This window comes from Planotetraspora sp. A-T 1434, from assembly GCF_025420585.1.
Taxonomy (GTDB): domain Bacteria; phylum Actinomycetota; class Actinomycetes; order Streptosporangiales; family Streptosporangiaceae; genus JAOEGB01.
This window is the reverse complement of record NZ_JAOEGB010000026.1, coordinates 1-55293: the sequence shown is the minus strand read 5'-3', so window position 1 is coordinate 55293 and position 55293 is coordinate 1. Positions and strand designations below refer to the sequence as shown.

The 55293-nt window shown below is 69.7% G+C and carries 55 protein-coding genes and 1 riboswitch (1 of these 56 only partly in view); of the genes, 30 read left to right on the top strand and 25 right to left on the bottom strand.

What is annotated here, in order from left to right; all coding sequences use genetic code 11:
• The 3 genes from N5079_RS28285 to N5079_RS28275 form a co-directional block, all read left to right on the top strand.
• Positions 1-620, top strand: partial view of an SDR family oxidoreductase gene (locus N5079_RS28285; RefSeq protein WP_261587193.1) — the 3' portion only. The gene continues 124 nt to the left of window position 1, outside the view; only the last 620 of its 744 coding nucleotides appear in the window; its start codon lies off the left edge, out of view; its stop codon occupies positions 618-620.
• Between the two features lie 124 nt (positions 621-744).
• Positions 745-1152 carry an SRPBCC family protein gene (locus N5079_RS28280; RefSeq protein ID WP_261587192.1) on the top strand — a complete coding sequence of 136 codons (408 nt, stop codon included), beginning with the start codon at positions 745-747 and terminating at the stop codon, positions 1150-1152.
• A gap of 43 nt (positions 1153-1195) precedes the next feature.
• Positions 1196-1786, top strand: a complete 591-nt coding sequence (locus N5079_RS28275) for a DsbA family protein (protein ID WP_261587191.1) — start codon at positions 1196-1198, stop codon at positions 1784-1786.
• A 205-nt stretch (positions 1787-1991) separates the two neighbouring features.
• Here the strand turns inward: N5079_RS28275 and N5079_RS28270 are convergent, their stop codons facing one another.
• Positions 1992-2924: a TIGR03620 family F420-dependent LLM class oxidoreductase gene (locus N5079_RS28270; protein WP_261587190.1), complete on the bottom strand. Its 933-nt coding sequence runs from the start codon at positions 2922-2924 to the stop codon at positions 1992-1994.
• A gap of 472 nt (positions 2925-3396) precedes the next feature.
• Between N5079_RS28270 and N5079_RS28265 the strand changes: the two genes are divergently transcribed.
• The 6 genes from N5079_RS28265 to N5079_RS28240 all read left to right on the top strand — a co-directional run bounded on the left by N5079_RS28265 (position 3397) and on the right by N5079_RS28240 (position 7180).
• Positions 3397-3969, top strand: coding sequence for a hypothetical protein (locus N5079_RS28265; protein WP_261587189.1), 573 nt, complete (start codon positions 3397-3399; stop codon positions 3967-3969).
• Between the two features lie 269 nt (positions 3970-4238).
• Entirely contained in the window at positions 4239-4712 is a 474-nt protein-coding gene (locus tag N5079_RS28260; RefSeq protein WP_261587188.1) for a GAF domain-containing protein, read from the top strand.
• Positions 4713-4821: 109 nt separating this feature from the next.
• Complete coding sequence (locus N5079_RS28255; RefSeq protein ID WP_261587187.1) at positions 4822-5505, top strand: GAF and ANTAR domain-containing protein; 684 nt, start codon at positions 4822-4824, stop codon at positions 5503-5505.
• 13 nt (positions 5506-5518) lie between these two features.
• Positions 5519-5854, top strand: a complete 336-nt coding sequence (locus tag N5079_RS28250; RefSeq protein ID WP_261587186.1) for an STAS domain-containing protein — start codon at positions 5519-5521, stop codon at positions 5852-5854.
• Between the two features lie 10 nt (positions 5855-5864).
• Positions 5865-6917, top strand: coding sequence for a quinone-dependent dihydroorotate dehydrogenase (locus N5079_RS28245; protein ID WP_261587185.1), 1053 nt, complete (start codon positions 5865-5867; stop codon positions 6915-6917).
• A 59-nt stretch (positions 6918-6976) separates the two neighbouring features.
• Positions 6977-7180, top strand: coding sequence for a heavy-metal-associated domain-containing protein (locus tag N5079_RS28240; RefSeq protein ID WP_261587184.1), 204 nt, complete (start codon positions 6977-6979; stop codon positions 7178-7180).
• Between the two features lie 137 nt (positions 7181-7317).
• Here N5079_RS28240 and N5079_RS28235 read toward each other — a convergent pair whose 3' ends face one another.
• From N5079_RS28235 to N5079_RS28220, 4 genes are all read right to left on the bottom strand, one after another.
• Complete coding sequence (locus N5079_RS28235; RefSeq protein WP_261587183.1) at positions 7318-8952, bottom strand: beta-N-acetylhexosaminidase; 1635 nt, start codon at positions 8950-8952, stop codon at positions 7318-7320.
• Between the two features lie 124 nt (positions 8953-9076).
• Entirely contained in the window at positions 9077-9925 is an 849-nt protein-coding gene (locus tag N5079_RS28230) for an N-acetylmuramoyl-L-alanine amidase (RefSeq protein WP_261587182.1), read from the bottom strand.
• An 82-nt stretch (positions 9926-10007) separates the two neighbouring features.
• On the bottom strand, positions 10008-10256 hold the full coding sequence (locus N5079_RS28225; protein WP_261587181.1) for a hypothetical protein: 249 nt from the start codon (positions 10254-10256) through the stop codon (positions 10008-10010).
• Positions 10257-10379: 123 nt separating this feature from the next.
• Positions 10380-11483, bottom strand: coding sequence for a LacI family DNA-binding transcriptional regulator (locus N5079_RS28220; RefSeq protein WP_261587180.1), 1104 nt, complete (start codon positions 11481-11483; stop codon positions 10380-10382).
• Between the two features lie 462 nt (positions 11484-11945).
• Between N5079_RS28220 and N5079_RS28215 the strand changes: the two genes are divergently transcribed.
• Positions 11946-12647 carry a TetR/AcrR family transcriptional regulator gene (locus tag N5079_RS28215; protein ID WP_261587179.1) on the top strand — a complete coding sequence of 234 codons (702 nt, stop codon included), beginning with the start codon at positions 11946-11948 and terminating at the stop codon, positions 12645-12647.
• 147 nt (positions 12648-12794) lie between these two features.
• On the opposite strand, the gene bldC is transcribed toward N5079_RS28215, so the two are convergent.
• On the bottom strand, positions 12795-12998 hold the full coding sequence (gene bldC / locus N5079_RS28210; RefSeq protein ID WP_013133571.1) for a developmental transcriptional regulator BldC: 204 nt from the start codon (positions 12996-12998) through the stop codon (positions 12795-12797).
• Positions 12999-13318: 320 nt separating this feature from the next.
• Complete coding sequence (locus tag N5079_RS28205; protein ID WP_261587262.1) at positions 13319-14191, bottom strand: hypothetical protein; 873 nt, start codon at positions 14189-14191, stop codon at positions 13319-13321.
• A 137-nt stretch (positions 14192-14328) separates the two neighbouring features.
• Between N5079_RS28205 and N5079_RS28200 the strand changes: the two genes are divergently transcribed.
• Positions 14329-15447 (top strand): Leu/Phe/Val dehydrogenase, encoded by a 1119-nt coding sequence (locus tag N5079_RS28200; RefSeq protein WP_261587177.1) that lies wholly within the window; start codon positions 14329-14331, stop codon positions 15445-15447.
• A gap of 151 nt (positions 15448-15598) precedes the next feature.
• A complete protein-coding gene (locus N5079_RS28195; RefSeq protein WP_261587176.1) occupies positions 15599-15832 on the top strand; it encodes a DUF3073 domain-containing protein in 234 nt (77 codons plus the stop codon).
• Between the two features lie 241 nt (positions 15833-16073).
• On the opposite strand, the gene purM is transcribed toward N5079_RS28195, so the two are convergent.
• Both purM and purF read right to left on the bottom strand, forming a co-directional pair.
• Positions 16074-17099, bottom strand: coding sequence for a phosphoribosylformylglycinamidine cyclo-ligase (purM, locus tag N5079_RS28190; protein WP_261587175.1), 1026 nt, complete (start codon positions 17097-17099; stop codon positions 16074-16076).
• Positions 17096-18532, bottom strand: coding sequence for an amidophosphoribosyltransferase (gene purF / locus N5079_RS28185; protein WP_261587174.1), 1437 nt, complete (start codon positions 18530-18532; stop codon positions 17096-17098). Before purF ends, purM begins: the two co-directional genes overlap by 4 nt.
• A 164-nt stretch (positions 18533-18696) precedes the next feature.
• Between purF and N5079_RS28180 the strand changes: the two genes are divergently transcribed.
• A complete protein-coding gene (locus N5079_RS28180; protein WP_261587173.1) occupies positions 18697-19380 on the top strand; it encodes a hypothetical protein in 684 nt (227 codons plus the stop codon).
• A gap of 12 nt (positions 19381-19392) precedes the next feature.
• Here the strand turns inward: N5079_RS28180 and N5079_RS28175 are convergent, their stop codons facing one another.
• Both N5079_RS28175 and N5079_RS28170 read right to left on the bottom strand, forming a co-directional pair.
• Positions 19393-19833 (bottom strand): sterol carrier family protein, encoded by a 441-nt coding sequence (locus tag N5079_RS28175; protein ID WP_261587172.1) that lies wholly within the window; start codon positions 19831-19833, stop codon positions 19393-19395.
• Positions 19834-19905: 72 nt separating this feature from the next.
• Entirely contained in the window at positions 19906-21360 is a 1455-nt protein-coding gene (locus N5079_RS28170; RefSeq protein WP_261587171.1) for an MFS transporter, read from the bottom strand.
• 107 nt (positions 21361-21467) lie between these two features.
• Here N5079_RS28170 and N5079_RS28165 point away from each other — a divergent pair, with 107 nt between their 5' ends.
• Complete coding sequence (locus N5079_RS28165) at positions 21468-22163, top strand: TetR/AcrR family transcriptional regulator (protein ID WP_261587170.1); 696 nt, start codon at positions 21468-21470, stop codon at positions 22161-22163.
• Here the strand turns inward: N5079_RS28165 and N5079_RS28160 are convergent.
• The 3 genes from N5079_RS28160 to N5079_RS28150 form a co-directional block, all read right to left on the bottom strand.
• Positions 22070-23524, bottom strand: coding sequence for an MFS transporter (locus N5079_RS28160; RefSeq protein ID WP_261587169.1), 1455 nt, complete (start codon positions 23522-23524; stop codon positions 22070-22072). The two genes, N5079_RS28165 and N5079_RS28160, sit on opposite strands and share 94 nt — an antisense overlap.
• 43 nt (positions 23525-23567) lie before the next feature.
• Entirely contained in the window at positions 23568-24233 is a 666-nt protein-coding gene (locus N5079_RS28155) for a Crp/Fnr family transcriptional regulator (RefSeq protein ID WP_261587168.1), read from the bottom strand.
• Between the two features lie 115 nt (positions 24234-24348).
• A complete protein-coding gene (locus N5079_RS28150) occupies positions 24349-26433 on the bottom strand; it encodes an adenylate/guanylate cyclase domain-containing protein (RefSeq protein ID WP_261587167.1) in 2085 nt (694 codons plus the stop codon).
• A 241-nt stretch (positions 26434-26674) separates the two neighbouring features.
• Between N5079_RS28150 and N5079_RS35405 the strand changes: the two genes are divergently transcribed.
• The 3 genes from N5079_RS35405 (at position 26675) to N5079_RS28135 (ending at position 28621) form a co-directional block, all read left to right on the top strand.
• Positions 26675-27676 (top strand): hypothetical protein, encoded by a 1002-nt coding sequence (locus tag N5079_RS35405; RefSeq protein ID WP_315967893.1) that lies wholly within the window; start codon positions 26675-26677, stop codon positions 27674-27676.
• Between the two features lie 233 nt (positions 27677-27909).
• Entirely contained in the window at positions 27910-28209 is a 300-nt protein-coding gene (locus N5079_RS28140; RefSeq protein WP_261587166.1) for a nucleotidyltransferase family protein, read from the top strand.
• A 100-nt stretch (positions 28210-28309) separates the two neighbouring features.
• Positions 28310-28621: a DUF86 domain-containing protein gene (locus N5079_RS28135; RefSeq protein ID WP_261587261.1), complete on the top strand. Its 312-nt coding sequence runs from the start codon at positions 28310-28312 to the stop codon at positions 28619-28621.
• A gap of 227 nt (positions 28622-28848) precedes the next feature.
• On the opposite strand, the gene purL is transcribed toward N5079_RS28135, so the two are convergent.
• The 4 genes from purL to purS form a co-directional block, all read right to left on the bottom strand.
• Positions 28849-31104, bottom strand: coding sequence for a phosphoribosylformylglycinamidine synthase subunit PurL (gene purL / locus N5079_RS28130; protein ID WP_261587165.1), 2256 nt, complete (start codon positions 31102-31104; stop codon positions 28849-28851).
• Complete coding sequence (purQ, locus tag N5079_RS28125; protein ID WP_261587164.1) at positions 31101-31784, bottom strand: phosphoribosylformylglycinamidine synthase subunit PurQ; 684 nt, start codon at positions 31782-31784, stop codon at positions 31101-31103. The genes purL and purQ overlap by 4 nt, the downstream gene beginning before the upstream one ends.
• A gap of 408 nt (positions 31785-32192) precedes the next feature.
• Positions 32193-32642, bottom strand: coding sequence for an ATP-binding protein (locus N5079_RS28120; protein WP_261587163.1), 450 nt, complete (start codon positions 32640-32642; stop codon positions 32193-32195).
• A gap of 172 nt (positions 32643-32814) precedes the next feature.
• Positions 32815-33060: a phosphoribosylformylglycinamidine synthase subunit PurS gene (gene purS, locus N5079_RS28115; RefSeq protein WP_261587162.1), complete on the bottom strand. Its 246-nt coding sequence runs from the start codon at positions 33058-33060 to the stop codon at positions 32815-32817.
• Between the two features lie 311 nt (positions 33061-33371).
• Here purS and pdhA point away from each other — a divergent pair, with 311 nt between their 5' ends.
• The 7 genes from pdhA to N5079_RS28080 all read left to right on the top strand — a co-directional run bounded on the left by pdhA (position 33372) and on the right by N5079_RS28080 (position 40963).
• The gene (gene pdhA / locus N5079_RS28110; protein ID WP_261587161.1) at positions 33372-34463 is read left to right on the top strand and encodes a pyruvate dehydrogenase (acetyl-transferring) E1 component subunit alpha; all 1092 of its coding nucleotides are present in this window, start codon (positions 33372-33374) and stop codon (positions 34461-34463) included.
• A complete protein-coding gene (locus N5079_RS28105) occupies positions 34460-35434 on the top strand; it encodes an alpha-ketoacid dehydrogenase subunit beta (RefSeq protein WP_261587159.1) in 975 nt (324 codons plus the stop codon). The genes pdhA and N5079_RS28105 overlap by 4 nt, the downstream gene beginning before the upstream one ends.
• A 13-nt stretch (positions 35435-35447) precedes the next feature.
• The gene (locus N5079_RS28100) at positions 35448-36884 is read left to right on the top strand and encodes a dihydrolipoamide acetyltransferase family protein (protein ID WP_261587158.1); all 1437 of its coding nucleotides are present in this window, start codon (positions 35448-35450) and stop codon (positions 36882-36884) included.
• A 69-nt stretch (positions 36885-36953) separates the two neighbouring features.
• Positions 36954-37877: an MvdC/MvdD family ATP grasp protein gene (locus N5079_RS28095; protein WP_261587157.1), complete on the top strand. Its 924-nt coding sequence runs from the start codon at positions 36954-36956 to the stop codon at positions 37875-37877.
• A complete protein-coding gene (locus N5079_RS28090; RefSeq protein WP_261587156.1) occupies positions 37874-38854 on the top strand; it encodes a TIGR04500 family putative peptide maturation system protein in 981 nt (326 codons plus the stop codon). The genes N5079_RS28095 and N5079_RS28090 overlap by 4 nt, the downstream gene beginning before the upstream one ends.
• Before the next feature lie 37 nt (positions 38855-38891).
• On the top strand, positions 38892-39185 hold the full coding sequence (locus N5079_RS28085; RefSeq protein ID WP_261587155.1) for a Dabb family protein: 294 nt from the start codon (positions 38892-38894) through the stop codon (positions 39183-39185).
• Between the two features lie 431 nt (positions 39186-39616).
• Positions 39617-40963, top strand: a complete 1347-nt coding sequence (locus tag N5079_RS28080; RefSeq protein WP_261587154.1) for an alginate lyase family protein — start codon at positions 39617-39619, stop codon at positions 40961-40963.
• Between the two features lie 81 nt (positions 40964-41044).
• Here the strand turns inward: N5079_RS28080 and N5079_RS28075 are convergent, their stop codons facing one another.
• Positions 41045-42868, bottom strand: coding sequence for an acyl-CoA dehydrogenase (locus N5079_RS28075; RefSeq protein WP_261587153.1), 1824 nt, complete (start codon positions 42866-42868; stop codon positions 41045-41047).
• Between the two features lie 333 nt (positions 42869-43201).
• Between N5079_RS28075 and N5079_RS28070 the strand changes: the two genes are divergently transcribed.
• The 3 genes from N5079_RS28070 (at position 43202) to N5079_RS28060 (ending at position 44166) form a co-directional block, all read left to right on the top strand.
• A complete protein-coding gene (locus N5079_RS28070) occupies positions 43202-43387 on the top strand; it encodes a hypothetical protein (protein WP_261587152.1) in 186 nt (61 codons plus the stop codon).
• A 26-nt stretch (positions 43388-43413) separates the two neighbouring features.
• Positions 43414-43484, top strand: a riboswitch (guanidine-III (ykkC-III) riboswitch).
• A 7-nt stretch (positions 43485-43491) separates the two neighbouring features.
• Positions 43492-43737 carry a CBU_0592 family membrane protein gene (locus N5079_RS28065; protein ID WP_261587151.1) on the top strand — a complete coding sequence of 82 codons (246 nt, stop codon included), beginning with the start codon at positions 43492-43494 and terminating at the stop codon, positions 43735-43737.
• 42 nt (positions 43738-43779) lie between these two features.
• Positions 43780-44166: a VOC family protein gene (locus N5079_RS28060; protein ID WP_261587150.1), complete on the top strand. Its 387-nt coding sequence runs from the start codon at positions 43780-43782 to the stop codon at positions 44164-44166.
• Positions 44167-44476: 310 nt separating this feature from the next.
• On the opposite strand, the gene N5079_RS28055 is transcribed toward N5079_RS28060, so the two are convergent.
• Complete coding sequence (locus tag N5079_RS28055) at positions 44477-44923, bottom strand: hypothetical protein (RefSeq protein WP_261587149.1); 447 nt, start codon at positions 44921-44923, stop codon at positions 44477-44479.
• Positions 44924-45008: 85 nt separating this feature from the next.
• Here N5079_RS28055 and N5079_RS28050 point away from each other — a divergent pair, with 85 nt between their 5' ends.
• Positions 45009-45503 carry a GNAT family N-acetyltransferase gene (locus tag N5079_RS28050; RefSeq protein WP_261587148.1) on the top strand — a complete coding sequence of 165 codons (495 nt, stop codon included), beginning with the start codon at positions 45009-45011 and terminating at the stop codon, positions 45501-45503.
• On the opposite strand, the gene N5079_RS28045 is transcribed toward N5079_RS28050, so the two are convergent.
• Positions 45473-46027, bottom strand: a complete 555-nt coding sequence (locus N5079_RS28045; protein WP_261587147.1) for a PadR family transcriptional regulator — start codon at positions 46025-46027, stop codon at positions 45473-45475. The two genes, N5079_RS28050 and N5079_RS28045, sit on opposite strands and share 31 nt — an antisense overlap.
• An 81-nt stretch (positions 46028-46108) precedes the next feature.
• Here N5079_RS28045 and N5079_RS28040 point away from each other — a divergent pair, with 81 nt between their 5' ends.
• Positions 46109-46879, top strand: coding sequence for an alpha/beta hydrolase family protein (locus tag N5079_RS28040; RefSeq protein ID WP_261587146.1), 771 nt, complete (start codon positions 46109-46111; stop codon positions 46877-46879).
• Here the strand turns inward: N5079_RS28040 and N5079_RS28035 are convergent, their stop codons facing one another.
• The gene (locus N5079_RS28035; RefSeq protein ID WP_261587145.1) at positions 46880-48907 is read right to left on the bottom strand and encodes a molybdopterin-dependent oxidoreductase; all 2028 of its coding nucleotides are present in this window, start codon (positions 48905-48907) and stop codon (positions 46880-46882) included.
• Entirely contained in the window at positions 48904-49350 is a 447-nt protein-coding gene (locus N5079_RS28030; protein WP_261587144.1) for an RpiB/LacA/LacB family sugar-phosphate isomerase, read from the bottom strand. Before N5079_RS28030 ends, N5079_RS28035 begins: the two co-directional genes overlap by 4 nt.
• A gap of 49 nt (positions 49351-49399) precedes the next feature.
• Between N5079_RS28030 and N5079_RS28025 the strand changes: the two genes are divergently transcribed.
• Positions 49400-51805, top strand: coding sequence for a lysylphosphatidylglycerol synthase transmembrane domain-containing protein (locus tag N5079_RS28025; RefSeq protein WP_261587143.1), 2406 nt, complete (start codon positions 49400-49402; stop codon positions 51803-51805).
• A gap of 283 nt (positions 51806-52088) precedes the next feature.
• Here N5079_RS28025 and mgrA read toward each other — a convergent pair whose 3' ends face one another.
• Positions 52089-53114, bottom strand: coding sequence for an L-glyceraldehyde 3-phosphate reductase (gene mgrA, locus N5079_RS28020; protein ID WP_261587142.1), 1026 nt, complete (start codon positions 53112-53114; stop codon positions 52089-52091).
• On the bottom strand, positions 53111-55156 hold the full coding sequence (locus tag N5079_RS28015; RefSeq protein ID WP_261587260.1) for a S9 family peptidase: 2046 nt from the start codon (positions 55154-55156) through the stop codon (positions 53111-53113). The genes mgrA and N5079_RS28015 overlap by 4 nt, the downstream gene beginning before the upstream one ends.
• Positions 55157-55293 lie beyond the last annotated feature (137 nt).

Genomic DNA, 55293 nt, shown 5'->3' with positions numbered 1-55293 from the left:
CCGACCGGGCCAAGACCCTGACCGAGGACATCAACGCCGAGGGCGGCCAGGCGATCGCGATCAAGGCCGACGCGGCCGACCGCCACGCCGTACAGGCGGCCGTCGAGGAGACGGTGCGGCGCCTGGGCCGGCTGGACATCCTGGTCAACAACGCGGGGGTGATCGGCGCCGGCCCGATCGAGGAGATCACCGAGGACGGCTACGACAACACGGTCGCGGTCAACCTGCACAGCGTCTTCTTCGCCAGCCAGGCCGCCCTCCGGCACATGGGCGGCGGAGGCCGGATCATTACCATCGGCAGCATCAACGCCGACCGCATCCACTTCCCCGGCGGAACCGTCTACGCCCTGACGAAGGCGGGGGTCGCGGGCTTCACGCGCGGACTCGCACGGGAGATCAGCAGTCGCGGCATCACCGTCAACACGATCCAGCCCGGCCCCGTCGACACGGAGATGAACCCGAAGGACGGGCCGTTCGCCGCGAGCACGAAGGCCTTCATCGCCGCCGACCGGTACGGCACCGCCGACGAGGTCGCCAGTCTCGTCACCTACCTCGCCGGCCCCGACGCCGCGTACATCACCGGCGCGACGATCAACGTCGACGGCGGATACGCGGCCTGACCTCGCCCTCGGCGCCAGCTGGAACGGCGAGATCCGCACCGGCACGACCGCCCGGCTTGGATGGAGCCCCCGCTATGGGGGTAGGGGGCGGTTGATGAGTCGCAAGGATGAGGAGTGACGCCATATGTCCGAATTCGAGCGTTCCCGCAGGATGCCGGCCTCCGCGGAGCGCGTGTTCGACGTCGCGTGCGATGTGGATCGGCTTGACCTGTGGCTGCCGCGCGACATCCACGTGCGGCCGGACGATCTGCCCGCGGTGACCGTTCACGAGGACGACACGGGGAGAGACGCCCGCGGCCTCCTGAACGAGGAGCGCGACCAGCTCCGGATGGAGTGGGGGACCCGTGACGACAACCGGTACGCCGGGTGGCTCCAGGTGGCGGGCATCCACGACGAGAGCAGCGATGTGACGGTTCACCTCTCCTTCTTCGAGGAGGAGCACGTGCCTCCCGCCGAGGTGCTCGACAAGGCGCTCGACGAGAGCCTCGAGCGGCTGGAGGAGCAGGTGCGCCAGGCTCGGGGCGCCGGCTGACATCACCCGTCCCGCCCAGAAGCGAATTGGCGAGGAGGAGCATATGAGCACACACGTACGCAGGGCACCGGTGCCGCGCCGCGTGCCGGCGGGCGCCTCCATGGTCGGCGACGGCATCGCCGTGGGCGAGGGAAGGGTCACCGTCGACGTCTACATCGACTTCCAGTGCCCGTTCTGCAGGGCGTTCGAGGAGGCCGCGGGGGCGACGCTGCGGAGCGCGGTGGACGATGGGCTGGCCACGATCGTCTACCACCCGATGGCCTTCCTCGACCAGCTGTCGACCAACCACTACTCATCCCGGGCGGCCAGCGCCTCGGGCTGCGCCTCGGACGGCGGGCGGTTCGTGGAGTACGCCGACGCGCTGTTCGCCAACCAGCCGCCGGAGGGCGGGCCCGGCCTCCTGGATGACGAGCTGGTCGAAATCGGCCGGTCAGTAGGCCTGGATACGCCGGCCTTCGCCCAGTGCGTGCGCGACCGGGCCTACCACGACTGGGTGGCGTACGTGACCGAGAGGGCGATTGAGCGCGGGGTGAGCGGCACGCCGACGGTCCTCGTCCAGGGCGTCCCGGTTCCGGCGAACCGCCGGACGATCGCGGCCGCGATCGCGGCGGCCGTGCGGGAGTCCTCCGGATGAGCGGCCGTGCCCGGCGGCAGGGGGGTCTATTGCCTGCCGTCCTCCGCGGGCGGCGGTTCCACCGGAGCCGTGGACGGCTCGGGGAGCGGCGGGCTCGATGACGACGCCCTCGGCCCCGCCAGCCTGAGGACCTGCCGGATCCAGGCTTCCAGGCCCGTCGGATCCGGTGGTGTGAACGCCGGCGTCTCGCCGGGCCCCGCCGTACTCACCGGCTCAGCCCATGAAGAGCCGGGGCCAGCAGCCGGAGATGCTCCAGCTGCTCGGCGAGCGTGGCCGCGATGGGCTGGACGCAGACATGGTCGGCGCCGGCCTCGTGGTGGGTTCGGACGCGCCCGGCGAGAGTCTCCGGGTCGCCCCACGGGACCACCGCGTCGATGAGCGCGTCGCTGCCGCCGCCATCGAAGTCCCGATCGGAGAAGCCCAGCTCGCGCAGGTTGTTCACGTAGTTGGGCAGGGCCAGATAGGTGGCGGCGTACTTCCGGGCGGTCGCCCGCGCCGCCGCGGGATCGGTGCCGACCACGACTGCCTGCTCGGGTGCGAGCACCGGCCCGGGGCCGAGGATCTCCCTGGCGTGGGCGGTGTGCTCGGGGGTGACGAAGTAGGAGTGCGCGCCCTGGGCTCGCGTGGCCGCCAGCTCCAGCATCTTGCGCCGGAGCGCCGCGAGGACCCGGGGCGGCTCCTCGGACAGCGGAGCCGGGAACGAGGCCGCGTCCATGGCGTCGAGGTAGTCGCGCATGGCCGCGACCGGTTTGCCGTAGTCGTGGCCCCGGGTGGTCACCAGAGGAGCGTGGCTGACCCCGAGACCCAGGACGAACCGGTTTCCCCAGGCGTCCGCGAGCGTTCTGGCCCCGTTGGCCGCCGCGACCGCGTCACGCGCGTAGATGTTGGCGATGCCGGTGGCGACCTGGAGCCGCTCGGTCGCCGCCAGCAGGAGGGCGGCGTGGGTGAGGGCCTCCCGGCCGGCCGGGGTCTCGCCGATCCACAGCGTCGTGTAGCCGAGCCGCTCGATCTCCGCGACGGTCCGCCGCGCCTCGTCCACAGGGGCCGCCGAAAGCGACGCCAGCCACACGCCAGTGCCGCCGAGGCGCTGCTTGAGGGCGGACGGGTCCACGCGCTGTGGGGTGGGGCGATCGGCCATCCAGGTGCTCCTTGTCTGTCGCAGCCCGGCCACGGTCGTCACGGCAAAGCGGGTGATCTCTGCTGAAAGCCACTGCATCCCCGCAGGTCAGCCGATCAGATGGACGGGCGTCTGGGGGTCAGCATCGCACCGCCGATCCCTCGACCGGGAGCAGGACGGGCTGATCGAGTTCCGTGTCGGCCGATCGCCGAGGCCGGACTCGAAGCCCGCTACGGCGAAGTTCGAGATGAGATGCGTCGTTAGACCTGTATTAAATATTTTGTCCCACAATAATCTACCTTTTCCATCTCCGGGTTGCCGGGCAGGGTGTGCGCTCGATGGGAGTGCCGGTACCCGCCCCGGACGCCGGTCGTTCCAGCCAGGGCTCAAGAGACGGCAAAGGCATGTCGCGCCGGTTCGTGTCGTGGCGGCGAACCCCTTGGCCCGCGTGTGTCCTGAGACCCGTGCTCGCCAACTTCCCTGGAGGCCGAAGATGAAGAAACTGCTGTGTGCCGGCGCGGTCACGATTGGCTTGCTGGCGTCCGGCTGCGGCGGTGCCGACGAAAAGAACGCCGCCAGCCCTGTCGCCGCGGACGAGTACAACGCGTCGCCGACGGAGCCGATGACGTCCCCGTCGGAGACCGGCATGACGTCGCCGGGTTACTCGGCGTCGCCCACCTCGCCCCTGCTGCTGTCCCCGACGGGCCCGGCGAAGATCGACGTGGCGGAGACCAAGCTCGGCAAGGTCCTGGTCGGGCTGGAGGGCCGTACGCTCTACCTCTTCACCAAGGACAAGAACGGCAAGTCGACGTGCGTGGGCGCCTGCGCCACGGCGTGGCCCCCGGTGCTCACTCTCGGCAGGCCCCAGGCGGGGACCGGCGTGCGGGCGGACCTCATCGGGGGGTTCAAGCGCGAAGACGGCATGACGCAGGTGACCTACAACAACCACCCGCTGTACTACTACGCCAAGGACGAGAAGGCCGGCGACACCAAGGGCCAGGGCGTCAAGGACTTCGGCGGGGAGTGGTACGCGGTCACCCCTGAGGGGAAGAAAGCGAAGAAGTAGGCGACAGCGGGACCGCTCAGGCCCCGCCCGCCGTACCACGACAGCCCCGGAGCGCCGCCCGCTCCGGGGCTGTCTCCGTTTCACCCCCGATCCTCCGTTCAACCCCCACCCTCCGGATGCGCGGTTCCGGGCCGCCTCTCCGTACGGCTCAGCCAAGCCTTGAAGTAACAAAGTGGGGTTCGCATGGCCGGGGCTCCTGAGAGCCCACTAGGCTTAGTGATGAATTCCGCCCTGTGTCCGCGGCCGCTTCAACATGGAGATGGCATGCGATGGGACCAGACGCGCCGCTAGTTCTTGAAAACGTTCTCGTAGGCATGGCCGACCTCTTCGGGGTCGACGGAGCCGCGCTCATGCTGTTCGACGGGCAGGACCGCCTGCGCGCGATCGGCGCCTCCGACGACGACGGCATCCTGCTGGAGTCCGCCCAGGAGTCCGTCGGCGACGGCCCGGCGATAGCCAGCGCGGCCTGTGGTGACTCTGTCGCGATCAACGACCTGCATGCGGCGACCCCGTTGGGGTTCCCTCATGTGGCCGCCCATGCCATGCCGGTTCGCGCCGTGCTGTCCGTGCCGCTCATCGAGGGCTCGGAGCTCATCGGCGTCCTGGACTTCTACGCCCGGATCGGGCGCGATTGGGACTGCGCCGAGGTGGAGACGGGTTCCCGTCTCGGCGAGCTCATGGTCATCGTCCTTCAGGTCCTGGCGGAGAGCAGGACTGATTCCTTCCCGTTTGGGCAGGTGTGATGGCCAAGTCGCTAACTCTCCACGACCGCGCCGGCGCAGGGTGAGGTTCACGAGAGGACATGGAATGACCCATATCGATCCGGAGGCGCTCGTTGCCAGCCTACGGCGTTTGCAGAAGAACACAACGGCGACGGGGATCGTGCATCACCTTGAGCGCATCGTTCAGGTAGTTGATCGGATCTTTGGATACTCCGGGGCCGGGCTGATGTTCGCCGAGGAGGATCGCACGCTCCGTTATCTCTTCGCTACGGACGAGCGTGGCCGCAGTTTGGAGCGTGCCCAGGCGGTGACGGGCCAGGGGCCCTGCGTCGCCGCGTACGCGGACGATGCCGCCGTGACGACCGTTGACGTGCGAAGCGATCCTCGATGGCCCAGGCTGCCCGAGTTGCTCCACCCCGAGGTCCGTGCCGTCGCGGGGGTGCCGATCCGGCTTGGCGGTGTGCCGGTGGGAACGCTGAACGTATATCAGGACACCGTGCATGATTGGGAGGAGTCGGACACTCAGGCGCTCCACGCCTACGCCCATGTGATCGAGCAGGTTCTCGTCGCCTCGATGGAGGCGGACGAGAAGGCCGAGCTCGCCGACCAGTTGCAGTACGCGCTGGATTACCGAGTGGTGATCGAGCGCGCCATCGGATACCTCATGGGGAAGCACGACCTGACGGCTTCGCAGGCGTTCACGGGTCTGCGCAAGCAGGCCAGGGACAGCCGGCGGAGAGTTTCCGACCTCGCGGCCGAGCTGCTGGGAGAGCAAGGACCGCAGAATGTTGCGAACACAGATCACGCCGTCTGAAAACCGGATTCGGATGGCGGTTCACGGCGACCTCGATGTGATGGGCGCCGGGGAGTTTCGCAGCTGCCTCTGCGACGTCCTCCGGACGTACCGCCCCGGACAGGTCGACATCGACCTGTCCGGGGTCGACTTCATCGACTGCTCCGGCTGCCGGACGCTCCTCTGGGCCGACATGCGGGTGCGAGGGCGGGGCGGGACGATGGCCGTCGTCCGCCCGTCCTCGCTCGTCCTGCGCCTCCTGCGGCTCCTGGAGTTCGACCGGGAGCTGTCGATCCGGACCTCGCAGGACGGGGACCTGACCACGCTCGGCCTCGAGGTGAATCCCCGACCGAACCGACCCAGGCGATAGTCTTGCCGCGATGTATCGATTCGTGTTCACGCAGGTCCTCAGCCGCTTCGACGCGGAGGCCGTCCACCATCTCACGCTCAGGCTACTCCGCCTGCTGGCGGTGCTCCCGCTCGTGAAACGGGTGCTGCACGATCTGTTCGCCCCGCATGACGAGGCGCTCCGGATCCAGGCATTCGGCGTCCACTTCCCCGGGCCACTGGGGCTTGCCGCCGGCTTCGACAAGGACGCCGGCTGCTTCGAGTCGCTCGCGGCCTTCGGCTTCAGCCACGTCGAGGTGGGCACGGTGACCGCGCAGGCGCAGCCCGGCAACCCCCGGCCTCGCCTGTTCCGCCTCGTGGAAAGCCGGGCGATCATCAACCGGATGGGCTTCAACAACGCCGGAGCGGCGGCCGCCGCCAGGCGGCTGCGCAAGCCGCGCGGCGTTCCGGTCGTCGTCGGGGTCAACATCGGCAAGACCAAGGTCGTGCCGGAGGCGGAAGCCGTACAGGACTATGTGGCCGGCGCGCGGCAGCTCGCGCCTTTCGCGGACTACCTGGTGGTCAATGTCAGCTCGCCCAACACGCCGGGGCTGCGCAACCTCCAGGCGGTCGAGCTGCTGCGTCCGCTGCTGGCCGCCGTCAAGGAGGTCGCCGGGCGGACGCCGTTGCTCGTGAAGATCGCCCCGGACCTGGCCGACGAGGACATCGACGCCGTGGCGGAGCTGGCGGTCGATCTCGGCCTGGCCGGGATCATCGCCACCAACACCACGATCAGCCGCGCCGGCGTGCCGAGCACCGAGACGGGAGGGCTCTCGGGGCGTCCGCTCAAGCAGCGCTCGCTGGAGGTGCTGCGCCGGCTTCGCAAGAAGACGGGCGACCGGCTCACGCTCGTCTCCGTCGGCGGTGTGGAGGACGTCGACGACGTGTGGGAGCGGCTGCTCGCGGGCGCGACGCTCGTGCAGGGCTACACCGGCATGATCTACGAGGGCCCTTTGTGGGCGTCCCGGATCCACCGCCAGCTCTCCCGCCGCGTCCGCCGCCACGGATACACGTCGATCCGCGAGGTCATCGGCAAGACCGCCTAAGGACGCGACATCAAATGCAATACCCTTGGGGGGTACCTTGACGCGCCTTGGAGGATGACATGAGCGTGAAGACCTACACGGTTCACGGAATGACCTGCGGCCACTGTGTGAGCTCGGTCAAGGAGGAGGTCGGCGAGATCGCCGGCGTGACCGGGGTCGAGGTCGACCTGGCCACCGGCCGGCTGGACGTCATCGGCGACGGCGTGCCCGACGAGGCCGTACGGCTGGCCGTCAAGGAAGCCGGATACGAGATCGCCGCCTGACCCCCCCACCCCTCCGCGTGATCATGCACGGGTTCCCGCGCAGGTCCGCGACCTGCGCCAACCCCCACGGTGATCATGCACGGGTTCCCGCTCAGGCCGCGGGACCTGCGGGCACCCGCGCCGTGATCATGCACGTGTCACATGCTCGGCCGGGTGGAGTCGGCCGAGTGGGTCATCTCGTCGAGGTGCTTCATCACGTCATGCACTGGGACGACTCCTGGCCGGTGCCGCCGCCACCCCGTGCCGCCACGCTGCCACGGCCGAGGACCCGCCGGCGGGCGATACTCCACCCCGAAAGCGTCCAGCCGTACGAGATGGGCGTCCAGGCGCGGGAGGAAGCCGGGCTCGGCTGGCCCGCCCGTCCACGTGATCTCGGCCGCCGCGCAGCCCCGGGGCCAGGCGCGGTAGTCGAGCGTCCGGCCGTCCGGGATGCGCTCGCTCCAGAGCTGGAACTGCGCGCCCAGCATCCGGGCGCGCTCCTCCGGCGTCCACTCCGCGGGCGCGGGAGCGAAGGCGGCGACGTCGGCGACCGTGAGGGCGTCCCCGATGCCGACCGGCTCCTCCGCCGACGACGCCTCGGCGTAGTCGAAGTACATCGGGAACACGGGCGTGGCCACCACGTCGTGACCCGCGGCGGCCGCCCGGCGGCCCACCGCCTCGCCGCGCCACGGCATGACGACCGTGTCCTGCCGCAGCATGCCGCTGACGAACGCCTCGTCCCACACCACGGCCCGGATCCCCCGCTCCGCCAGCACGTCCGCCAGCCGCCGCAGGAACCAGGCGTGCAGGTCGGCCGGGGCCTCCAGGCCCAGCTCGGCCTGGTACGCCGAGATCTCCGCCGAGGTGGCCCAGTCGTCGAGCACGCACTCGTCGCCGCCGAGGTGGAAGTACGGCACGTCGCCCAGCGCCTTGATGATCTCGTCGAACACAGTGGTGAGGAACTCGACGGTCGGCGGCAGCGGCGAGAGGATCGCGGGCGAGATGCCCCACCGGTCCAGCACGTGATAAGTCTCGTCCGGCTTCGCGCCGAGCGACGGGTACGCCGCCAGGATCGCCGAGGCGTGCCCCGGCACGTCGATCTCCGGGACGACCGTGACCGCTCGCGCCCGGGCGTACGCGGCGATCTCCGCCAGATCGGTCAGGGTGTAGTAACCGCCGTGCGGCACGCCATCGAAGGTCGGCTCCTCGCCGAAGAAGCTCGTCGTCGTCTGGGCGCGGTGGGAGCCCACCTCGTGCAGGCGCGGGAAGGCCCGGCTCTCCACCCGCCACCCCTGGTCGTCGACGAGGTGCAGGTGGAGCCGGTTGAGCTTGTGCAGGGCAAGCAGGTCGATCAGCCGCAACACTTCCCGCTTCGGCAGGAAATTTCGGGCTATGTCCATATGAGCGCCGCGCCAGGAGAATTCGGGAGCGTCCTCAACGCGGCCACAGGGGACGGTCCAGGACGTTCCAGGCAACGCCGTTGAGCGGAACGCCTCCGCGGGCATGAGCTGCCTCAGCGTCTGCCCAGCGTAGAACGCACCGGCCCGGTCCCCGGCCGTGATTCGCACCGCCTCCGAGGTGATCGCGATGGCGTACGCCTCGGCTCCCAGGCCGGCGTCGTGTTCCACGCTCACCGCGGCCCCGGCCTCCGCCGGTCTCAGGTCGAGCACGGCAAGCGCGAGCCGTACGGCATCCACCAGCTCGGCAGTGCCGGAGATGGCGGCGCCGGGAGCGAACTCGAACGATCCCGGCGCACTGTCAGCAATGCGCGGGCGGGGAAGCAGGTCATCCATGCCTCAGATCATGCCAAACGTCTTCAACTCGCACAGCCCGCCGGGGCGTGCATGATCACGCCCAGGAAAGGGCCAGGCGGGAGGGGGTGAGCGGGAACCTGTGCATGATCACGGCCAAGGGGGGTTAGGCGAGGTAGGCCTGGAAGGCCTTGGCGAGGGAGTCGGCGACGCGCTGGCGGAACCGCGGGTCCTTCATTTTGGCCGCGTCGCCCGTGTTGCGCATGTTCCCGCACTCGATGAACACCTTGGGGACCTTCGAGAGGTTCAGCCCGCCCAGGTCGTCACGGTAGTCGAGCGCGTTCTTGCCGATATACGTCGAGTACGGCACGCCGGTCCCGGCGTGGTACGCGTTCCGGATCAGCAGGCCGAGCCTCCTGGAGTCGTCCACGACCGGGTCGACCGGGCCGTTGATCTTCTTGGGGATGATGACGTGGAAGCCGTGACCGCTCGCCGGAGCGCCGTCCCCGTGGATGGAGATCGCGGCGTCTGCCTTGGCGCGGTTCCCGATCGCCGCCCGCTCGGTGATGCACGGCCCGACGCTCGTGTTGTCCTTGCGTGTGAGCTTCACCGTGGCGCCCGCGGCCCGCAGGTCCTTGGCCAGCCGGTTGGAGACGTCCCAGGTGTAGGCGGCCTCGCTGTAGCCGTCGTTGGTCGACGTGCCGGTGGTGTCGCACGCCTTCCACTGGGTCAGCACGTTGACCTGCTTGTTGATGATCTCCGGATGCCGGTAGTTGCCGCCGTTGTGGCCCGGGTCGATCACGATGACCTTGCCGGCCAGGGGCTTCGCCTTCGCGGCGGGCGTGCCGGCCGTACGCGCCGAGACCTGACTCACCGCGCCGGCCGTCTCCGGCCCGGTGTTCCGCGCGGCGTCGGGCATGGTCGCGTCCGCGTCCGAGCTCGCCGCGCCGCCGCAGGCGACGGCTCCGAGCCCGCACAGGCCCAGGACTGCGGCGGCAAGTGGTCGACTGATCACGGCGGGTCCCTTCGCGAGGTCTGTCGGCATCCAACCTACGTGTAGGTAGAGCGTAATCAGACCGTTATGCCGCGAAAGAGGGTCACCAAGCCGGCTCGGCTACTTCCTGTTTGTGCAAGAGGGCGGCCAACTCGCGGGCGTCCTCGGCGTCGAGACCGAGCACCACCCGGGGACGCCCCCAGGGATGGTCGATCGAGTGGGCGACGTAGCTCGCCACGGACTCGGCGATTTCCTCGCCGCTCAGCCCGCGGGCCTCTCTCCAGTGCGCCCAGGCCCGCTCAAGCTCTCCCGCCGCCCGCTGGGCGCAGGACACCAACTCAGGATCACGCATGGAATCCCCCGATTCTCGCGAAAGTCGCCGACCCGGTGGGTCCCCCCGATGTCGCGACCCGCCGGGGGTCGGCGTCACGGCCCGAGTCAACACCCTCCGCGACGTGACACGTCGGCGGTTGACCTAGCTTTGGGACTCACTTGGAGCGGGGCCGGTGCTCCGCCGAGCGACGAGGGTCGGAGTCACCTGGCGCAGGCGCGCGACCTTGCCCGGCTCGGTGATGCGGTCGCTCAGCAGCGCGGCGGCGGAGCGCCCCATCGCGCGGCGGGGCTGGTCCACGCTGGTCAGCGAGATGTGGTTGACCGCGGCGAGGTGCGTGTTGTCGTAGCCGACCACGGACAGGTCCTCGGGCACCCGTAGCCCCAGCTCGCTCGCCGCCGTGAGGACGCCCATGGCCACGATGTCGTTCGCCGCGAAGATCGCGGTCGGCCGGGGGTTCCGCTCCAGCAGGGCCAGTGCCGCGCGCCGGCCGCCCTCCTCGGTGAAGTCGCCGTGCTCCACCATGATGTACGGCGCGAGCGCGTGGCGGCGCATGGCCACCAGATAGCCCTCGCAGCGGCAGCGCGCGGCCGAGGACGGCGCGCCCTCGATGTGCGCGATCCGCCGGTGACCGAGTTGCACCAGATGATCGACCGCGAGGCGGGCGCCGAGCTCGTCGTCATCCACGACGATGTCCACGCCCTCCAGCTCCACGTCGCGCTCGCCGACCACGACCGTGGGCGTGTACGCGGCCGCCTCGGCCAGGGTGTCACTGGACGGCGCGACCCCGAGCAGCACCAGCCCGTCCACGCGTAGCTCGAGGAACGCCTCCACCGCCTCGTCCTCGAACGCAGGGTCCCACCGGCCGCTGCCGATCAGCAGCCGCAGCCCGTCGCCGTGCAGACTCTCCTGCAGGCCGTCCAGGAACTCGGCGTAGAACGGGTTGTGCAGGTCCGCGACCAGGGCCCCCACCAGGTGGGTGCGGCCCTCGACGAGGCTGCGCGCCACCGCGTTCGGGCGGTAGCCCAGCTCCCTCGCCGCCTGCAGCACCGCCTCCCGGCGATGCTCGCTGACATGGGGCGAGCCCCTGAGCACGAGGGACACGAGCGACTTCGAGACGCCGGCGCGCTCGGCCACATTCCGGATGGTCGGCCGTGGCCGTGGGCTGAACCCATCGGACAGTCCGCCGTCGGGCAGCGAAAGCGCGACGTCGTTCCGGGCAGTGGTCTGCATGGACGGTCCTGACATGGTTCTCCCCACGATGCGTGGACGTGCACCTGACACACCAAACGATCGAGTCGCCCGTAGGGTACGGGTTGAGCGCCGTAAGGCTAATTCGTTCCAGTTCCTCCGCGCGTTGGGGGATGCCCGATAGTCCCAGGCACCCCCCCACCCTCAGCGTGATCATGCACAGAGTCCCGGCCGACGGCTTCGCGCTGCACCTATGCCATTTGTGATCATGCATGGATTCCCCGCTCTCGGCGGTCGCCAGCGGAATTCCCGGACGTGATCATGCAGTTAACCTGATTGCATGATCACGACACAGGTTCGGGCAGGTCGTCGAGCCGCGTGGGACCCTGTGCATGATCATCACCCGAGTTGACGCAGCTCCAGGGGCCCTCACGGGAACCTGTGCATGATCACGGCCAGGTGGGGGTGCTTGATCATTTGAGGGTCTCTGTTGGGGATGGACCCGCTAGTGTGCGAAGTGTGGGTGCCACATCCCAGGCGGGGAACGATCAGGAGACCCCTGACCAGGCCACTGTGCGGCCGGTGCGGCGCAGGCTCAGCGTCGACCGGCGGCGCGAGGAGCTCATCGCCGCCGCGCTGGAGCTGTTCAGCAGGCACGACGCCGAGGATGTCTCGATCGACGACGTGGCCGCCGCGGCCGGCGCGTCGAGGGCGCTCGTCTACCACTACTTCGGTGGCAAGCAGGAGCTCTATGTGGCGGCGCTGCGCAGCGCCGCCACGGAGCTGGAGGCCCGGCTGCGCTTTCAGGGCGGCGGCGGGCCCATCGACGAGCTGTCGCGTGGGCTGGCGCGCTACTTCGACTTCGTGGAGGAGCACGCGGCCGGATTCGCCGCGCTGCTCAGGGGTGGCCCCGCCAACCGGGCGGGGGAAGTCGGGGAGATCGTGGACGGGGTGCGGCAGCGCCTGGTCCGGCTGATCATGAACCAGCTGCGGGTCGGCGCGCCGGGGCCGGTGCTCCGGATCACGCTCACGGCGTGGGTCGCGTCGGTGGAGACGGCGGGCCTCGACTGGCTGGAGCGCCGCGACATCGGCAGGGCGGAGCTGGAGCGGCTGCTGGTGGATCACATGGTCGCCCTGCTGAGGGTGGCGGCCGACCATGACCACGAGGTGGAGTGCCTGCTCGGGACCTTGCTGCGGGATCTTGCTTCGGGACCGGTGTGACCAGTACCGGGGAGGCGCCGGGCGGGCGGCGCCGGCCCCACACACCGTCCCGTGACCCATGGCGGTCACGGGTGTGTGGTGGACGCGCTCACATCTCGGACGCGAGCGCGCCGTTCTTCCCCCCTAGTTCGGCGACGCGCCCCGTACCTACTCGGACCGCTGCTGCGGAATCCCCGCGAGCAGCGCCCGGACCTCGGTCTCCCGGTAGCGCCGGTGTCCGCCGAGCGTGCGGATGGACGTCAACTTGCCCGCCTTCGCCCACCGAGTAACGGTCTTGGGGTCGACGCGGAACATGGTTGCGACCTCCGCCGGGGTGAGCAGTGGCTCGGCCTCGGGTGTACGAGCTGACATTTGTGCGGCCTCTCCTCCGTGTGGACCGGCGACAGCGATCCTGCGACTTGTCTGGCGCTTGTCACGGATGTCCCCCAATGATCCATAACGTGCGGTTTCTAGGACCATCTGCGGTATCACCCGATGTGACCATACAGCCACGTAGTGCGATTGGCGAGCCCTCTGGGCGCAACGTCTCGACCACGCGTTGTTGTCACGCTCGGTGATTCTAGCGACACGTTTCGTGGTATCGCAGTGAAAACGGCAAACTACTCAGTTCGTAGATGTGAGATCGAACATCCCGTGACCCAATTCTGCAGGTCAGGGCGTCTTGATTACGCTCAGTTTGCGAATTCCAGAGCCTGTATTGATCTCCAGCGGATGATGACCCGCTGATACATCGCGAAGGCAAGTTCTTCCTGACCGTTGTCCAAACCCGCGAGAGCGGCGGACACCTCGGCGACGGACTGGTCGCCCTGCAGGGTCTCGTCGTTCATGAGATGCACCAGGCCGCCGTAGTCGAGCTCCACCAGCGAGTGGGGGTGGAACTCCTCGAGCCAGCGGCCCACTTCCTCGACCTCGGTCAGGATGGTGACATGGCCGACATGCCGCCGGATGACGACCAGCGCGCGGGCGACGCGGCGGCGGGCCTGGGCCATCGACGTCACGTACAGCATGTTCCTGGGCGGCGCGGTCGTGGTCGGTACGGCCGGCTCGGTGGTCTCATTCCCCTCCGCGCCCAGGACGAGCCACCGCTCAGCGGAGTCGAACGGCACGAACCACGGCGTCGGGACGTGCCATGTGCTGGTGCGGATGTTGGTGCGCAGCGACGGCTCGCCGCGCTTGAAGCGGTCGAAGTCGTCGGCCGTCTGCTCCGCGATCGCCTTCGGCACGAACCGGTCGGCCAGCTTGACCGGCGTGCTCCCGCGGAAGGAGGCGAAGGCCAGCCAGGACCGCAGCCTGCTCTGCCATGGGCAGACGTACAGCATCTCGTCGACCCGTCGCAGGTAGGCGTTGTGACTCTCCTTGTCCGGCGCGGGTGCCGGAGGGACGCAGAGCAGCCTGCGGACGGACTGGTCGTGCTCGACCTCCAGCGCACCGGCCCGGCGCGGCCGGTCGCGCGATTCGGCGTAGCCGGCCCACACCGCCCGATCCCCGGGGGTGAACGCGGTCAGCGGCTCGTACACGCGGAGATAGGCGGCGTAAGGCAGCACATCAGAATCGTGCCATGCCTCCGGGGACATGTGCAGTGCTGTCACGATTTTTCATGATCGTTTGTTTGTGTCGTCGGTAAGGTGGAGGGGAACCGCCGCACCGAGGCGGCGGTCAGAGGCGATCAGGAGTCACCACCGTGACCGACGTCTTCGGGCTTTCCCACAAGGATCCCAGCCCAGTGAAGGACGCGAACCCCATTCACCCCGTCAGGCACGAGCAGGTCGTGTTCTGCTGCGACGAGCGCAGCGGGCTGTACGCGATCATCGCGATCTACAGCACGGCACTCGGGCCGGGCCTCGGCGGCACCCGGTTCTATCCCTATGAGAGCGAGCAGGCCGCCCTCGCCGACGTGCTGAACCTCTCCCGCGCCATGGCGTACAAGAACGCCCTGGCGGGGCTCGACCACGGCGGTGCGAAGGCGGTCATCATCGGGGATCCGGCGACGGCCAAGAACGAGGCCCTGCTGCGCGCCTACGGCCGGTTCGTCCAGTCGCTGGGCGGCCGCTACTACACGGCCTGTGACGTGGGCACCTACAGCGAGGACATGGACGTCGTCGCCCGGGAGTGCTCCTACGTGACCGGGCGCACCGAGGCGCACGGCGGCGCGGGCGACTCCTCCATCCTCACCGCGTTCGGCGTGTTCCAGGGCATGCGGGCCGCCGCCCAGCACGTGTACGGCACGCCGTCCCTGAAGGGCAGGCGCGTCGGGGTCGAGGGGGTCGGCAAGGTCGGCCACCGTCTCGTCGATCACCTGATCGAGGACGGCGCGGAAGTCGTGATATGCGACGTGAACGAGCAGGCCGTCGACCGCGTACGGCGGCGCCATCCGACGGCGCAGGTCGTGGCCAACGCCGCCGCGCTGACGGCCGCCGACATCGACGTCTACGCCCCCTGCGCGCTCGGTGGAGCACTGGACGACGCGACCGTCGCCCGGCTCACCGCCAAAATCGTGTGCGGCGGGGCGAACAACCAGCTCGCGCATCCGGGTGTCGAGAAGCAGCTCACCGAGCGTGGCATCCTCTACGCCCCGGACTACGCGGTCAACTCGGGCGGAGTCATCCAGGTCGCGGACGAGATCGAGGGCTTCAACATGGCCAGGGCCAGGGCGAGGGCGGCGCGGATCTTCGACACGACCATGAAGATCTTCGAGATGGCCGAGGAGGAAGGCGTCCCACCGGGCGCCGCAGCGGATAGGCTGGCGGAGCGCAGAATGTCGGAAGTCGGGCGGCTGAGGGGCATTTGGCTCGGGCGCTGACCGCCGACGCTCGTACGACGTACCGAGCAGCGCGCAAAACAGGTACGGTTATAGGCGAACGAGAGACTGACGCCTGAAGTCAGGTGGCGTCAGTGCGCGGTGCGTTAGCGACGAGGGGTCGGGCACGACCCCGCATGAGGGGGTCGAGCCAATGGGGCGCGGCCGAGCCAAGGCCAAGCAGGTCAAGGTCGCCCGCCAGCTGAAGTACAACAGCGGCGGAACGGATCTTGAGCGCCTGCGCGCGGAGCTCGGAGTCGTGGACGAGGACGATTCCGGCCACAGTGACGAGCATGACCCTTACGACGAGCTGGCTGATCGCTATGCCGATTACGCGGCCGTCGACGACGAGGACGATGACGACAGCGGTCGCTCCGGGCGCCGTTGAACCGTTCCTGAGTGCCAGGTGAGACACCCGGCGGGGTAGCCGTTCCCGCCGGGTGCCTTCATCGTGACCGGAGTCGTATTCAGCGTCCCGAGCACTGGGGCGTTTTTCGGCATGCCCGCTCCGCGGTTCGCCCGCGGGCCGGTTCCGTCACAGGCCGGTCGCCGGTCCGCCGCGTTCGGATCCGCCGCGTTGAGATAGGCCGCGTTGAGGTCGGCCGCGTTGGCATCGGTCGCTTTCCCGATCAGCGGAACCGGGCCTCTCCCGCACCCGGCACGATCTCGCCGAGCACCCACGCGGGCACGCCACGCCCGGCGAGCAGCTCCGTCGCCCGGTCGGCCTCCTCGGAGGGGACGATGGCGCACATGCCGACGCCCAGGTTGAAGGTCCTGTCCATCTCTGCCTGCGGCACGCGGCCGTGGCCGGCCAGGACCTCGAAGATCGGATGAGGCGTCCACGACTCCCGGTCCAGCACGGCGTCGACCGTGCCGGGAAGGGATCGGGCCAGGTTGGCGGCCAGGCCGCCGCCGGTGATGTGGGCCAGCGCGTGCACCTCCGTCTCGCGGATGAGCGCGAGACAGTCGAGGGAGTAGATGCGGGTGGGCTCCAGCAGCTCCTCGCCCAGCGTTCTGGACAGCTCGGGCAACTCCTGGTCGAGATCCAGCCCGGCGGTCTTGATGATGTGCCTGACCAGGGAATATCCGTTCGAGTGGACCCCGCTCGACCCCAGGCCGAGCACGACGTCGCCCGGCCTCACCCGGTCCGGGCCCAGCAACTCGTCGGCCTCGACGACGCCCGTGCCGGCGCCTGCCAGGTCGTACTCGTCGGGACCCATCGCGCCGGGGTGCTCGGCGGTCTCGCCGCCGACGAGCGCGCAGCCCGCCAGACGGCAGCCCTCGGCCACGCCGCCCACGATGTCGGCGATGCGCTCGGGCACCACCTTGCCGCAGGCGATGTAGTCGGTCATGAACAGCGGCTCGGCCCCGCAGACCACGAGGTCGTCGACGACCATGCCGACGAGGTCGATGCCGATTGTGTCGTGCTTTCCGAGCCGCTGGGCCAGCATGACCTTGGTGCCGACGCCGTCGGTCGAGGTGGCGAGCAGCGGGCGGCGATAGCGGAGGAACGCCGACGCGTCGAAGAGCCCGGCGAAGCCGCTGACGTCGTCGACGACCTCGGGCCGCCGGGAGCGCGCCACGCGCGACTTCATCAGCTCGACGGCGCGATCGCCGGCCTCGATGTCGACGCCGACGGCCGCGTAACTCGTCATCGCTGAGCCTCCAAGACGTACTTGCCGACCCTGTCCTGGTCGATCGCGATCGGGTACTGGCCGTCGAAGCAGGCCCGGCAGAGCCGGTCGGCCTTGATCGTCGTGGCCCGGGTCAGCCCTTCGAGGGAGATGTAGCCGAGGGAGTCGGCGCCGAGCGAGCCGCGGATCTCCTCCACCGACAGGGATCCGGCGATCAGCTCGGCCCTGGTCGCGAAGTCGATGCCGTAGAAGCACGGCCAGGCGACCGGCGGCGACGAGATCCGGACGTGCACCTCGGTGGCGCCGGCCTCGCGGAGCATCTTGACGATCGCGCGCTGGGTGTTGCCGCGCACGATCGAGTCGTCCACGACGACGAGGCGCTTGCCCTCGATGACCTCGCGGAGCGGGTTCAGCTTCAGCCGGATGCCGAGCTGGCGGATGGTCTGCGACGGCTGGATGAAGGTGCGGCCGACGTAGGAGTTCTTCACCAGGCCCTGGCCGTACGGAATGCCGCTCTGCTCGGCGTAGCCGATGGCGGCCGGCGTGCCGGACTCGGGCGTGGGGATGACGAGGTCCGCGTCCACCGGGTGCTCGCGGGCCAGCACGCGGCCGACCTCGACGCGCGTGGACTGCACGCCACGCCCGGCGATCGTGGTGTCCGGGCGGGCCAGGTAGACGTACTCGAACAGGCAGCCCTTGGGCTCGGGGACCGCGAACCGGCGGGACCGCAGCCCGCGCTCGTCGATGGTCAGGAGCTCGCCGGGCTCGATCTCGCGGATGAAGGACGCGCCGACGATGTCGAGCGCCGCGGTCTCCGACGCGACGACCCAGCCGCGCTCCAGCCGGCCGAGCACCAGAGGGCGGATGCCCTGCGGGTCCCGGGCGGCGAAGAGGGTGGTCTCGTTCATCCACACCAGCGAGTAGGCGCCCTTGACCTCGGGGAGCAGCTCGGCCGCCGCGTCCTCGACCGGGCGGGAGCCGTCCTGCGCGAGCAGGGCCGTCAGCACCTCGGTGTCGGTGGTCGCCTTGATCGTGCCCGGTGCGAGCCGATCGGACAGCTCGGTGGTGTTGATCAGGTTGCCGTTGTGGGCCAGCGCGAGACCGCCGACCTCGGTGGAGCTCAACGTGGGCTGCGCGTTCTCCCACACACTGGAGCCGGTCGTGGAGTAGCGGCAGTGCCCGATGGCCAGGTGGCCGCGCAGGGTCCCGAGGATCGACTCGTCGAACACCTGGGCCACCAGGCCCATGTCCTTGTAGACGAGAATCCGGCTGCCCTCGCTCACGGCGATGCCCGCGGACTCCTGCCCGCGATGCTGCAGCGCGTACAGACCGTAGTAGGTGAGTTTGGAAACGTCCTCCCCGGGCGCCCATACACCGAAGACGCCACAGGCGTCTTGCGGTGCGCGGTCCTGGGGGTCGAGGTCATGGCCCAGACGGCCGTCGCCCTTCAACACGTACTTGAGTCTATTTCGGCATTCATGCTGCTCGCACCCGTGGGTGGAGAAGTCGCGGCAAACGATCGACCGGGCTTTGCCGTGTCACGCCTGGTCCGCCCCCGGTTTCCGGGAGAGTCTGGGCCTTCCGGCATGCCCAGATTCAGGTACGGGGGAGTGCGATCGTGGCGACATCTGACGACCCCGAGCGGAGGTCGATCTTCCCGGCGGCCTCCGGGGAGGAGCCCCGCGAGGACCGCTGGAACCAGCCTCCAGGGGGCCAGGGGCGAGACCCCGGCCACGAGGAGCCGGGCCCGGGCCGGGAGCCGGGCCAGGGTCCCGCTGAAGGCCCTTACGGCGGCCAGGGCCCCGGTGAAGGCCCTTACCGCGGTCAGGGCCCTGGTGGTGAAGGCCCTTACGGCGGTCAGGGTCCTTACGGGGGCCAGGGGCCGTACGGCGGGCCGCTGCCGCCGCCTCCGCCCGGGCCCGGCGGGCCTCCGGGGCCGCCGTGGGGCGGGCCGTGGCAGCCCCAGGGGCCTCCCCCGGGCGCCGGCGGGCTCGGCACGGCGGCGCTGGTGCTCGGCATCGCGAGCCTCGTCCTGCTGCTCGTCTGCGGCGTCGGGACGCTCGTCGCCGTCGCCGGCGTGATCGTGGGGATCGTCGCGATCGCCAAGGAATCCAACAAGAGACGGGCGGTCATCGGCCTGGTCCTGAGCGTGCTCACGCTGGTCCTCGCCGTGCTCTTCGGGGTGCTGCTCTACTACTGGTACCAGAGCAAGAACCTCGGGGAGTGCTTCGACCCCGCGCTCTATCCCAGCCAGGAGGCGGCGCAGCGGTGCGTCGAGAACAAGCTCGGCGGCGCCCCCTGACGGCCGATCTCGTTACAGCAGGGGCAGGTAGCCGGACAGGTCGGCCCGCGCGCCGCTGGCGGAGATCCTGCCCGCCGCCATGGCCTCGGACCACCCGAGCCGCCCGGTGGCGAGCTCCAGCCAGGTGCGCGGGTCGGTCTCGATGACGTTGGGAGGCGTCCCCCGGGTGTGCCGGGGGCCCTCCACGCACTGCACCGCCGCGTAGGGCGGCACCCGGACCTCCACCGTCCGTCCGGGCGCCCGCGCGGCCAGTTCTTCGAGCAGGTGCCGTACGGCGAAGCGGGCGGCGTCCCTCACCGGGGTCAGGCCCGCGTCGTAGGCCCCGAGCACAGCCCGCGCGCACGCGTCGCCGGCGGCGCCGTCAGGGCCTTCGAAGGGCGGCTGCCCCAGGTCGAGAAGCTGGGCGTCGAGCGCCTCCCGGACCTTCCCCGGGTCGAGTCTGCGTGGCGGCACGTGTTCATTCTGGCCGAGGCCGCCCGATGCCCGGTCGTCCGCCCGTCGTGGCCGCCCACCGTCGTCCGCCCGTCACGCGACGGACTCCGAGACGGCCGGAGCCGCCACAGGACCGTCCACTTGACCCTCTACTGAGGGCTCCGCCGTACGGCCCCGCCGGAGGGCGTAGAGGCTGACCGGGACGCCGACCAGCACGATCGCGGCCGCGACGAGCAGCGTGAACTGGTAGGCCTCCAGGAACCTGTGCAGTGGAGCCCCCGTCACGACGCTCTCGCGGGAGCTGAGGATCGCGCCGAGGATCGTGATGCCGAGCAGCCCGAAGACCTCACGCGAGACGTTGAGCACGCCGGACGCCACACCGGCCCGGGCCGACGGCATCGCGCTGAGTACGACGTTGGTCAGAGGGACCAGCAGCCCGGCGCCCGCGCCGTACAGCAGGAACCACGGAAGCAGATCGGTGTAGCCGTCGCCCTCGCCCACGCTCGACAGGCCGCCGACGGCGATGGCCATCAGGCCGAGCCCGGCCGCGACCGTGCCGGCCGTGCCGAACCGCTCGGCGATGCGCGGCGACATGACGGCGATCACGGCCATGAGCAGGGCCATCGGCACGAACCCGGCGCCGGCCTGGGTGGGGGTGAAGCCGAGCGCGCTCTGGAGGTAGAGCGCGGTGAAGAAGTAGATGCCGAACACGCCGAACGCCCACAGCCCCATGGAGAGCAGGCCCCCGCTGAAGATCCGCTCTCTGAAGAGAGTCAGGTCGATCATCGGCTGTGCCGTACGGGACTCGACGATCAGGAAGGCGACGGCGGCGACGGCGGCGAGCGCGAACGAGCCGAGGATGGGGGCCGACGACCAGCCGCGTGACTCGCCTTCGATCAGCGCGTAGGTCAGCGCCAGCAGGGCCAGGGCCGAGGTCGCGAGGCCCGGCAGGTCGAGGCGGGCCCGGGTCGCCCTCGCCCCCTGTGCGGCGCTCTGAGCGCGGATCGACCGGAACCCGATCACCGCCGTGAGGGCGCCGATCGGCGCGTTGATCAGGAAGATCCAGCCCCAGTCGGCGTTCTCGCTGAGGATGCCGCCGGTGAGCGGCCCGATGGCCAGAGCGAGCGCTCCCACGCCGCTCCAGATGCCGACCGCAGTCGCGCGCTCGCGCGGGTCGGGGAAGATCACCGGCAGGAGGGCCAGCGACGAGGGCGTGAGCAGCGCCGCCCCCAGGCCCTGTACGGCACGTGCGGCGATGAGCGTCTCCTGACCGCCGGCCAGCCCGGCGGCGACCGACGCCAGCGTGAAGATCCCGAGGCCCGTGAAGAACACCGTCCGCAGGCCGAAGACGTCGGCCAGCCGCCCGCCGACGAGCAGCAGCCCGGCGAACGCCAGGATGTACGCGCTCACGATCCACTCCAGGCCCGAGATCGTGAGCCCCAGATCCCGCTGGATCGTCGGCAGAGCCACGTTGACCACGTTGTTGTCCAGATAGGTCATAAAGGTCGCGAGCGCCACCGCGACGAGCGCCCACCATCTTCCGGTCATGGGTCCTCCTCTTGTACGGAGTACATATACGGCGTACATGTACGCTGCATAGGAGACCTTGTACGGCGTATAGTTGTCAAGCGCCGCACGTGAACGAGGGAGATGGCATGGGAGCCGCGGAGAAGCTGACCCGCCAGACCGTGGTTGACAAGGCCGTCGAGCTGGCCGACGCCGAAGGGTTCGACGCGGTCACCATCCGGCGGCTGGCCCAGGAGCTGGGCGTGACGCCGATGGCCCTCTACTGGCATTTCAAGAACAAGGACCTGCTGCTCCAGGGCGTCGCCGACCACGTGCTGGCCGAGGTGACGCCGGAGTTCGATCCCGCCGCCCCGTGGAACGCGCGGCTCCGGGCGATGGTCGAGGCGCTGCTCCGCGTGCTGCGGCGGCATCCCAGCCTGACCTCGATCTTCTCCATGATCGACAAAAAGGGGGTGGAGAGCTTCACCCGCGCCACCGAGGCGGCCCTCGACCTGCTCTCCCAGGCGGGATTCACACTTGAGGAGGGCTATCTCATCTCGACCCACCTGCTCCATGGGGCCATCACGATCGTGGACTGCCAGCCCGGCGACCCGCCGCGTATGAGCGCCGGCGAGGCGGCCGAGTGGCGGCGCCAGAAGCGGCTGGCGCTCGAGTCGCTCCCCGCCGGCCGGTTCCCGTGCCTGGTCCAGTTCGCCAGGAACTTCGAGACCGAGCCCGACATCGAGTGGCACTACGCCTTCGGGCTGGACCTCCTGATGTCCGGCGTCGAGGCCATGGCCGCGCAGAGGGCGCCGAGCACCGCCACGCCGAACAGCACCACGTAGGTGAGCCGGAATCCGCTCATCAGCTCCTGGAGAGCCACGGGGGACACCCGCGAGAGCGTGCCGGCGTAGACCTGGCCGCGCAGCCCGGGCGTCACCGAACTGGTCAGCACGGTCAGCGTCGTCGCCACGCTCAGCACGCTCCCGATATTCATGATCATGATGCGGAAGCCGTTCACGACCCCGAGGCTCCCGGGCGGCAGCGCGCTCATGACCTGGGTCGTGTTGCCGGTGAGGAAGGCTCCGCTGCCGCATCCGGCGATGAACAGCCCCAGCCCGATCACCCAGTACGGCGTGGCCGCGCCGGGCGAGAGCCCCAGCACCAGCAGCCCCGTGGCGGTGGCCACGCACCCGCCGACCGACAGCGCGTAGGGGCCGACGCGGCGGCCCAGGGCCCCCGCGATCGGGGAGGCGAGCGTCATCCCGATCGGGACGGGCAGGACGCCGAGGCCGGCGGTCAGGGCGTCCACCCCGCGGGCGGCCTGGAAGTAGAGGCCCACGAGCAGGACCAGCGACGACCGGGCCAGGGCGTTGCAGAACGACGCGAGGTTGGCGAAGACCAGCATCCGGCCGCCGAAGAGCGTGAGGTTCAGCACCGGATTGCGGGCCCGCCGCTCCACGAGCACCAGCACGGGAACGAGCACGACGGCGAGCAGCCCGGAGAGCGGATCGCTCTGGCTGATCGCGATCAGCGCCGCCGAGAGCGCGACGAACACGATGAGGTTGCCGATCGGGTCCACGGGCTCGCGAGGGCCCTTGGGCACCTTCCGGAGCGTGAACGCGCCCCAGACCAGCGCGACCAGCCCGGCGGGCACGTTGATCCAGAAGATCCAGCGCCAGCCGAGCGCGTCCGCGATGAGGCCGCCGAGGGTCGGCCCCGCGAGCTGGGCCACCGACAGCGTCGCCATGTAGACGCCCAACCCCTGGCTCAGCCGGTCGGGCGGGAACGCCCCGGTGATGATGACGGTGCCGTTGGCGAGGATCATCGCCGCGCCCAGGCCCTGGACTGCCCGCATCGCGATGAGGAGACCCACGTTGGGCGCGATCCCGGCGAGCAGCGACGCCGCCGTGAAGACGGCGAACCCGAGGAGATAGATCTCCCGTCTGCCCAGCAGGTCGGCGACCCTGCCGAAGAACACCAGCGTCGCCGTGCTGACCAGCAGGTTCGACAGCAGGACCCAGCTCGACGCGAGCGGCCCTGCGTGGAAGTGCCGCACGACCTCGGGCAGCGCGACGTTGAGCGTGCTGGAGCTGATGCCGATCAGCACGAGGCCGAGCCCGGTGGCCGAGCAGACCCGCCAGGCGTACCTCAGGGCGTGGGCGTATTCCGGCGACCCGGGGCGCAGGGGGACGGCGACGGTCATGCCGTCGATTGTCCTTTATCCCGATTTTGCAGGCCGATGGGGATCAGCGTGCCCGCTTGCGGAGCCCTTCGAGGTCATAGACGATCACCCGGCGGCGGCCGGTCTCGATCAGCCCGCGATCCCTCAGGCTGCGCAGCGCCTTGCTGACCGCCTCGCGGGACGCGCCGGTCCAGCCCGCCAGCTCGTCCTGGGAGAGCGGCAGCGCCACCTTGACCCCGCCCTCGGCCGGCTCGCCGTACCGCTCGGCCAGCTCGAGGAGCCGGGTCGCCACCCGGCCCGCTGTGTCGAACGCGCCGTACTCGACGCGTTTGCGGTCCGCATCCCGCAGGCGGCCGATGACCAGCTGCATGAGCAGCACGGCGACCCGGCCGTGGTCGTTCAGGTAGCCGGGGAAGTCGTGGACGACGAGCCCCTCGATGGGCTCCAGGGCCGTCACCGTGCCCGACCGGGGATGGCCGTCGAGCGCGGACATGTCCCCGACGAGCGCCCCCGGACCCCGGACGGCGAGCACGACCTCGGTCCCGCCGGCCGTGTGCGAGGACACCTTGACCCTGCCGGAGGTCAGCACGAGCACCCAGTCGGCGGTCTCGCCCTCGTTCATCACCGTCGAGCCGCGATCCCATCGGCGGGTGCGCCCGGCCGCCCGCAGGTCCGCGGTCTCGTCCGCGGTCAGCAGGGCGAGGAACTCGCCCGGTTCCGGACCGGTCACCCGGCACCTCCCCAGTTGCGGCGTATGCCGTCCGTCATGCCGTGCCCCAGTGTTGTGGTCCAGTGTTGGCCCTCCACGGGCTGCCGGTAAAGGCAGTTTTACCGGTGCGCCGGCCTCATCCGAGAGTGATCAGCCGGTAGGCGTGGACTGTCTGCTCCTTGCCCTTCAGCGAGAGGTCGCCCAGCGACACCACCTTCGCCGGGCCGATGCGGTCGCGGGTGGCCTGGCCGATGACCACGGTGCCGGGCTCGGCCAGCGCCTGGAGCCGGGCCGCCACGTTGACCGCGTCGCCCATCGCGTTGAACCCGCGGAACTCCGGGCTGCCGATGTTGCCGACGAGGGCCATCCCCGTGTTCACCCCCACCCGGAACGTCGGCCACTCCACGTCCGCGAGCAGCCCCGCGGCCTGCTCCGCCACCACCTGCCGCGACACCTCGGCGGCCGCCTCCTGCATCTCCAGAGCGGCCTGTACGGCTTTCGCGGCGTGGTCGCCCTGCCGTACGGGCGCGTTGAAGAGCGCGAGCAGCGCGTCGCCGACGAACTGGACGATCGTGCCGTCGTTGCCGAGGATGCAGGGCACGGCCGCCGTGTGGTAGCGGTTCAGCATCTCGACGATCTCGCCGGGGGAGACCCGCTCCGAGAACGTGGTGAAGCCCCGGAGGTCGGCGAAGAGCGCCGTCACCTCGACGAGCTTGCCGCCCAGGGCCGCCTGGCCGGGGTCGGCCAGCAGCGAGCTGGCCACGGCGGGCGACATGTACTGCCGGAACAGCGTGTCGAGCTCCTGGTAGAGGCGGGCGTTCTCCAGGGAGATCGACATCTGGCCCGCCAGCGTGGCCGCGAGCGCCTCGTCCTGCGCCGTCACGCCCACCGGGACGGACAGGGCTCCGGCGAGCCGTCCCTTCACGGTCAGGGGGTGGACGACGCGGCCCTCCTCGGCGATCACCGCCCCCTCCGCCAGCGCGCGCAGATCGTGGCGAGGCTCGGGGCCGGCCGAGCCGTACGGGATCAGACGGCCGTCTCGCATGAGGCTGAGCCGCACGTCGCCGTAGGCCTGCCGCACACGGTCGAGGGCGGTGGCCAGCAGGTCGGACTCGGGGAGCCCGACGCGGTTCCGCCGGCCGACGTCGACGAGCGCGCCGAGCCGTTCGGACAGGTCGCGCTCGGCGGCCAGCGCGGCCCCGGCCCGGTCGAGCACTGCCGCCTGGCCCTCGGTGAGCCGGAACCGGCCCGCCAGCCGGGTGGCCACGGGAACGCCCGACTCGGTCCTGCGGCGCAGGTGACCGACCAGCTCCTCCAGCGCCTCCTCATACTCCTCCCGGATGCGGCGGACGGTCGCCGCCAGCGTCACCCCGTCGAAGAGCCCGGCGGTCGCCCCTTCCCGGCGGAACTGGAGATAGGCGCTGTACGCCACGAAGAGGAAGGCCAGCGTCAGCAGGAGATGCCACTCCCACCACGACAGATGCCAGTTGTGGTGGGACATCCCGGCGATCATCGCCTCGGCCAGCAGCGCGTAGGCCGTGATGAGGCTGATCAGCACCGCCGCGGGACGCCTGCGATGCAACCGGAACATCATCGCCGCGGACGCCGCGTAGAGCGCCACGCCGACGAGGGAGAGGCCCCCCAGCCCCACGCCGCCGGGCGGCAACGGGTCGCTGAGCGGAGTGAGTCCGGGAACGAGTGACGCCACGCCCCACGCGACCAGCACCACGCTCAGCGCGGTCCGCAGCGCGGCCTGCGAGCGGAGTACGGCTGACGCCGCCCGGTCGCCCAGCGGCAGCGCCGAGACGAAGGCGATCACCGACGCGATCGTGAGGCCCACGGGCTGGGCCAGATCGAAGCCGACGGTGCCCTTCGGGTGGAGGAGCCCGGGCGTGGCCAGCCCATGGAGCAGAAAGAACCCGGCGCTGCTGAGGAAGACGAGCGAGACCAGCAGCAGCCGGGCGTCGCCGCGCCGGGCCGAGGCCTGGCTGATCAGCCCGCCGAGGACGACGTTGACCCCCGCCACGACGAGGATCAGCCAGAAATGGCTGAAGTTGTCGTGCCACTCGATGTCGAGATCCGGCTGGGCCAGGAGCAGCCACAGGCCAAGCAGCGGCAGGACCAGGTGGATGGACCAGACGATGGCCCGGACCGGCTGCGTCGCGGGAGGGAGGTACGGCTCGCGGCTCGGAGCATGCTCCGCCGGGCTCGGGTCGCGCACGGGTCCTCCGGGTAGGCCAGTCGTGTGTCGCGCCGCGTCGTCGACCGACGCGGCCCCATCCCCCCGGGGGCCGATTATCCCGGCGATCCGACCCTCCGGCCACGCCTTGACCGGGGAGGCTTACTCATCGGGCCGATGCGCATACGTGATGTTTGACCCGTCAACCAAGTTCGACGGCCACGCGTGTATCAGGTGACTCACGTGTTTCACAGCACATCTTGTGCATCAGAAAGGTAAGACGGTGGCTCTCAAATTGCCGGGTGGACGCACGGTCGGACTACTGACGGTCGGCACGCTCGCCGCGTCGCTCCTCGCTGTGGGCGGTGTGGCCACCGCCTCGTCGGCCGGTGGCACCGTGATCTACGCGTGTGTCAACAAGACGACGCGCTATGTCCGGATCGTGAACGTCACGGCGACATGTAAGCCGACCGAGACCCGGACCTTCTGGAACCAGACCGGCCCGCAGGGGAACACCGGCCTTCAGGGCGCGACCGGCCAGACGGGCCCCCAGGGCCCGCAGGGCAAGCAGGGCCTCCAGGGTCCCAAGGGCGACACCGGGGCGACCGGCCCCCAGGGTCCGAAGGGTGAGACCGGCGCGACCGGCCCCCAGGGCCCCAAGGGTCAGGACGGCAAGGACGGCAAGGACGGCGCCACCGGCCCGAAGGGTGACGACGGCAAGACCGGTCCCCAGGGTCCGAAGGGTGAGACCGGCCCGCAGGGTCCCAAGGGTGACGACGGCAAGACCGGCCCCCAGGGTCCGAAGGGTGAGACCGGCCCTCAGGGTCCCAAGGGTGACGACGGCAAGCAGGGTCCCGCCGGTCCGCAGGGCCCCAAGGGCGACGACGGAGCTCCCGGACAGAAGGGCGCGACCGGTCCGCAGGGTCCCACCGGCCCGGCCGGTCCGCAGGGTCCCACCGGCCCCGCCGGCCCGAAGGGCGACGACGGCAAGGACGGCAAGGACGGCAAGGACGGAGCCACCGGCCCCGCCGGGCCGTCCGCCGGTGCCGGTATCACCTATAAGGACGAAGACTTCAACTTCGGCGGCGGCCAGGGCGGTTCCAAGACCATCACCTGCGGCCAGGGCAAGGTCGCCACAGGCGGTGGGTACACCAGCAGCGGTAGCGGCAGCGCGCAGATCTACACCAACGCGCCGTACTTCAGCAACGGCAAGCCCGTCGGGTGGACGGTCGGCGGAAAGAACGCGAGCGGCGACATCTACGTGATCTGCGTTTCCGCCGCATAGTTCTCAACGGGTTCGCGGTGGAGCCGTGGGGGCTCCACCGCCACTCTTTTCTTGAATGATTCAAGTCTTCAGAGTTGATTCCCGGCAACGCGAAGGCCCTTCCGGATGAGTGCCGGAAGGGCCTTCGACGTGAAGGGGGTTTGGCGGCTTGGTGGTCAGGCACGTTCTTCGTGCTGGATAGCCACTCCAGTGGTCGTGGATGATTCGGCAGCCGGTTTGGCACAATGAGTGTCATGACTCGCGAAGATCTGGAAGCGCTGCAACCGGCGATCGCCGAGCTCTGCGCCCGGTATGGAGTCTCCGAGCTGTCGGTCTTCGGCTCAACGGCTCGCGGTGAGTCGACCGCTGAGAGCGACGTTGATCTTCTCTACGTCCGAGGTTCTGGAGCTGTCCGAGGACTGGCCTTCTTCGGTCTGCAGGACGAACTGGAGGCGCTTCTCGGCTGTACGGTCGATCTCGTTCCCAAGGACGGTCTGCACTGGGTGATTCGGGAGCGTGTCCTCAGCGACGCTGAGGTCCTGTATGCCGCGTGATCCTCGACGTGACTCGCTCTACCTCGCGGACATTGTCGGAGCTTGCCGGACCATCCGCCGCTGGATCGACGCTCATGGTGATCGGTAGGGAGAGGACGAGATCCTCAGAAACGACGTCCTCCGCCAGCTCATGGTTGTCGGTGAAGCGTCCGCGTGCCTGAGCGAGGAGTTGCGTGCTGAGATTCCCGAGATTCCGTGGCGAGAGATTCGTGGCTTCCGCAACCAAGCTGTCCATGCCTACTTCAGCCTTGACTGGACCATCGTCCGGGAAGTCGTTGACGTGAACCTGCGAGATCTTGAACTCCATGTGTTGGCCCTGCTCCAGACGCGTTTTCCTGAAGTCGCAACGGCGTTTGACGTCGACGGCGAAACGCGTCCATCAGGCAGCGCGGATCAGGACGATCAGAAGTGATCTGACTGGCGGCGGTTACGACCCGGGGGTTGAGCGGAGCGGGCCGGGAGCGAGGACCGGAGCGAAGGCCCAGCGAAGCGGGCTTCGCGAGGACCAGAGTTTCCGGCCAGGCGCAGTAAAAGCGCCTTGAGGCGTTTTCTGGAATGGTTCAAGTCTTCAGAGCTGATTCCCGACAACGCGAAGGCCCTTCCGGATGAGTGCCGGAAGGGCCTTTGACGTGAAGGGGGTCAGCCGAAGATGGCGGGCAGGGCCCCTGAGTGGGTCTCGCGGAGATCGTCCACGGGGATCTCGAAGACGCCTTCGACCGTGAGCGATGTGCCGCCGGTGGTGCCGAGTCCGTAGCAGGGCACCTCGTAGCGGCAGCAGAGCTCGGCCAGCGCGTCGAACGCCTCAGGCCGGACGCAGACCAGCGCGCGAGCGGCCGACTCGCTGAACAGCTCGACGAAAGCGTCCTCGCCCGGCAGGGACACGGTCGCCCCGATGCCCTGGGCGAGGCACGACTCGGCCAGGGCGATCGCCAGGCCGCCGTCGGACAGGTCGTGCGACCCTTCGAGCAGGCCGTCGGCCGCCGCCGTGACCAGGACGGAGGCCAGGCCGCGCTCGGCCTCCAGATCCGCCTCGGGAGGCAGGCCGCCCAGGTGGTCGTGGACGACGTGCGCCCACTCCGAGCCGCCGAGCTCGTCCTTGGTGTCCCCCAGGAGGACCACGCGCAGCTCCGGAGCGGTGAAGCCCGGCCTGACCCGCTTGGCGACGTCGTCGATCACGCCGAGCACGCCGACGACCGGCGTGGGGTGGATCGCCACGGCGCCGGTCTGGTTGTAGAACGACACGTTGCCGCCGGTCACCGGCACGCCCAGCGTCTTGCAGGCGTCCGCCAGGCCGCGCACGGCCTCCGCGAACTGCCACATGACCTCCGGGTCCTCCGGCGAGCCGAAGTTGAGGCAGTTGGTCACGGCCAGGGGCTTCGCCCCGGTCACGGCCACGTTCCGGTACGCCTCGGCGAGCGCGAGCTGGGCCCCGGCGTAGGGGTCGAGCTTGGCGTAGCGCCCGTTGCCGTCGGTCGCGAGCGCGATGCCCCGGGTGGTCTCCTCGGCCCCGGGCATGACCTCGGAGATGCGGAGCATCCCGGCGTCGGCAGGCTGGGCGAGGACGGTGTTGCCCCGGACGTACCTGTCGTACTGGGACGTCACCCACTCCTTGGACCCGAGGTTCGGTGAGCCGAGCAGGGTCAGCAGGGTCTCGCGGAGGTCCTCGGGGCGCGGGAGCCGTACCGGGGCGTCGGCGTTGAGCGCCGCCTGGCCCTCGGGCTCGTGGAACGGACGCTCGTAGACCGGGCCCTCGTCGGCGGCCGTGCCCGGCGGGATGTCGACGATCGTCTCGCCGTCCCACGTCATCACGAGCCTGCCGGTGTCGGTGACCTCGCCGATGACCGTCGCGGGGACGTCCCACTTCTCGCAGATCGCCATGAACGCGGGGATGTCGCCGGGGGCGACGACCGCCATCATGCGCTCCTGCGACTCGCTCATAAGGATTTCCTCGGGCCGCAGTGTGGGGTCGCGCAGCGGCACGAGGTTGAGGTTGACCTGCATGCCGCCGGTGCCCTTGGCGGCGAGCTCGGTCGTGGCGCACGAGACTCCGGCCGCGCCGAGGTCCTGGATGCCGACCACCACGTCGGCCTGGTAGAGCTCCAGGCAGCACTCGATCAGCAGCTTCTCCATGAACGGGTCGCCGACCTGCACGGCCGGGCGCTTGGCGTGCGACTCGTCCTCAAAGGTCGCCGACGCGAGCACCGAGGCCCCGCCGATGCCGTCCGCGCCGGTCCGGGCGCCGAAGAGCACGACCTTGTTGCCGGGGCCGGGCGCGGTGGCCAGCTTGATCTGGTCCTTGCGCAGCAGGCCCACGCAGAGCGCGTTGACGAGCGGGTTGCCGATGTAGCAGGGGTCGAAGACGACCTCGCCGCCGATGTTGGGCAGGCCCAGGCAGTTGCCGTAGTGGCTGATGCCCTCGACCACTCCGGGGAGCACCCGCCGCGTGTCGGGCTGGCCGGCGCCGCCGAAGCGCAGCGCGTCCATGACCGCGATCGGCCGGGCGCCCATCGACATGATGTCGCGGACGATGCCGCCGACGCCGGTCGCCGCGCCCTGGTGTGGCTCGACGTACGACGGGTGGTTGTGCGACTCGATCTTGAAGGTGGCGGCCCAGCCGTCGCCGATGTCCACCACGCCGGCGTTCTCGCCCATGCCGACCAGCAGCGCCTCGGACTTGGGCGCCTTCGTGCCGAACTGCCGCAGGTGGACCTTCGACGACTTGTAGGAGCAGTGCTCGCTCCACATTACCGAGTAGATCGCCAGTTCCGAGCTCGTCGGACGCCGCCCGAGGATCTCGCGGACCCGCTGGTACTCCTCGTCCTTCATGCCGAGCTCGGCGAACGGCTGGCGCTCCTCCGGGGTCTCCTGGGCGCGCTTCACGCTGTCGAGGGTCATGCGTTCACCAGCTTCTTGAGGATGGAGGTGAAGAAGCCCCTGCCGTCGACGCTCGGGGCTCCGGTGAGGTCCTCGACGGCGTGCTCGGGGTGGGGCATGAGGCCCACGATGTTCCCCGCCTCGTTGGTGATGCCGGCGATGTCGTTGAGCGACCCGTTCGGGTTGCCTCCGACGTAGCGGAAGACCACCCGGCCGGCGCTCTCCAGGTCCGCCAGCGTCTCCGCGTCGGCCACGTAGCGTCCCTCGCCGTGCTTGACCGGCAGGACGATCTCCTGGCCGCTCTCGAAGTCGGCCGTCCACGCCGTGTCCGTGCTCTCCACCCGTACGCGCTGGTCGCGGCAGACGTAGTGGAGGCCCTCGTTGCGGGTGAGGGCGCCGGGCAGCAGGTGCGCCTCGCACAGGATCTGGAAGCCGTTGCACGTGCCGAGCACAGGAAGCCCGCTTCGCGCGGCCGGGATCAGCTCGTCCATCAGCGGGGAGAACCGCGAGATGGCCCCGCAGCGCAGGTAGTCGCCATAGGAGAACCCGCCGGGGAGGAAGACCGCGTCAACTCCCTTGAGGTCGTGCTCGGCGTGCCACAGCGGCACCGCCTCGGCTCCCGCCAGCCGTACGGCTCGCGCGGCGTCCTGGTCGTCGAGTGTTCCGGGGAAGGTGACGACGCCCACCCGGGCAGCGCTCATTGCAGTGTTCCCTTCAAGCGGGGCAGCGCACGCCACCGTCTCCTGGCGGACGGCGGTCTGTGGCGGTACACCTCAGGTTATCGAAGTCGCCAAATCAACCGCCCCCATCGGGGTGATCACGTCGGGGTGATCACGTTGGGTGATCATGCACATGTTCCCCGGCCGTCCCGCTCACCTGCGCCGCAGCCGTACGTGATCATGCATGCATTCACGCGCGCCCATAATGAGCTGCGCAAAGCATCTTCGTGATCATGCAGGTGTGTGTACTGCATGATCACGATCGGCGTTTTACGCGGCGAGGATGCGGTGGCCGGGAATCCGTGCATGATCACGATCGGCGTTGAGGCGGCTACGGTGCAATGGCCGGGAACCTGTGCATGATCACGCGGAAGGGTTGAGCGGCAGGGGTTAGACGGCGGCAAGTTGTCCGTCGAGGGTGAGGTGATGGGCGATGGCGTCCTCGTCCCAGTCGAGCTCCTTGCTCAGCCGGACGGTGGTGCCGCGGCCGGGCGTGATGTCGAAGGAGATCTCGTCCACGACGGCCCGCATGATCAGGATGCCCCGGCCGTTCTCGGTGTCGCTCGGAGGGTACTGCTTGGGGATCGTGTGCAGGCCGTGGCCGCGGTCCATGACGCGCAACTCGCAGCGTCCGTCACCGATCGTGGCCATGACCTCGTAACGGTTGGCCGGGCCGCCGTGGCGTACCGCGTTGGCGCAGGCCTCGGACGTCGCCAGCAGGATGTCGGACACGCAGCCCTCGGTCACGCCGAGCGACCGCAGAGCGTCCCCCAGCACACGGCGAACCATCGGGATGCCGATCGCATCCCGCGGCATGGCAAGCGAGAACTCAATATCCACCGGACCCCTCCCCGGTGTCGAAGGTCACCAAGGTAGGCTTCCCCGATGAATCCGGGCTAACCGCAAAATCACGCGCCTGTTATTTAGGGTTCGGCCAAGAGACGGTTTTTGCTCAACCGCTGTCCACTTTGACGGGCCTTGTCCTGGTCCTCGTGCTGGGAAATATGCCGTTTTACCCCTCCACGCGGATCACGAAGTCCTCGATCACCGTGTTGGCGAGAAGGGTTTCGGCCATCTTTCGAACGTCCGCAAGCGCGGCCTCGTCGGCCGGCCCGTCCAGCTCCAGTTCGAATCGCTTGCCCTGCCGTACGCCGGAGACGCCCGAGAAACCGAGCCGGGGCAGCGCCCGCGCGATGGCCTGGCCCTGCGGGTCGAGGATCTCCGGCTTGAGCATGACGTCGACGATGACGCGCGCCACGATGTTCCTCCAGGTGGGTGGGGTAGCTTCCGGCCAAGCCTATCGACAGCCGGGATGGCCACGGTCACGCCCGGTCCCCGGCGGCCGGGGTGTGGCGGAGCGGCCCGAGGGCTCCGTGGAGTGTGGGCTCCGGCGGGGCGGGAATCGGCAAGATGTGGACGGCAATGTCGGATGCACAACCAAGTCCGAACTCTGCCACGATGTCCGCATACGCGTGTGGCCTCACACCCCAGAGGGCGGACGCATGAAGATCCGGCCAGACAGCGGTGGCGATCCCACCCATGGATGCCCTGAGAGCACAGGAGTGGCACGTGACAGCCGACGCCCCTCGCGGTGTTGACGCACCCCCGGAGTTCGTCCAACTGCTCACCCCGGAAGGTGAGCGGGTCGAGCACCCTGACTACGACATCGAGCTGACCGCCGAAGAGGTCCGCTCCCTCTACCGGGACCTGGTCCTCGTCCGCCGGATCGACCTGGAGGCGGTCGCGCTCCAGCGGCAGGGCGAGCTGGGACTCTGGGCCTCACTTCTGGGGCAGGAGGCGGCGCAGATCGGCTCGGGCCGTGCGCTCACCGACGCCGACATGGCGTTCCCGACCTACCGGGAGCACGGCGTGGCCTGGTGCCGCGACGTCGACCCGGTGAAACTGCTCGGCCTCTTCCGCGGAGTGAACCACGGCGGGTGGGACCCGGCCGAGCACAACTTCCACCTGTACACGATCGTCATCGGCTCCCAGGCGCTGCACGCCGTGGGCTACGCGATGGGCATCCAGCGCGACGGCGCGGAGGCGGCCTCGATCGTCTACTTCGGCGACGGCGCGACCTCGCAGGGCGACGTGAACGAGGCTTTCATCTGGGCCTCGGTCCGCAACGCCCCCGTCGTGTTCTTCTGCCAGAACAACCAGTGGGCCATCTCCGAGCCGCTGGAGAAGCAGTCGAAGATCCCGCTGTACAAGCGGGCGTCCGGCTTCGGCTTCCCCGGCGTGCGGGTGGACGGCAACGACGTCTTCGCCTGCCTGGCCGTGACGCGGAAAGCCCTCCGCGACGCCCGCGAGGGGCAGGGCCCCACGCTGATCGAGGCGTTCACCTACCGGATGGGCGCGCACACCACCTCCGACGACCCGACCCGCTATCGCGTGGCCGACGAGCTGGAGGCGTGGAAGCTCAAGGACCCGATCGAGCGCGTGAAGGCCTACCTCTTCAAGAACCAGCTCGCCGACCAGGAGTTCTTCGACAAGGTCGAGGCGGAGGCCGACACTCTCGGCAGGGAAATCAGAAGGCGCTGCCTGGAGCTCCCGGACCCGGAGCCGGAGGCCCTGTTCCGGCACGTCTACGTGGACCCGCACTCGATCGTCGACGAGGAGCGCGAGCAGTATCTGACCTACCTGGCGGGGTTCGAGCGATGACCACACTCACTCTCGCCAAGGCGCTCAACGAGGGCCTGCGCCGCTCCATGGAGGACGACTCAAAGGTCCTCGTCATGGGTGAGGACGTCGGCAAGCTCGGCGGAGTGTTCCGGGTCACCGACGGCCTGCAGAAGGACTTCGGCGAGGACCGCGTGATCGACACGCCGCTGGCCGAGTCGGGCATCATCGGCACCGCGATCGGGCTGGCGCTGCGCGGTTACCGCCCCGTCTGCGAGATCCAGTTCGACGGGTTCGTGTTCCCCGCGGCCGACCAGCTCATCACCCAGCTCGCGAAGATGCCCCTCCGGTCGCTCGGCAAGGTGAGGCTGCCGGTCGTCGTCCGCATCCCGTTCGGGGGCGGCATCGGCGCCGTGGAGCATCACTCCGAGTCCCCCGAGGCGTACTTCACGCACACCGCCGGGCTGCGCGTGGTGGCCTGTTCCAACCCGGCCGACGCGTACACCATGATCCAGGACGCGGTCCGCTGCGACGACCCGATCATCTTCTTCGAGCCCAAGCGGCGCTACTGGGACAAGGCCGAGGTGGACTTGATGGCGGCCGGCGTGCCCCTCGACCGGGCGAGGGTCGTACGGCAGGGCTCCGACGTGACCCTGCTCGCCTACGGCCCGATGGTGAAGACCTGCATCGAGGCCGCGGGAGCGGCCGAGCAGGAGGGGCGGAGCCTGGAGGTGATCGACCTGCGCTCGCTCAGCCCGCTCGACATGGACGTGGTCGCCGGGTCGGTAGAGCGGACCGGTCGTTGCGTGGTCGTCCACGAGGCGCCGGTCTTCACGGGCTTCGGCGCGGAGCTGGCCGCCCGGATCAGCGAGCGCTGCTTCTACCACCTGGAGTCCCCGGTGCTGCGGGTCGGGGGCTTCTCCACGCCCTACCCGCCGTCCCGGCTGGAGGACCACTACCTGCCGGACCTCGACCGGGTCCTGGACGCCGTCGACCGCGCTTTCACCTACTGAGGAGGGGATTCTCATGCTTCGTGAGTTCAGACTCCCCGACGTGGGTGAGGGCCTGACCGAGGCCGAGATCGTCAAGTGGCACGTCGCCGCGGGCGACGCGGTCACGCTGAACCAGACGATCGTCGAGATCGAGACGGCCAAGGCCGTGGTCGAGCTGCCGTGCCCGTTCGAGGGCACGGTGTCGGCCCTGATGGCCACCGAGGGTGAGACGGTCGACGTCGGCTCGCCGATCATCGCGGTCGAGACCGAGGACTGTACGGCTCTCGCGGCCGACCTCGTGCCGAACCCCCCGGCCGGCGGCACAAGGGACGGCACAGGGGAGAGCACAGGGGAGAGCACAGGGGAGAGCACAGCGGACAGCACGCCGGTCAGTGAGGCCGGGACCGCCGGCAAGGATCAGCGGCAGCCCGTGCTGGTCGGCTACGGCGTCAAGGTCAGCTCCACCAGGCGTCGCCCCCGGAGGACGACTCCCGGAACGCCCGCGGCCTCAACAGCCCCGGAAGCCCCGCAAGCCCCGGAAGCCCCGCCGGCCGTCGGCGGGCCGGTCGCGGCCGGTTCCGGCGGCAACGGTGTCCTGGCCAAGGTCCTGGCCAAGCCGCCGGTGCGGAAGCTGGCGAAGGACCTGGGCGTGGACCTGACGACCGTGGCGGGCACCGGCCCCGAGGGCTCGATCACCCGCGAGGACGTCCAGGCCGCCGTGGCCCAGTATCAGGAGTTGGCCCCGTCCCGGGAGAGGCCCGCGCCGGCCGTACAGGGGCGGGAGGAGCGGATCCCGGTCAGGGGTGTGCGAAAGGCGACGGCCCAGGCGATGGTCGCGAGCGCGTTCTCGGCGCCGCACGTGACCGAGTTCCTCCAGGTCGACGTGACCGAGACGATGGAAGCCGTCAAGCGGCTGCGCCCGCTGCCCGACTTCGCCGGGGTGAAGGTGACCCCGCTGCTGCTGGTCGCCAGGGCGCTGCTGACGGCGGTGAAGCGCTATCCGATGGCCAACGCCACGTGGACGGACGAGGCGATCGTCGTCAGGCGCTACGTCAACCTCGGCATCGCCGCCGCCACCGAACGCGGCCTGATCGTGCCGAACATCAAGGACGCGCACGCGATGCCGCTCCCGGAGCTGGCGCGGGCGCTCGCCGAGCTGACCGAACGCGCCCGTGCCGGGAAGTGCGGCCCTGCCGAGCTGACCGGCGGGACGATCACGATCACGAACATCGGCGTGTTCGGGGTGGACGCGGGGACGCCGATCCTCAATCCGGGTGAGGCCGCGATCCTCGCTCTCGGCCAGATCAGGGACATGCCCTGGGTGGTCGACGGGCAGCTCGCGGTCCGCAAGGTGACCACGCTGGCGCTGTCGTTCGACCACCGGGTGATCGACGGCGAGGAGGGCTCCTACCTGCTCCGCGACGTGGGCGCCATGCTGGAGGACCCGCTCAGGATGCTCGCCTGGAGCTGAGAACCGGAAGATCACCTGCGCAAGTAACCTACCAGTGAGCCTCAAGACCCGATTCCTACCGTTGCCGGTGTGATCCTCATATTGAGCGACCGGCGGGACACCACCGTGAGCCGGGTCCTCCCGAAGATCGAACGCCGGGGGGTCCCGGTCACCTGGTGGGACAGCGGCGAGTTTCCCGGCAGGTCCCGGGTGACCGCCACCTTCGCCGGTGGGACCCACCGGCTCACGCTGGACACCGGGTCGCAGGTCGTCGATCTGGCCACGGTGACGGCGGTCTGGAACCGCCGGCCCAACCGGTCGGTGGCCGCCGCCAACGTGTCCGACCCGACCCATCGCGCCCACGTCGAGTGGCAGTCCCGCTTCCATCTCGACGGGGTGTGGGAGCTCGTGCGGGCCCGCTGGCTGCCGTGCCGGCATCCGGTCACCCGGCAGGCCCACAACAAGCTGATCCACATGGCCCGGGCGGTCGAGCTCGGGTTCACGGTGCCGGAGACCGTCTACACCAACGATCCCGGCGAGCTGGTCCCGGCGTACGAGCGGGCCAGGGGCAGGCTGGTGGTCAAGCTGCTCGATCCGGAGGACCTCCGGATCGATGGGCAGGACCATCGTGTCCACACGACCGTCGTGAGCCGGCGGCACCTCACGTCCCGTCATCGGCTCCAGCACGAGCCCGTCATCCTGCAGCCCTTCCTGGTCAAGGCCATCGAGCTCCGCGCCGTCGTCGTCGGGCGCCAGGTCTTCGCCGCGCGGGTCGAGCCGAACCCGCCCGGCTGCGCCGTACACCGGCTGCCCCGGGACGTCGAGCGGCGGTGCGCCGAGTTGGCCGCCTCGCTGGGGCTGGGCTACGGCGTGATCCACCTCATCGTCACGCCCGAGGGCGAGCACGTGTTCCTGGAGATCGACCCGAACGGCTCCTGGGCTCCGATCGAGGAGCGCACCGGCCTCGCGATCGGTGACGCCATCGCCGGCTGGCTCGTGGGGGAGCGGGCATGACGGCTCCCGGCTTCGCGCAGGTCCTCACGGAGGGCGTGGAGCTGCTGCGCGGGTTCCGCCGCCGCCGTACGGCTGTCGCCGGGGCCCGGCACGCGGTCGCCGAGTGGTCCGCGAGGCATCCGGCCGCGCGGCCGCAGCTCGTCGTCGACGTACGGCCGGGCAGCCCGGTGGTGGACTACGATCTGCTGGTCTGCCATCCCGAGGGCGGCACGGTGGCACTGTCGGCCCCGGCCGACGACGGTGTGCCGTGGCTGGCCGACCACTCGACGCACTGGGCGGCGGGCTACCTGGTGAGCGTGGACAAGGTGCACGTGCACGTGGCCGAGGCGCTGGCGATGCTGCGGCGGCTTCCACGCCGGGACCGGGCCCTCCATGACGAGATCGTCGAGCAGAGCCTCGTGCTGAACGAGATCATGACCGACGACGAGCCGCTGGACGAGGAGGACGTGCGGGCCGCGGCCGAGGAGTTCCGGCGCTCGCGGGGTCTCCACGACCGGGCCTCCACCCTCGCGTGGCTGGCCGAGATGTCCATGTCGGGCGAGCAGTTCGAGGCGTTCATCGCCGGGATCGCACGGCGGCGGCGCTTCCGGCGGCGCAAGGAGGCGGAGCTCGCCCCCGCCTATCTGGCCGATCATCAGGCCGACTTCGACCGCGTCCGGGCGCTCTGGGTGACCGGCTGCCAGCCCGTGAACGGCGAGCTGCTGCGGGGCCTCGGCGGCCTGCTCGGCTGCCGCGAGGCCGAGATCACGATCGGCGAGCGGTGGGCCGGGGAGCTGCCCGGGCCGCTGCGCCACGCGGCCCGCGAGTCGATGGTCGGGCCGGTGGAGCACCCGGGGGGCTACCTCACGGGCATGGTCCTGGCGCGCCGGGCCTCGCGGGACGACCCGGAGACGCTCGCGGCGGCGGGGGCGGCGGCCTTCCGCGAGTGGCTCGCCGCGCGCAGGAAGCGGGCGTCGATCGAGTGGCACTGGCTGTGAGAGAGTGTCGGGGACGAACCACCACGAGGGGGAGGCCATGTTCCGGCACGTCGTTCTGTTGCAGTGGACCGAGGACGCCACGGAGGAGCAGAAGGCGGAGGTGGCCAAGCGGCTGCGCGAGCTGCCCGCGGCGATCCCCGAGCTGCGGAACTACGAGGTCGGCCCCGACGAGGGGATCAACGAGGGCACCTTCTCCTTCGCCGTGGTCGCCGACTTCGACTCGGTCGAGGACTACCTCGTCTACCGCGACCATCCGGCACATCGCGCCGTGATCGCGGAGTTCATCGCGCCCATCCTCGTGAACCGGGCGGCCGCGCAGTACGTCATCTGACCCGTCACGGGTCCGGGTTTGTGCTCCTGGCTCCAGGAGGTTGTGCGGGCGGGACGCCGGTAGTTGCGACGCGCACAGGTCGTGCTCTCCGTTGGGCTCTTGCGCCTCCCCATGTCCACGAGCGGTCGGGTCGATCACCGGTGCCAGGCGGTGACGGGGTCCGGGTTGTGCCGCTTCCGGATGTTTCACTTGCCGCACACTTTCGCTCGCAGTCATGTGCGGGATCAAGGGCGAGCCAGGTAACGATTCAGATACGCGAAAGCCATTCAGATACATGAACGCCGACTTGACCTGCGAAGAGTTTGTTAATCACCCTTCTTAAGGCGCTGACCTGCGATCGGGCCCATTGACGGCGGCGAGGAGCCGTGCGCATCGTAACGGGGCCAGGCGGTTAGCAAGGTCCGGGATCCCCTCACGAATGGAGAGCCGGAATGCCTTTTCCTCCGCGCGTCGGAGCGCTGATCGCCGCCGTGGCGACAGCCGCCGCGCTCGCCGTCCCGCCCAGTCCGGCGTTCGCCGACCCCGAGCCGGGCGGCTCGGACACGTCGGCCGTGTCCGCCGAGTCGGCGGACGCGTCGGCGGCGTCGGCCGAGCATTCGGCCGTCTGGTCCAAGCGGCCGCAGACGGTCGTGCTCGACGGACGCCGGCTGGCACTCACCCGCCTGGGCGTCCATGCCATCCCCGACCTGCGCCGCCAGCTCAAGACGCTCACCGCGCAGGCGGACGGCTGGCTCACCAAGGGGCCGTGGTCGGTCACGCACAAGCCGCAGCTCCCGCCGAGCGGTGACAAGCACGACTACCTGAGCGAGGCGCCGTACTGGTGGCCCAGCAAGCCGAAGACCCCCGACAACCCCTGGGGCTGCCCGTACATCCAGAAGGACGGCGTCCGCAACCCGGCGATCGACGAGATCACCGACCACGAAGAGCGCGGCGAGATGTTCAACGCCGTCTACACGCTCACGCTGGCCTGGTACTACACGGGCAAGGCGGCTTACGCCGAGCGGGCGGCGCTCGACCTGCGGACCTGGTTCATCGACCCGGCGACCCGGATGAACCCGAGTCTCAACTACACCCAGTTCATCCCGTGCCGGGTGACCGGGCGCGGCATCGGCATCATCGACTTCTCGCAGCAGTTCACCGACATCCTGGACGCCACGGCCATCCTCGACCTCGGCGCTCCCTCGTGGACGAAGGCCGACCACGATGCGATGCAGTCGTGGAACACCGACTTCCTGAACTGGCTGCTGACCAGTAAGAACGGCATTGAGGAGGCCGCCCAGAAGAACAACCACGGCTCCTTCTACGACATGCAGAACGCGGGCCTCGCGCTCGCCATCGGCCAGCCCGACCTGGCCAAGCAGATCGTCGAGGAGTCGAAGGCCAAGCGGCTCGACCCCCAGCTCGCCGCCGACGGCACCCAGCCGACGGAGATCACCCGCACCCGGAGCTGGCACTACTCGACCTTCAACCTGGTCGCGCTGACCAGGCTCGCCGCGATCGGGCAGCACGTCGGCGTCGACCTGTGGAACTACACCACTCCGCAGGGCGGCGGCCTGTTCAAGGCGGTCGACTACCTGCTGCCCGCAGCGACGGGTGCGGCGCCCTGGACGCTCCCGGAGCTGGAGTTCTACCGCTTCGCCGCCAGCGACATCGTCCACGCCGCCGCCGACCAGGGCGACCACGCCGCCCGCAAGGCCATCGGCAGCCTGGAGGCGCCGCCCGGTGGTGACCTCTGGCTGCTCCGCCCGGCGGTCGAGCAGCTCGACGCCATCGGCTGATTTGCAGGGATCACCCTGTGGAGCCGTACGGCTGCCGCTCATCCGGGCGGCAGCCGTACGGAAAACCGGGGCCAGAAGGGGTTAGAAGGACTCCTCCGGGAGCTGCATGAGGTCCTGGCCGGTGGCGGCGAGCACGCGCCGCTCGGCGGCGATCCGGGGCAGCACGGTCTGGGCGAAGAACGTGGCGGCCCCGACCTTGCCGGTGTAGAACGCCTTATCGGTGTCGGACTCGCCGAGGGCCCTGAGGGCGACTTCGGCCTGGCGCAGCAGCAGCCAGCCCAGCACCAGGTCGCCGAGCGACATCAGGAAGCGGGTGGTGTTGAGGCCGACCTTGTAGACCTCCTCCGGGGTCTCCATGGACGAGATCGCCCAGCCCGCCATCGTGTCCGCCATGGTCTTGACCTCGTCGGCGGCCTCGTCGAGCAGCTTGCGCTCCTCCTTCAGGCGGCCGTTGCCCGCGTCGGAGCCGGCGAACGCCTTGATGTCGCCGAGCAGCGAGCCCAGCGCCGCACCCTGGTTCTTGAGGATCTTGCGGAAGAACAGGTCGAGGCCCTGGATCGCCGTGGTGCCCTCGTAGAGCGAGTCGATCTTCGCGTCGCGGATGTACTGCTCGATCGGGTAGTCCTGCAGGAAGCCCGAGCCGCCCAGCGTCTGGAGCGAGCGGGCGAGCAGCTCGTAGGACCGCTCGGAGCCGACGCCCTTGACGAGCGGAAGCAGCAGGTCGTTCAGCGCCTCGGCGGCGTGGTCCCGGCGGCCCTCGAACTCCGCGATCTGGATGGTGTCCTGGATCGTGGCCGTGTAGAGGACCAGCGCCCGCATCGCCTCGGCGTACGACTTCTGCAGCATGAGCTCGCGGCGCACGTCCGGGTGGTGGGTCGTGGTGACGCGCGGGGCGGTCTTGTCGGCCGAGCGGGTGAGGTCGGCGCCCTGGACGCGGTTCCTGGCGTAGTCGAGCGCGTTGAGGTAACCGGTGGACAGCGTGGCGATGGCCTTCGCGCCGACCATCATGCGGGCGTGCTCGATGACCATGAACATCTGCTTGATGCCCTCGTGTACGCCGCCGACCAGGTAGCCGATGGCCGGGTGCTTCTCGCCGAACGTGAGCTCACAGGTCGTGGAGACCTTCAGGCCCATCTTCTTCTCGACGTTGGTGACGTAGGCGCCGTTGCGCTCGCCCAGCTCGCCGGTCTCCAGGTCCACCAGATACTTGGGGACGAGGAACATCGACAGGCCCTTGGTGCCAGGGCCGGCGCCCTCGGGGCGGGCCAGCACGAGGTGGAAGATGTTCTCGGCCATGTCGTGCTCGGCGCTGGTGATGAAGCGCTTGACACCCTCGATGTGCCAGGTGCCATCCGGCTGCTCGACGGCCCTGGTCCGGCCCGCGCCGACGTCCGACCCGGCGTCCGGCTCGGTGAGGACCATGGTGGCGCCCCAGTGCCGCTCGACGGCCATCTCGGCGAACCGCTTCTGCTCGTCGGTGCCCAGGTCGAAGAGCAGGCGGGCGAAGGCGGGGCCGCAGCCGAACATCCACACGGCGGGGTTGGCGCCCAGCACCATCTCGGCCATGGCCCAGACCAGGCTGCGCGGGGCGGGCGTGCCGCCGAGCTCCGGCTGAAGCTCCAGGCGCCACCACTCGGCGTCCACCCAGGCCTGGTAGGACTTCTTGAAGCTCTCCGGCATCGTCACGGTGTGGGCCGCCGGGTCGAACACGGGCGGATGCCGGTCGGAGTCCTCGAAGGACTCGGCGATCGGCCCCGTGGCGAGGCGGTTCACCTCGTCGAGGATGCTCCGCGCGGTCTCCTCGTCGACATCGGCGAACGGGCCGCTGCCGAGGACTTCCTTCCGCCCGAAGACCTCAAAGAGATTGAACTCCAGGTCGCGGAGGTTGCTCTTGTAGTGACCCATGGTGTGCGCTCCTAGAAACCAGACCCGGGGATGACGTACTGGTCAGTAACTCTATCTGAATGCTACCCGCCAGTAACTGTCCATATGCATGTTTTATGCCACACCCCGTGTACGGCGGCCCGCGTACGATCGGGCCATGAAGGCGGAGCGCTGGCGGGCTGAGCTGGAGTCGTGGGCCATCCCGGAGACGATCCTCGCGAGCGCTCCGGCCAACCCGTGGACGCATCAGGTCGAGCGCTTCCGCCGTAGGACCGAGGCGCTCCTGGCGGCGCCGGCAGGGCCGACCTATTCCTGCTCGCGCTGGACGGCCATGCCCGGGTCCGGGTGGTCGTCATGGCGCCTGATTGCGCCTTCGAGTCGGTCGAGGAGCTGGCGGCGAGCGCGTGCCGGAGGCTGTGCCTCGACCTCGGCAGGGCCGGTGAGGTGATCGAGGCCGCCCGAGATCTGGGGGTCTGGCCGGTGCCGCCGCGCCGTCTCGTGACGATGTGGTGGGACACGTCACCGCAAGGAGGGAAATAGTCCTCACAATTGCGATGTTCGGGGTGTTAGACGCCCTCGTCCCTGGGCGTCCCGGACGAGGTGCCTGCCGTACCCGGTTCTGCTAAGACGGCACGCGGGAAGCCATGGAAGAACTCGTTCAGGTCATCGGCGCTGTCCTCATCCTCAGCGCGTTCCTGCTCTCTCAGCTCAAGGTCATCGACGGCGAGTCGCCGCTCTATCTGGTCCTCAACCTCGCCGGCTCGGCCGTTCTCGCGTGGATCGCCCTCTCAAGCCGTGACTGGGGTTTCGTGCTCCTCGAAGGGATGTGGGCGGTCGTCTCCGCCGTCGCTCTCCTGAAGCTCTCTGCGAGGAAGCGTACGACGGGGTAACCAGCTTGACACCTTTGCTGGTGTCGCGATTGGCTGGGCCGCATGATTGAGATCCAGGCGGTGACCATCGACAGCGCCCAGCCGTACGAGCTCGCCCAGTGGTGGAGCGCGGCCCTGGGCTGGCCCATCGTCGACTCCGAGCCGGAGGACGACGAGGTCATGCTCCACCGTCCCGACGGTCCTCCGCATGTGCTTTTCATCCGCGTGCCCGAGGGCAAGAGCGTCAAGAACCGCGTGCATCTGGATGTCACGCCCACCGAGGGGCGCACCCGCGACGAGGAGGTGGACCGGCTGCTCGCTCTCGGGGCCAAGCCCCACGAGGACCACCGCACCGCCGAGGGGGCCGGCTGGTTCACGCTGCTCGACCCCGAGGGCAACGAGTTCTGCGTCTGCCGGGGCGAGGCCGAGCGAGCCGCGTCGTCTTCTTAGACCGCCTCCGCCCCCCATGTCGCCGTGATCATGCAGGGTTTCCCGGGAAGCTCGGGGACGTCGGCTTTCGCAAATCGTGATCATGCATCGATTCCGCCGCAGGCAGCCTGATCAGCGCCGTTACGTTCGTGATCATGCGCTGTTCATTCGGAGGGGGCATCGTCTCGCCGTGCATGATCACGCTGGGCGAAGCGCCAGGTAGGGCGGTGCATGCGGGAACATGTGCATGATCACGCTGGGGGGAGCGGCGGGTGGGGCGGTGTATGCGGGAACATGTGCATGATCACCACACCACATGATCACCACATGATCAGCCCTTGGCGCGGCCTCGCATCGACAGGGTGAGGATGCCCGTGATGAGGTAGACGAGCGCGCCTCCCCACAGCGCGTCCCAGGCCGCGCCGAAGACGCCCTCGCCGTCGACGACGAGCTGCACCGGGTACATCAGCAGGGCCGCCCCCAGGCCCGGATAGAGGGCGAACCGCCAGGGGTGGCGCAGGGACCAGAGCCTCGCCTGCCGGGTCACCCGGTCGCCCTCCTGCGGCCGGGAGATCGCGCCGATCCCCGCCACCAGCGAGAACAGGCCGATGCCCACGCACAGGGCCCACGTCAGGTCGGCCGGACCGGGGAGGATCCAGCCCATGAACAGGCTGGTGGCCGCCACCACGCCGCCGGAGATCGCCGCCGCCTTCCAGGGCGCGCCGCGCAGAGCGGCTCCGGCGAGGGACATCTCATCGCTTCGGGTCAGTTCATTCATGCTTACATGCTGCGTTTCGTAGCGTTTCCGGGGCATCGGGGAAGTCCCTGACCGCCCCCTGAGGCGTCCCGGTTAGGCTCTCCGGATGTCCCCTTCACCCCAGTCCCTTCCGTCCCGGCCCTCATTCCGTGCGGCCCGGCGCGCGGATATCCCGGCCATCGTGGCGATGCTGATCGACGACCCCATCGCGGCGGCCCGCGAAAGCCTCGACGGCGCGGACTACGAGAACTACCGGGACTACGAAGCGGCCTTCGCGGCGATCGACGCAGACCCGCGCAACGAACTGATCGTCGTGGAGGTGGACGGCGAGGTCGCCGGGACGATGCAGCTCACCTTCATTCCCGGCCTGTCACGCCGCGGCGCCGAGCGCGCCCAGATCGAGGCGGTCAGGGTCGCCGCGCCGTACCGGAACCGGGGGATCGGCCGGACGATGATGGAGTGGGCGGTCGAGCGGGCCAGAGATCGCGGCTGCGCGCTCGTCCAGCTCACCTCGGACAAGGCGCGCTCGGATGCCCACCGCTTCTACACCGGTCTCGGCTTCACCGCCTCTCACGAGGGCTTCAAGCTCCGGCTGAGCTGATCGATCATCCAGCGGCACCACTCCGCCCGGTGCCGCTCGTAGGTGAGACCGCAGCGCAGGACAGCCATGTTCCCGAACGCCGGCGTGCCGAACGGCGGTGGGTCCGCCTCCATGGCCCCCCAATCGGCCTCGTACTCGCCCAGGCGCTCCTCGTGCCGCCGCAGTGCCGTACGGAACATCTCGATCAGAGAGGCGGGGTCCGCGAGCCAGGCGGCGTAGGTCTTGAGCACCAGTTCGTCGCGCTCCGGCTGAGACCGGGGCGGCTCCGTGACCCAGGCCCGCAGGGCGTCCCTCCCCTGGGGAGTGATCGAGTAGACCTTCTTGTCCTGCGGCCCCGGCCCGGGCGCCGTGGCGTACGAGACCAGCCCGGCGGCCAGGAGACGCTGGAGATCCGTGTGGATCTGGCTGTGGCTGGCCGTCCAGAACCGGCCGACCGGGTGGCGCATGCGTGTGGCGATCTCATATCCCGTGCTGTCGGCGCGCGCCAGTACGGCGAGGATCGCGAATCCGAGCGTGGAGGTCATGGGGGCCATCGTCCGCTCAGGATATTGACTCGCCCGCTGATCGCCTTCACTATGTCAATTCTTACATAGCGGAGGTGTCCGATGCTCAGGAAGCCCGGCATGGTCGTGCCGCTGATCCTGCTGACCGCCTGCGGGGGCACGGCCGGTACGGCAAGCACGGCCGCGAACAGTCCGGGGTCGCCCGCGGCCTCTCCAGCCTCTCCGACCACTCCGGCCGCCTCCCCGGCCGCGACGGGGCCGAACGTCCAGGGATGCTTCACCGAGGCGGACGGTCGCGTCTTCACCTACCCGGATGCCGACGGTGACCCGTACACCGGTGTGATCATCGGCGACGGCCCGGTAGGAGTGGTCGTGTCGTACGAGCGGGGCGGTGACGTGTGCACGTGGCGGCCCCTCGCCGAACGGCTGAAGGCCGCGGGCTACCGGGCCCTGCTGTACGACCGCAGCGCCCTCGCCCCGGTGGACGACCTGATCGTCCAGATGGCCGGTCGGCTCAGAAAGGCCGGCGTGAAGCGGCTGTTCCTGGTCGGAGGCTCGGTCGGCGGCCACATGTCGATCGTCGCGGCGACCCGGCTCAAGCGGCCCGTCGCGGGCGTGGTCAACCTGTCCGGAGTGGCGATCGCCGACGAGGCGGCGCCTCTCGGCGTTCCCCTTCTGCAGATCACGGCTGAGGACGACGGCTCGGCGCCTCCGGCCGCCCTGGAGGAGGCGGCGCGTGCCGCCGTGAAGTCACCCGATCGCCCGGTCGTCGTCGTGCGCGGTGAGCATGCCCACGCGTCGAGCCTCTTCGGCACGGCTCAGGGCCCGAAGGTGCTCGACACGATCATGGCGTTCCTGGCGAAGCATGACTGATCAGATCGCGGCGATCTCCACCAGGTTGTCGTGGTAGACCGCTCCCTTGCCCATGTCGGCGTCGCGCTCCTCCACCGCGGCGTTCGGGTTGGCGCCGCCGGGGCTGAGCTTGGGCCAGTGGCCCTTCGGGGCGGCGACCACACCGGGCCGGACCCGGTCGCTGATCTCCACGTACGCCCTGAACTCGCCGTTGCCGTTGAACACCCGGGCGAGCTGGCCATCGGCGAGCCCGCGCGGGGCCGCGTCCGCCGCGTTCACCAGGACCTTGGGCCCCTTGGAGCGCCTCAGCAACTCGGGGTTGTTGCCGAAGGTCGTGTTCAGGAAGGTGTGCGACGCCGGAGTGATCATCGTGAGCGGATACTCACGGGAGGCGCCGGCCGTACGCGCGGTGAACGACGGGACGTAGCCCGCGACCCGGGGGAGACCGGCGGCCTCGGCGCGCTCGGAGACGAACTCCAGCCTGCCGGACGGCGTGGGGAAGCCGTCGGTGAAGGGGACGAACGGGTCGGGCGCGTCCAGCCGGGCCCATCCCTCCTTCCTGAGCCGGTCCAGCGTGATCCCGGGGGTTCCGGCGAGAAGCTGCTCGGCCAACTCCAGATCGGAGTCGTAGAGGGACGGCTCCGTCATGCCCATCTGCCGGGCGAGGCGGCGGAACGTCTCGGTCGTGGACAGGGACTCCCCGGCGGGCTCGACGGCCGGTTCGTTCCACATGAGATACATGTGTCCGTAGCCCGCGTGCAGGTCGATGTGCTCGGTCTGCATGGTGGCGGGCAGCACGATGTCGGCGTAGTCGACGGTGTCGGTCGGGAACTGCTCCATCACGACCGTGAACAGGTCCTCCCGGCTCATGGCCTCGCGGATCCGGTTCTGGTCGGAAGTCGAGCCGAGCGGGTTGGCGGCGTAGACCCACAGGCACTTGACCGATTCGTCGAGGCCGTCGGCCAGTCGCGTCATCGTCAGCGTGCGGACCGGCTTGGGCAGCAGGTCATAGCGGGCGTTCACCGCGAGCGTCGCATAGGCGGACGTCGAGTACGCCACGCCGCCGCCCGGATGCCGCCAGTCGCCCGTCACGCCGGGGATGCAGGCGATCGTCCGCATCGCCGACCCGCCGCCCTCGTGGCGCTGGATGCCCATCGTGGCGCGGATCCCCGTCGGCCGGGTGTGCGCGAGCCGTACGCCGAGGGCCCGGATGTCCGCCTCCGGCAGGCCGGTGATGCCGGCCACGCGGCTCGGGGGATATTTCAGGATCTCGGCCTTGAACTCGTCCCAGCCGTGGGTGTGGTTCTCCAGGTAGTCCCGGTCCTCGGCGCCCTCCTCCAGGACGACGTGGAGCAGGCCGAGCGCGAGCGCGGCGTCCGTGCCCGGCCGGATGGGGAGATACTCGTCGGCCTGGTCGGCCGTACGGGTGCGGATCGGGTCGATCGCCACGACGTGCGCGCCGGCGGCCCTGGCGTCCTGGATGAACTTCCACAGGTGATGGCCGCTGGTCAGCGTGTTGGTGCCCCACAGCAGGATCAGCCGGGACAGTGCGAACGTCTCGGGATCCATGCCGCCGGGCGTGCCGTTGGTGTATCGCAGGCCGTCGTTGCCCGCCCGCGAGCAGATGTTGAGATCATGCCGGGAGGCTCCGAGGGCGTTCCAGAACCGCCGCCCGGCCTCGCCCGACTCGCCCTGGATGTACCCGAGCGTCCCCGTGCCCTGGTACGGCCAGATCGCCTCGCCGCCGTGCTCCCGGACGATCTCGGTCAGCCGGTCGGAGATCGTGGAGAGCGCCTCGTCCCAGCTGATCCGCTCGAACCGGCCCGAGCCCTTCGGCCCGACGCGCTTCAGGGGATGGAGGATGCGGTCGGCCGCCCGCGTGTGCTCCAGGTAGCGGTTCACCTTCACGCACAGCGCGCCGCGCGTGTACGGATGATCCTTGTTGCCCCTGAGGCCGACGGCCTCGCCGTCCTTGACCGTGACCTCCCATGAGCAGGTATCCGGACAGTCAAGCGGACACGCCCCAAGGACCCGCAATTCCCCAGTCATGGCCGTGATTCTATGTTTTCCAGCTCGGCGATATTGAGAAGGTCCTCCGCGTCCGCGCTGGGCGTCCCGGCGAACCACGCGTCGAGGATCTCCACCAGCAACCGCTCGGAGGTCAGACGGAGGCTGAGGGCCAGCACGTTGGCGTCGTTCCACGTCCGGGCGCCTTCGGCGGTCGCGGCGTCGGCGCACAGCGCGGCCCGCACACCCGCCACCTTGTTGGCCGCGATGGAGGCGCCCGTGCCCGTCCAGCAGCACACGATCGCCTGATCGGACCGCCCCGTGGAGACGTCCCTCGCGGCACTCGAACAACACCAAGCCCAATCGGCACGGTCACCCGGGGCCAACGCTCCATAGAGTGTGACTGAATGGCCGCGCCGCTCGACCTCGGCCACGAGCCGAGACGCGATCCCGTCAAGGCTGTCCGAGGCAAGAGAAACTCGCATGCCGTCAATTGTGGACACTAAGTGCGAAGATCGCACAGAATCGCTGGTGGTGAGAGGTATCAAGGAGCAGGACCTGACGCTGGACACTCCTCAGCAGGGAGTCGTCCTCGTTGTCGAGCCGCTCCTGCCGCAGCGGATCCGCCGCCCGTCCGACGCGCTGCGGTTCCTCCTCACGCTCATTGCCCTCGCCTGCGTCGTGCTCCTGGCCCTGGCGCTCCAGCGCACCCTCAACGGCCTGGAGACCGACGTGCAGGCCGGGACCGGCCGGGCTCCCGACCTGCTGTCGTCCGTCTCCGGGCTGCTCGGCGGCGTCGCCGTCCTCATCGTCCCCGTGGCGTTCGCGGTCGAGCGGGTCTTCCACCGAGACGGCATGCGGATCGCTCAGGGCCTCATCGCGGCCATCCTGGCCCTGCTGATCTCCTACGCGCTCGACGAGTGGCTCGTCACGTCCGGCCCGGCCGAGCTCAAGCAGCTCCTCACCGGGGGCCGGGAGGTCGAGCCGCTCAACACCGTGCTCACCCCGGCCATCGCGTACGCGACAGCCGTACGGATGTCCCGGCGGACGCAGTGGCGCGCGCTCATGTGGACGGCGCTCGCGCTCGACGTCCTCGCGCTCTTCACCGCCACCAAGGTCACCGCGCTCGGCGTGATCCTCACCTACCTCGTCGGCCTCGCCGTCGGTTTCGGCACGCTGTACGGCATAGGCAGCGCGAACACCAGGCCGCCGGGCAGCTCCGTGCTGGCCGCCCTGCGGCGGCTCGGCTTCGCGCCCATCAGCGCCCGGCGGGTGGAGGACGACAGCTCCGGCAGCCGCCGCTACCTTGTCGGGCTGGCCAACCAGCGCCATCTCGACGTCACCGTGCTCGACAGGGACCGGCAGGTCGCCGGGATCGTCTACCGCCTGTGGCGGCGGCTCCGGCTCAACACCGAGACCCGGCGGCGGGCCATCCGATCACTGCGCGCGGAGCTCGAGCGCGAGGCCCTGATGGCCTACGCCGCCCAGGCCGCGGGCGCGAGCCTGCCCCGGCTGCTCGGCACGAGCGAGATCGGCACCGAGGCCGCCCTGCTCGCCTACGAGCACATCGACACCCGGCCGGTGCAGGAACTGCCCGACGAGGACGTCGACGACGAACTGCTCGGCCAGATGTGGGAGCAGGTGCGTCTTCTCCACGCCCACCGGCTCGCCCACCGGCACCTGACCGGCGAGAGCATCCACGTCGACGCGACCGGCCGGGTGCTCCTGGTCGACGCCCGCAGCGGCGAGATCGCGGCCGGCGACCTGCTGCTGAAGCTCGACATCGCCCAGCTCCTCGCCTACCTCGGCACAAGGGTTGGAGCCGAGCGCTCGGTCAGGTCGGCGGCGGCGGTGCTCGGCGCGGACACGCTCGCCGGGGCGCTGCCCCTGCTCCAGCGGATCGCCCTCAGCCGCGACACCCGGGCCGCCACCCGGAAGAACAAGGACCTCCTCCCGGCCATCCGGGAGCAGATCGTGACGCTCAAGCCGCAGGTCGAGGTGGAGGAGGTCCGGCTCGAACGGTTCAGCCCCCGGACCCTCCTGACGATCATCGCCAGCACGGCCGCGGCGTACTTCCTGCTCACCCAGCTCAGCCGGGTCAACGTCGTCTCCGTCGTGGCGACCGCCAACTGGATGTGGAGCGGCATCGCCCTGGTCGCCGCCGCCGTGAGCTACGTGGCCGCCGCGATCATGCTCAGGGGCTTCGTGCCGGAGTCGCTGCCCCTGGGCCGGACTGTGCTGGCGCAGCTCGCCGGGTCGTTCGTGAAGCTCGTCGCTCCCGCGGCGGTCGGCGGCGTGGCGATCAACACGCGCTACCTGCAGAAGCGCGGCGTGCCGCCCGGCCCGGCCGTCGCCAGCGTCGGCGCCTCCCAGCTCGTCGGCCTGGCCTCGCACATCCTGCTGCTGCTCTTCTTCGGATACGTCACCGGCACCCAGGCGGCGCCGTCCCTCACCCCGTCACGCGGGCTGCTGGTCGCGCTGCTCGCCGTCGCGGTGCTGTTCCTGGTCGTGCTGGCCGTACGGCCACTGCGGCGGTTGCTGACCTCCCGCGTGCGCGCGATGTTCTCCGGCGTCATCCCGAGGCTGCTCGACGTGGTCCAGTCGCCCCGCAAGATCATCGAGGGCGTCAGCGGGACGCTGCTGCTGACGATCGCGTTCGTGGTCTGCCTGGTGGCCTGCGTCCGGGCGTTCGGCGGCGACCTGAGCTTCACCGCCGTCGCCGTCGTCTTCCTCGCCGGCAACGCGATCGGCTCGGCCGCCCCCACACCCGGTGGCCTGGGGGCGGTCGAGGCGTCGCTGTCACTGGGCCTCACGGTCGCCGGCCTGCCGGGAACGGTCGCCACCTCAGCGGTCCTGCTCTTCCGCCTGCTGACCTTCTGGCTCCCCGTCCTCCCCGGCTGGGCCTCCTTCACCTACCTCCAACGCCACCAAGCGATCTAGCGACGCCCCAGACGGCGCCCCGCGGCGTTGTCCTCGGTCGACGCACAAACCCGGTGCGCCTCCCTCGTCCGCCTTGCGGTGCATCCATCTGGAACGCCGCTAGCAGTGGGGCGATCCAGCGCCCCAGACGGCGCCCCGCGGCGTTGTCCTCGGTCGACGCACAAACCCGGTGCGCCTCCCTCGTCCGCCTTGCGGTGCATCCATCTGGAACGCCGCTAGCAGTGGGGCGATCCAGCGCCCCAGACGGCGCCCCGCGGCGTTGTCCTCGGTCGACGCTGGGCACTTAGTGCGCGCTTGAGGTGGCCCAGAGGTTGATGCCGGAATCGACGGCGTCCTTGTCGATGGCGTCCAGTTCCTCGGAGGTGAAGTCGAGCCGGTTCACCGAGTCGAGGCTGTCGTCGAGCTGCCGCACGCTGCTCGCGCCGATCAGGACCGACGTCACCCGCTTGTCGCGGAGCGCCCAGGCCAGCGCCATCTGCGCCAGCGACTGCCCGCGCTTCCGCGCGATCTCGTTCAGCGTCCGGACGTGCCGCAGCGTCTCTTCCGTGAGCAGGCTCGGGTCGAGCGACTTGCCCTGCGCCGCCCGGGAGTCGCGCGGTATGCCGTCGAGGTAGCGGTCGGTCAGCATGCCCTGGGCCAGCGGCGAGAACGCGATGCACCCCGCGCCCTCCTCCTCCAGGACGTCAAGCAGGCCGCTCTCGATCCACCGGTTCAGCATCGAGTAGGACGGCTGGTGGATCAGCAGGGGAGTGCCGAGCTCCCGCAGGATCCGCGCGGCCTCCCTGGTGCGTTCCGGCGAGTACGACGAGATGCCGGCGTAGAGCGCCTTTCCGGACCGCACCGCGTGGTCGAGTGCGCCCATCGTCTCTTCCAGCGGCGTCTCGGGGTCGAACCGGTGGCTGTAGAAGATGTCGACGTAGTCGAGGCCCATCCGCTTGAGCGACTGGTCGAGGCTGGACAGCAGATACTTCCGCGACCCCCACTCGCCGTACGGCCCGGGCCACATGTCGTATCCGGCCTTCGTCGAGATGACCAGCTCATCGCGATATCTGGCGAAATCCTGCTGGAAGATGTGCCCGAAGTTGATCTCGGCGGAGCCGTACGGCGGGCCGTAGTTGTTGGCCAGGTCGAAGTGCGTCACCCCGCGGTCGAACGCCCTGCGCAGGATGGCACGCTGGGTCTCGATCGGCTTGTCGTCGCCGAAGTTGTGCCAGAGCCCGAGCGAGACGGCGGGCAACTTGAGCCCGCTTCTCCCTGTCCGGTGGTACGGCATGGGCCCGTATCGGCCGTCGGCCGCGGCGTAGGTCATTCGGTCACTCCAACTCGGTCCAGAATCCAGGAGAGCGCGAACGCCTCCTCGCGCCAGGCGTCGTAGCGGCCACTGCGGCCGCCGTGCCCGGCGCCCATCTCGGTCTTCAGCAGGAACGGCCCGCCCACTGCCCGGTCGCGGAGGCGGGCGATCCACTTGGCGGGCTCGTGGTAGAGCACGCGGGTGTCGTTGAGGCTGGTGATCGCCAGAATCGGCGGGTACGGCCGGCCGTCCACGTTCTCGTAGGGCGAGTACGACTTCATGTACGCGTAGACCTCGGGGTCGTGCAGCGGGTCGCCCCACTCGTCCCATTCGATGACGGTCAGCGGCAGCGACGGGTCCAGGATCGTGTTGAGGGCGTCCACGAACGGCACCTCGGCCACGACCCCGGCGAACTCCTGCGGCGCGATGTTGGTGACCGCACCCATGAGCAGGCCGCCCGCGGAGCCGCCCCGCGCGATGACCTCGCCGGCCCAACCCTCTGCCTTGAGGTGCCGCGCGCACGCCACGAAGTCGGTGAAGGTGTTCTTCTTCCTGGTCAGCTTGCCGTCCTCGTACCACCGGCGGCCCATCTCGCCACCGCCCCTCACATGCGCGACGGCGAAGACGAACCCCCTGTCGAGCAGCGAGAGACGGGCCACCGAGAAGTACGGGTCGATGGAGGTCTCGTAGCTGCCGTAGCCGTACAGGAGGGTCGGGGCGGGCCGGGTGGTGCCCTTCTTGACGACGATCGAGATGGGCACCTTCGTCCCGTCCTCCGCCGTGGCCCACTCGCGGAACTGCTCGTAGTCGTCCGGGTCGTAGCCGCCCAGGACGACCTTCCGCTTCAGCAGGATCAGCTCGTCCGTCCGCAGGTCGTAGTCGTAGACGGACGCGGGGGTGATCATCGAGGTGTACCCGAGCCTCAGCCTGCTCGTCTCGAACTCCGCGTTCCCCGACGGCGCGACGTCGTAGATCGGCTCAGGGAAGGAGATCTCGTACGGCTCGCGCCCGTCGCCCGGCAGGATGCGAATGCCGGTCAGGCCGTCGCGGCGGAAGTGGACGACGACATGGTCCTTGAACGCGTCGAGGTCGAGCAGCCGGGTGTCGTCCCGGTGTTCGATGAGCGTCGTCCACGTCGCCGCATCGTCGAGGGGAGCCGTCGCCAGCTCGAAGTTGACCGCGCCGTCGTTGTGGAGGATGAGAAAGTGGTCGCCCGCGTGGTCCAGGCCGTACTCCACGCCGGTCTGCCGCGGCCTGACGACCGCGAACTCGCCGGTGGGGTCGCTCGCGTCCAGTACGCGGACCTCGCTGGTGATCTTGCTGCCCGCGCTCAGGACGAGGTAGCGCTGGCTCCGCGTCAGCGCGATGCCGACCCAGTACCGCTCGTCGTCCTCCTGGTAGACCAGAACGTCGGCGTCGGACCCCAGCGTGTGGCGGTAGATCCGGTACGGGCGCCACGCCTCGTCGATGGTCGTGTAGAAGAACGTCGAGCCGTCGGCCGACCAGGCGCCGCCGTAGAAGATGCCGGGGATCTCGTCGGGGAGCAGCTCGCCGGAGCGCAGGTCCTTGAACCTGAGCGTGAACCGCTCGTCGCCGGTGAAGTCGGTGGAGTACGCCAGCATGGTGCCGTCCGGGCTGACCGCGCTCGTCCCGATGGAGAAGAACGGGCTGTCGCCGGCCAGCTCGTTTCCGTCGAGGAGCACCTGCTCGCCGGGGAGCGACTCGCCCGGGGTCAGCTCGGGCGGGCTGTCACCGTCCGCCGCGACCCGGCACTGGATGCCGTACTGCTTGCCTTCCTCGGTGCGGGAGTAGTACCACCAGGCGCCCTTGCGGGTCGGCACCGACAGGTCGGTCTCCAGCGTGCGCCCCTTGATCTCCTGGAAGATGGTCTCCTGGAGCTTCTTCAGGTGGCCGGTGATCTCCTCGGTGTAGGCGTTCTCCGCCTCGAGGTGGGAGATGGTGTCGGGATCGTCCTTCTTGAACAGCCAGGCGTACTCGTCGACCACGGTGTCGCCGTGGTGCGTGCGCTCGGCCGGGACCTTCTTCGCCACAGGCGGCATGTCGCTCACCCGCCAAAGTCTATGTTCGCCGTGGTCGCGGTACGGCGAGGCCTCATCGAGGCCCGCCACGGCCGCTGCCGGGCCGTCGCGGGTCTGTCGCGGGGCCCGTCGCGGGTCCGTCGCCACCAATCCGGACG

What these genes read in the sequence shown, in the direction of transcription:
- N5079_RS28280 (WP_261587192.1), top strand. Translation starts at nt 745, where the DNA reads ATGTCCGAATTCGAGCGTTCCCGCAGGATGCCGGCCTCCGCGGAGCGC.
- N5079_RS28275 (WP_261587191.1), top strand. Translation starts at nt 1,196, where the DNA reads ATGAGCACACACGTACGCAGGGCACCGGTGCCGCGCCGCGTGCCGGCG.
- N5079_RS28270 (WP_261587190.1), bottom strand. Translation starts at nt 2,924, where the DNA reads ATGGCCGATCGCCCCACCCCACAGCGCGTGGACCCGTCCGCCCTCAAG.
- N5079_RS28265 (WP_261587189.1), top strand. Translation starts at nt 3,397, where the DNA reads ATGAAGAAACTGCTGTGTGCCGGCGCGGTCACGATTGGCTTGCTGGCG.
- N5079_RS28260 (WP_261587188.1), top strand. Translation starts at nt 4,239, where the DNA reads ATGGGACCAGACGCGCCGCTAGTTCTTGAAAACGTTCTCGTAGGCATG.
- N5079_RS28250 (WP_261587186.1), top strand. Translation starts at nt 5,519, where the DNA reads ATGGCGGTTCACGGCGACCTCGATGTGATGGGCGCCGGGGAGTTTCGC.
- N5079_RS28245 (WP_261587185.1), top strand. Translation starts at nt 5,865, where the DNA reads ATGTATCGATTCGTGTTCACGCAGGTCCTCAGCCGCTTCGACGCGGAG.
- N5079_RS28240 (WP_261587184.1), top strand. Translation starts at nt 6,977, where the DNA reads ATGAGCGTGAAGACCTACACGGTTCACGGAATGACCTGCGGCCACTGT.
- N5079_RS28235 (WP_261587183.1), bottom strand. Translation starts at nt 8,952, where the DNA reads ATGGATGACCTGCTTCCCCGCCCGCGCATTGCTGACAGTGCGCCGGGA.
- N5079_RS28225 (WP_261587181.1), bottom strand. Translation starts at nt 10,256, where the DNA reads ATGCGTGATCCTGAGTTGGTGTCCTGCGCCCAGCGGGCGGCGGGAGAG.
- N5079_RS28220 (WP_261587180.1), bottom strand. Translation starts at nt 11,483, where the DNA reads ATGTCAGGACCGTCCATGCAGACCACTGCCCGGAACGACGTCGCGCTT.
- bldC (WP_013133571.1), bottom strand. Translation starts at nt 12,998, where the DNA reads ATGTCAGCTCGTACACCCGAGGCCGAGCCACTGCTCACCCCGGCGGAG.
- N5079_RS28195 (WP_261587176.1), top strand. Translation starts at nt 15,599, where the DNA reads ATGGGGCGCGGCCGAGCCAAGGCCAAGCAGGTCAAGGTCGCCCGCCAG.
- purM (WP_261587175.1), bottom strand. Translation starts at nt 17,099, where the DNA reads ATGACGAGTTACGCGGCCGTCGGCGTCGACATCGAGGCCGGCGATCGC.
- N5079_RS28170 (WP_261587171.1), bottom strand. Translation starts at nt 21,360, where the DNA reads ATGACCGGAAGATGGTGGGCGCTCGTCGCGGTGGCGCTCGCGACCTTT.
- N5079_RS28165 (WP_261587170.1), top strand. Translation starts at nt 21,468, where the DNA reads ATGGGAGCCGCGGAGAAGCTGACCCGCCAGACCGTGGTTGACAAGGCC.
- N5079_RS28160 (WP_261587169.1), bottom strand. Translation starts at nt 23,524, where the DNA reads ATGACCGTCGCCGTCCCCCTGCGCCCCGGGTCGCCGGAATACGCCCAC.
- N5079_RS28140 (WP_261587166.1), top strand. Translation starts at nt 27,910, where the DNA reads ATGACTCGCGAAGATCTGGAAGCGCTGCAACCGGCGATCGCCGAGCTC.
- purL (WP_261587165.1), bottom strand. Translation starts at nt 31,104, where the DNA reads ATGACCCTCGACAGCGTGAAGCGCGCCCAGGAGACCCCGGAGGAGCGC.
- purQ (WP_261587164.1), bottom strand. Translation starts at nt 31,784, where the DNA reads ATGAGCGCTGCCCGGGTGGGCGTCGTCACCTTCCCCGGAACACTCGAC.
- N5079_RS28105 (WP_261587159.1), top strand. Translation starts at nt 34,460, where the DNA reads ATGACCACACTCACTCTCGCCAAGGCGCTCAACGAGGGCCTGCGCCGC.
- N5079_RS28100 (WP_261587158.1), top strand. Translation starts at nt 35,448, where the DNA reads ATGCTTCGTGAGTTCAGACTCCCCGACGTGGGTGAGGGCCTGACCGAG.
- N5079_RS28090 (WP_261587156.1), top strand. Translation starts at nt 37,874, where the DNA reads ATGACGGCTCCCGGCTTCGCGCAGGTCCTCACGGAGGGCGTGGAGCTG.
- N5079_RS28085 (WP_261587155.1), top strand. Translation starts at nt 38,892, where the DNA reads ATGTTCCGGCACGTCGTTCTGTTGCAGTGGACCGAGGACGCCACGGAG.
- N5079_RS28080 (WP_261587154.1), top strand. Translation starts at nt 39,617, where the DNA reads ATGCCTTTTCCTCCGCGCGTCGGAGCGCTGATCGCCGCCGTGGCGACA.
- N5079_RS28075 (WP_261587153.1), bottom strand. Translation starts at nt 42,868, where the DNA reads ATGGGTCACTACAAGAGCAACCTCCGCGACCTGGAGTTCAATCTCTTT.
- N5079_RS28070 (WP_261587152.1), top strand. Translation starts at nt 43,202, where the DNA reads ATGGCGCCTGATTGCGCCTTCGAGTCGGTCGAGGAGCTGGCGGCGAGC.
- N5079_RS28065 (WP_261587151.1), top strand. Translation starts at nt 43,492, where the DNA reads ATGGAAGAACTCGTTCAGGTCATCGGCGCTGTCCTCATCCTCAGCGCG.
- N5079_RS28060 (WP_261587150.1), top strand. Translation starts at nt 43,780, where the DNA reads ATGATTGAGATCCAGGCGGTGACCATCGACAGCGCCCAGCCGTACGAG.
- N5079_RS28055 (WP_261587149.1), bottom strand. Translation starts at nt 44,923, where the DNA reads ATGAATGAACTGACCCGAAGCGATGAGATGTCCCTCGCCGGAGCCGCT.
- N5079_RS28050 (WP_261587148.1), top strand. Translation starts at nt 45,009, where the DNA reads ATGTCCCCTTCACCCCAGTCCCTTCCGTCCCGGCCCTCATTCCGTGCG.
- N5079_RS28045 (WP_261587147.1), bottom strand. Translation starts at nt 46,027, where the DNA reads ATGACCTCCACGCTCGGATTCGCGATCCTCGCCGTACTGGCGCGCGCC.
- N5079_RS28040 (WP_261587146.1), top strand. Translation starts at nt 46,109, where the DNA reads ATGCTCAGGAAGCCCGGCATGGTCGTGCCGCTGATCCTGCTGACCGCC.
- N5079_RS28035 (WP_261587145.1), bottom strand. Translation starts at nt 48,907, where the DNA reads ATGACTGGGGAATTGCGGGTCCTTGGGGCGTGTCCGCTTGACTGTCCG.
- N5079_RS28030 (WP_261587144.1), bottom strand. Translation starts at nt 49,350, where the DNA reads ATGCGAGTTTCTCTTGCCTCGGACAGCCTTGACGGGATCGCGTCTCGG.
- mgrA (WP_261587142.1), bottom strand. Translation starts at nt 53,114, where the DNA reads ATGACCTACGCCGCGGCCGACGGCCGATACGGGCCCATGCCGTACCAC.
- N5079_RS28015 (WP_261587260.1), bottom strand. Translation starts at nt 55,156, where the DNA reads ATGCCGCCTGTGGCGAAGAAGGTCCCGGCCGAGCGCACGCACCACGGC.